Origin of the sequence: Veillonella parvula (genome assembly GCF_032577575.1) — a bacterium.
Lineage (GTDB): Bacteria > Bacillota > Negativicutes > Veillonellales > Veillonellaceae > Veillonella.
In genome coordinates, this window is the sequence record NZ_JAWFVO010000004.1 from 1 (window position 1) to 57,671 (window position 57,671).

The 57,671-nt window shown below is 39.3% G+C and carries 57 protein-coding genes (1 of these 57 running past the window's edge); 3 read left to right on the forward strand and 54 right to left on the reverse strand.

Going from position 1 to position 57,671, the window contains the following annotated elements; genetic code table 11:
* Positions 1-405: 405 nt before the first annotated feature.
* The 26 genes from E7K77_RS08325 to ylxM form a co-directional block, all read right to left on the reverse strand.
* The gene (locus E7K77_RS08325; protein ID WP_316066744.1) at positions 406-1,581 is read right to left on the reverse strand and encodes an MFS transporter; all 1,176 of its coding nucleotides are present in this window, start codon (positions 1,579-1,581) and stop codon (positions 406-408) included.
* Between the two features lie 231 nt (positions 1,582-1,812).
* Entirely contained in the window at positions 1,813-2,706 is an 894-nt protein-coding gene (gene secF / locus E7K77_RS08330; RefSeq protein ID WP_004695602.1) for a protein translocase subunit SecF, read from the reverse strand.
* Complete coding sequence (gene secD, locus E7K77_RS08335; protein WP_004695600.1) at positions 2,703-3,977, reverse strand: protein translocase subunit SecD; 1,275 nt, start codon at positions 3,975-3,977, stop codon at positions 2,703-2,705. Before secD ends, secF begins: the two co-directional genes overlap by 4 nt.
* A gap of 18 nt (positions 3,978-3,995) precedes the next feature.
* On the reverse strand, positions 3,996-4,562 hold the full coding sequence (locus E7K77_RS08340) for a 5-formyltetrahydrofolate cyclo-ligase (protein ID WP_004695599.1): 567 nt from the start codon (positions 4,560-4,562) through the stop codon (positions 3,996-3,998).
* Positions 4,562-4,852 (reverse strand): preprotein translocase subunit YajC, encoded by a 291-nt coding sequence (gene yajC, locus E7K77_RS08345; RefSeq protein ID WP_004695596.1) that lies wholly within the window; start codon positions 4,850-4,852, stop codon positions 4,562-4,564. The genes E7K77_RS08340 and yajC overlap by 1 nt, the downstream gene beginning before the upstream one ends.
* Positions 4,853-4,929: 77 nt before the next feature.
* Positions 4,930-6,045, reverse strand: coding sequence for a tRNA guanosine(34) transglycosylase Tgt (gene tgt, locus E7K77_RS08350; RefSeq protein WP_060919886.1), 1,116 nt, complete (start codon positions 6,043-6,045; stop codon positions 4,930-4,932).
* A gap of 8 nt (positions 6,046-6,053) precedes the next feature.
* A complete protein-coding gene (gene queA / locus E7K77_RS08355) occupies positions 6,054-7,079 on the reverse strand; it encodes a tRNA preQ1(34) S-adenosylmethionine ribosyltransferase-isomerase QueA (RefSeq protein ID WP_060919887.1) in 1,026 nt (341 codons plus the stop codon).
* 11 nt (positions 7,080-7,090) lie between these two features.
* Entirely contained in the window at positions 7,091-8,881 is a 1,791-nt protein-coding gene (locus E7K77_RS08360; protein ID WP_120055761.1) for a SpoIID/LytB domain-containing protein, read from the reverse strand.
* A 2-nt stretch (positions 8,882-8,883) separates the two neighbouring features.
* On the reverse strand, positions 8,884-9,888 hold the full coding sequence (gene ruvB, locus E7K77_RS08365; RefSeq protein ID WP_004695590.1) for a Holliday junction branch migration DNA helicase RuvB: 1,005 nt from the start codon (positions 9,886-9,888) through the stop codon (positions 8,884-8,886).
* 2 nt (positions 9,889-9,890) lie between these two features.
* On the reverse strand, positions 9,891-10,499 hold the full coding sequence (ruvA, locus tag E7K77_RS08370; RefSeq protein ID WP_325306485.1) for a Holliday junction branch migration protein RuvA: 609 nt from the start codon (positions 10,497-10,499) through the stop codon (positions 9,891-9,893).
* A complete protein-coding gene (gene ruvC, locus E7K77_RS08375; protein WP_004695586.1) occupies positions 10,499-10,993 on the reverse strand; it encodes a crossover junction endodeoxyribonuclease RuvC in 495 nt (164 codons plus the stop codon). Before ruvC ends, ruvA begins: the two co-directional genes overlap by 1 nt.
* Before the next feature lie 204 nt (positions 10,994-11,197).
* Positions 11,198-11,932: a YebC/PmpR family DNA-binding transcriptional regulator gene (locus tag E7K77_RS08380; protein WP_302682999.1), complete on the reverse strand. Its 735-nt coding sequence runs from the start codon at positions 11,930-11,932 to the stop codon at positions 11,198-11,200.
* A gap of 9 nt (positions 11,933-11,941) precedes the next feature.
* Positions 11,942-12,514, reverse strand: a complete 573-nt coding sequence (locus E7K77_RS08385; RefSeq protein WP_325306487.1) for an RNA methyltransferase — start codon at positions 12,512-12,514, stop codon at positions 11,942-11,944.
* Between the two features lie 58 nt (positions 12,515-12,572).
* Positions 12,573-13,133 carry a hypothetical protein gene (locus tag E7K77_RS08390; protein WP_004698451.1) on the reverse strand — a complete coding sequence of 187 codons (561 nt, stop codon included), beginning with the start codon at positions 13,131-13,133 and terminating at the stop codon, positions 12,573-12,575.
* Between the two features lie 11 nt (positions 13,134-13,144).
* Entirely contained in the window at positions 13,145-13,576 is a 432-nt protein-coding gene (locus E7K77_RS08395) for a DUF350 domain-containing protein (protein ID WP_004698434.1), read from the reverse strand.
* Between the two features lie 10 nt (positions 13,577-13,586).
* Positions 13,587-14,657 carry a hypothetical protein gene (locus E7K77_RS08400; RefSeq protein ID WP_325306490.1) on the reverse strand — a complete coding sequence of 357 codons (1,071 nt, stop codon included), beginning with the start codon at positions 14,655-14,657 and terminating at the stop codon, positions 13,587-13,589.
* A 102-nt stretch (positions 14,658-14,759) separates the two neighbouring features.
* Entirely contained in the window at positions 14,760-16,067 is a 1,308-nt protein-coding gene (locus tag E7K77_RS08405; RefSeq protein ID WP_004698474.1) for a glutathionylspermidine synthase family protein, read from the reverse strand.
* Between the two features lie 14 nt (positions 16,068-16,081).
* Complete coding sequence (locus E7K77_RS08410; RefSeq protein ID WP_004698457.1) at positions 16,082-16,654, reverse strand: hypothetical protein; 573 nt, start codon at positions 16,652-16,654, stop codon at positions 16,082-16,084.
* 43 nt (positions 16,655-16,697) lie between these two features.
* Positions 16,698-17,744 (reverse strand): DUF4178 domain-containing protein, encoded by a 1,047-nt coding sequence (locus E7K77_RS08415; protein ID WP_012864104.1) that lies wholly within the window; start codon positions 17,742-17,744, stop codon positions 16,698-16,700.
* Positions 17,741-18,556 carry a tRNA (guanosine(37)-N1)-methyltransferase TrmD gene (gene trmD, locus E7K77_RS08420; protein WP_221741810.1) on the reverse strand — a complete coding sequence of 272 codons (816 nt, stop codon included), beginning with the start codon at positions 18,554-18,556 and terminating at the stop codon, positions 17,741-17,743. Before trmD ends, E7K77_RS08415 begins: the two co-directional genes overlap by 4 nt.
* Positions 18,557-18,676: 120 nt before the next feature.
* On the reverse strand, positions 18,677-19,174 hold the full coding sequence (gene rimM, locus E7K77_RS08425) for a ribosome maturation factor RimM (protein ID WP_004695570.1): 498 nt from the start codon (positions 19,172-19,174) through the stop codon (positions 18,677-18,679).
* Positions 19,174-19,581: a YlqD family protein gene (locus E7K77_RS08430; protein WP_004695569.1), complete on the reverse strand. Its 408-nt coding sequence runs from the start codon at positions 19,579-19,581 to the stop codon at positions 19,174-19,176. Before E7K77_RS08430 ends, rimM begins: the two co-directional genes overlap by 1 nt.
* A 14-nt stretch (positions 19,582-19,595) precedes the next feature.
* Positions 19,596-19,823: a KH domain-containing protein gene (locus tag E7K77_RS08435; RefSeq protein ID WP_004695567.1), complete on the reverse strand. Its 228-nt coding sequence runs from the start codon at positions 19,821-19,823 to the stop codon at positions 19,596-19,598.
* A gap of 21 nt (positions 19,824-19,844) precedes the next feature.
* Positions 19,845-20,108, reverse strand: coding sequence for a 30S ribosomal protein S16 (gene rpsP / locus E7K77_RS08440; RefSeq protein WP_004695565.1), 264 nt, complete (start codon positions 20,106-20,108; stop codon positions 19,845-19,847).
* 60 nt (positions 20,109-20,168) lie between these two features.
* On the reverse strand, positions 20,169-21,521 hold the full coding sequence (gene ffh / locus E7K77_RS08445; RefSeq protein WP_004695561.1) for a signal recognition particle protein: 1,353 nt from the start codon (positions 21,519-21,521) through the stop codon (positions 20,169-20,171).
* A complete protein-coding gene (ylxM, locus tag E7K77_RS08450; protein ID WP_004695559.1) occupies positions 21,511-21,846 on the reverse strand; it encodes a YlxM family DNA-binding protein in 336 nt (111 codons plus the stop codon). Before ylxM ends, ffh begins: the two co-directional genes overlap by 11 nt.
* Positions 21,847-22,145: 299 nt before the next feature.
* Here ylxM and E7K77_RS08455 point away from each other — a divergent pair, with 299 nt between their 5' ends.
* On the forward strand, positions 22,146-23,471 hold the full coding sequence (locus E7K77_RS08455; protein ID WP_060919895.1) for an FAD-containing oxidoreductase: 1,326 nt from the start codon (positions 22,146-22,148) through the stop codon (positions 23,469-23,471).
* Positions 23,472-23,659: 188 nt separating this feature from the next.
* Here the strand turns inward: E7K77_RS08455 and E7K77_RS08460 are convergent, their stop codons facing one another.
* Together E7K77_RS08460 and E7K77_RS08465 are read right to left on the reverse strand one after the other, a co-directional pair.
* Positions 23,660-24,187: an ECF transporter S component gene (locus E7K77_RS08460; protein WP_008603416.1), complete on the reverse strand. Its 528-nt coding sequence runs from the start codon at positions 24,185-24,187 to the stop codon at positions 23,660-23,662.
* A gap of 207 nt (positions 24,188-24,394) precedes the next feature.
* Positions 24,395-26,569: a heavy metal translocating P-type ATPase gene (locus E7K77_RS08465; RefSeq protein WP_120055757.1), complete on the reverse strand. Its 2,175-nt coding sequence runs from the start codon at positions 26,567-26,569 to the stop codon at positions 24,395-24,397.
* A gap of 411 nt (positions 26,570-26,980) precedes the next feature.
* On the opposite strand from E7K77_RS08465, the gene E7K77_RS08470 reads away from it, so the two are divergent.
* Positions 26,981-27,634 carry a YigZ family protein gene (locus tag E7K77_RS08470; RefSeq protein WP_215675935.1) on the forward strand — a complete coding sequence of 218 codons (654 nt, stop codon included), beginning with the start codon at positions 26,981-26,983 and terminating at the stop codon, positions 27,632-27,634.
* Positions 27,635-27,657: 23 nt separating this feature from the next.
* Here the strand turns inward: E7K77_RS08470 and E7K77_RS08475 are convergent, their stop codons facing one another.
* Complete coding sequence (locus E7K77_RS08475; protein ID WP_004695548.1) at positions 27,658-27,843, reverse strand: hypothetical protein; 186 nt, start codon at positions 27,841-27,843, stop codon at positions 27,658-27,660.
* A gap of 195 nt (positions 27,844-28,038) precedes the next feature.
* Here E7K77_RS08475 and E7K77_RS08480 point away from each other — a divergent pair, with 195 nt between their 5' ends.
* The gene (locus tag E7K77_RS08480) at positions 28,039-28,929 is read left to right on the forward strand and encodes a LysR family transcriptional regulator (RefSeq protein ID WP_004695545.1); all 891 of its coding nucleotides are present in this window, start codon (positions 28,039-28,041) and stop codon (positions 28,927-28,929) included.
* A gap of 188 nt (positions 28,930-29,117) precedes the next feature.
* Here E7K77_RS08480 and E7K77_RS08485 read toward each other — a convergent pair whose 3' ends face one another.
* From E7K77_RS08485 to kdsA, 25 genes are all read right to left on the reverse strand, one after another.
* A complete protein-coding gene (locus E7K77_RS08485; RefSeq protein ID WP_008715749.1) occupies positions 29,118-30,068 on the reverse strand; it encodes a dihydroorotate dehydrogenase in 951 nt (316 codons plus the stop codon).
* Positions 30,068-30,835 (reverse strand): dihydroorotate dehydrogenase electron transfer subunit, encoded by a 768-nt coding sequence (locus E7K77_RS08490; RefSeq protein WP_008715751.1) that lies wholly within the window; start codon positions 30,833-30,835, stop codon positions 30,068-30,070. Before E7K77_RS08490 ends, E7K77_RS08485 begins: the two co-directional genes overlap by 1 nt.
* Before the next feature lie 4 nt (positions 30,836-30,839).
* The gene (gene carB, locus E7K77_RS08495) at positions 30,840-34,040 is read right to left on the reverse strand and encodes a carbamoyl-phosphate synthase large subunit (RefSeq protein ID WP_008715753.1); all 3,201 of its coding nucleotides are present in this window, start codon (positions 34,038-34,040) and stop codon (positions 30,840-30,842) included.
* A gap of 1 nt (position 34,041) precedes the next feature.
* Entirely contained in the window at positions 34,042-35,109 is a 1,068-nt protein-coding gene (gene carA, locus E7K77_RS08500) for a glutamine-hydrolyzing carbamoyl-phosphate synthase small subunit (RefSeq protein WP_120055751.1), read from the reverse strand.
* Entirely contained in the window at positions 35,109-36,395 is a 1,287-nt protein-coding gene (locus E7K77_RS08505; protein WP_287550426.1) for a dihydroorotase, read from the reverse strand. Before E7K77_RS08505 ends, carA begins: the two co-directional genes overlap by 1 nt.
* Complete coding sequence (locus tag E7K77_RS08510) at positions 36,379-37,329, reverse strand: aspartate carbamoyltransferase catalytic subunit (RefSeq protein WP_101929022.1); 951 nt, start codon at positions 37,327-37,329, stop codon at positions 36,379-36,381. The genes E7K77_RS08505 and E7K77_RS08510 overlap by 17 nt, the downstream gene beginning before the upstream one ends.
* A 351-nt stretch (positions 37,330-37,680) precedes the next feature.
* On the reverse strand, positions 37,681-40,728 hold the full coding sequence (locus tag E7K77_RS08515; RefSeq protein ID WP_325306492.1) for an ATPase: 3,048 nt from the start codon (positions 40,726-40,728) through the stop codon (positions 37,681-37,683).
* 12 nt (positions 40,729-40,740) lie between these two features.
* A complete protein-coding gene (gene whiA, locus E7K77_RS08520) occupies positions 40,741-41,688 on the reverse strand; it encodes a DNA-binding protein WhiA (protein ID WP_325306493.1) in 948 nt (315 codons plus the stop codon).
* Between the two features lie 15 nt (positions 41,689-41,703).
* Positions 41,704-43,053, reverse strand: a complete 1,350-nt coding sequence (locus tag E7K77_RS08525) for a gluconeogenesis factor YvcK family protein (protein ID WP_325306495.1) — start codon at positions 43,051-43,053, stop codon at positions 41,704-41,706.
* A 12-nt stretch (positions 43,054-43,065) separates the two neighbouring features.
* The gene (gene rapZ, locus E7K77_RS08530; RefSeq protein ID WP_004695526.1) at positions 43,066-43,980 is read right to left on the reverse strand and encodes an RNase adapter RapZ; all 915 of its coding nucleotides are present in this window, start codon (positions 43,978-43,980) and stop codon (positions 43,066-43,068) included.
* A gap of 12 nt (positions 43,981-43,992) precedes the next feature.
* Positions 43,993-44,805, reverse strand: coding sequence for a Cof-type HAD-IIB family hydrolase (locus tag E7K77_RS08535; RefSeq protein WP_004698428.1), 813 nt, complete (start codon positions 44,803-44,805; stop codon positions 43,993-43,995).
* A gap of 286 nt (positions 44,806-45,091) precedes the next feature.
* Positions 45,092-46,333, reverse strand: coding sequence for a putative porin (locus tag E7K77_RS08540; RefSeq protein WP_004698453.1), 1,242 nt, complete (start codon positions 46,331-46,333; stop codon positions 45,092-45,094).
* Positions 46,334-46,942: 609 nt separating this feature from the next.
* Positions 46,943-48,205, reverse strand: coding sequence for an S-layer homology domain-containing protein (locus E7K77_RS08545; protein WP_012864082.1), 1,263 nt, complete (start codon positions 48,203-48,205; stop codon positions 46,943-46,945).
* A 576-nt stretch (positions 48,206-48,781) separates the two neighbouring features.
* On the reverse strand, positions 48,782-49,366 hold the full coding sequence (gene lepB / locus E7K77_RS08550; protein ID WP_004695516.1) for a signal peptidase I: 585 nt from the start codon (positions 49,364-49,366) through the stop codon (positions 48,782-48,784).
* 9 nt (positions 49,367-49,375) lie between these two features.
* Entirely contained in the window at positions 49,376-50,245 is an 870-nt protein-coding gene (locus E7K77_RS08555; protein ID WP_325306496.1) for a YitT family protein, read from the reverse strand.
* The gene (locus E7K77_RS08560) at positions 50,235-50,762 is read right to left on the reverse strand and encodes a hypothetical protein (protein ID WP_316059738.1); all 528 of its coding nucleotides are present in this window, start codon (positions 50,760-50,762) and stop codon (positions 50,235-50,237) included. The genes E7K77_RS08555 and E7K77_RS08560 overlap by 11 nt, the downstream gene beginning before the upstream one ends.
* Before the next feature lie 126 nt (positions 50,763-50,888).
* On the reverse strand, positions 50,889-52,094 hold the full coding sequence (locus tag E7K77_RS08565) for a DUF3084 domain-containing protein (protein WP_325306498.1): 1,206 nt from the start codon (positions 52,092-52,094) through the stop codon (positions 50,889-50,891).
* Between the two features lie 33 nt (positions 52,095-52,127).
* Positions 52,128-53,219 carry an LptF/LptG family permease gene (locus E7K77_RS08570; protein WP_008603435.1) on the reverse strand — a complete coding sequence of 364 codons (1,092 nt, stop codon included), beginning with the start codon at positions 53,217-53,219 and terminating at the stop codon, positions 52,128-52,130.
* Positions 53,220-53,227: 8 nt separating this feature from the next.
* Positions 53,228-53,947, reverse strand: a complete 720-nt coding sequence (gene lptB / locus E7K77_RS08575; protein WP_303928746.1) for an LPS export ABC transporter ATP-binding protein — start codon at positions 53,945-53,947, stop codon at positions 53,228-53,230.
* Between the two features lie 9 nt (positions 53,948-53,956).
* Positions 53,957-54,679, reverse strand: coding sequence for an LptA/OstA family protein (locus E7K77_RS08580; RefSeq protein ID WP_004698437.1), 723 nt, complete (start codon positions 54,677-54,679; stop codon positions 53,957-53,959).
* A gap of 12 nt (positions 54,680-54,691) precedes the next feature.
* A complete protein-coding gene (gene lptC, locus E7K77_RS08585) occupies positions 54,692-55,228 on the reverse strand; it encodes an LPS export ABC transporter periplasmic protein LptC (RefSeq protein WP_004698432.1) in 537 nt (178 codons plus the stop codon).
* Positions 55,215-56,147 carry a lysophospholipid acyltransferase family protein gene (locus E7K77_RS08590; protein WP_004698446.1) on the reverse strand — a complete coding sequence of 311 codons (933 nt, stop codon included), beginning with the start codon at positions 56,145-56,147 and terminating at the stop codon, positions 55,215-55,217. Before E7K77_RS08590 ends, lptC begins: the two co-directional genes overlap by 14 nt.
* 14 nt (positions 56,148-56,161) lie before the next feature.
* Positions 56,162-56,683 (reverse strand): KdsC family phosphatase, encoded by a 522-nt coding sequence (locus E7K77_RS08595; RefSeq protein WP_024061567.1) that lies wholly within the window; start codon positions 56,681-56,683, stop codon positions 56,162-56,164.
* On the reverse strand, positions 56,683-57,654 hold the full coding sequence (locus E7K77_RS08600) for a KpsF/GutQ family sugar-phosphate isomerase (protein ID WP_004695498.1): 972 nt from the start codon (positions 57,652-57,654) through the stop codon (positions 56,683-56,685). The genes E7K77_RS08595 and E7K77_RS08600 overlap by 1 nt, the downstream gene beginning before the upstream one ends.
* 11 nt (positions 57,655-57,665) lie before the next feature.
* A protein-coding gene (gene kdsA / locus E7K77_RS08605) for a 3-deoxy-8-phosphooctulonate synthase (RefSeq protein ID WP_008715784.1) crosses the window boundary here: on the reverse strand, positions 57,666-57,671 show its 3' portion. The gene runs 813 nt beyond the window's last position; the window shows 6 of its 819 coding nt (coding positions 814-819); its start codon lies beyond the right edge, outside the window — the gene reads right to left on this strand; it ends in the stop codon at positions 57,666-57,668.

Consider the following 57,671-nt stretch of genomic DNA (forward strand, 5'->3'; position numbering starts at 1 on the left):
TGAATTATGGTTGGTTTTGACTATGTCAAAACCCGCACTCTGGCATATGTTCAATCATATGATTGATTACCTATCATTGTTCAGTTTTCAAAGATCTGTACCAGTCTACACACTCTTTCTTCGAAGTGTTTCATCAACTGGCGACTTGATTATTCTATCAAGTCCAGCTCATTTCGTCAAGTGCTTTTTTTAACTTCTAAGAAGTTTTTCATACTTATCATTTGAGCTGTGTCCTAATGACTTGTATAAGTATAGCATAAATATAATAAACGTCAATATATAAAATTGTTATCTCAAAAATTTCATCTTGCTTTCATTATTTTTATTGCATCCTATACATAATATCTCATTAGAAGCCATTTTAACTTGTCTAATATTTATTTACCCAATTTTTACCTTAAACAACTATAGTTCTAAAGGAGTATATCTTTTTACCCATATATGATACAAAGCAAGCGCTATCACCATAACCAATGCAGTGAACATATATAAATATTGATAGCCCCACGCACTAGCTAATACTGCAAGTATAACTGATCCAGCGCCAACACTTATATCTAATGCTAAAAAATATGTTGCTGTTGATACACCCGCACGCTCAATAGGAGCTGATTGTATAGCCAGCGCTTGAAATGCAGGTTGTGCTGCACCATAGCCTAACCCCAACAATGGAGCGGTGAATAGAATAGCTAATGGGGTTATAGCTAATCCCAATACAAATAAGCCTAGTATAAATAATCCTAATCCTGTATAGATAATAATTTTTGAACCATATCGAGCATATATTTTTCCTACTATAGGTCGACTAATAATAATCATCAACGCAAAAATAGCAAAGAAAGCACTTCCCCATATTCCTGCCCCCATGCTATTAAGTTCTATAGGTATAAAAACTAAAACACCAGAATAAGTAAAACCAATAAATAAGCCCATTAAAGCCCAAGGTAAACTTTTATTTTCTATAAACTGGGAAATATGCCAACCTTTATATTTTGATTGTTTAGGTAATGCTAACTCCTTTGATAGAGGAATAATATTACTTAAGACCATAGCCAATCCAGTCATAACCGTTAAAAATATGTACAATGCCATACTACCGTATGACGATAAAGCATATAGGCCGATAGCAGGTCCTAATACCATTGCTATATTTGAAAAGATAGCAAACATATTAACTCCCTCACCTTTTCGACTAGGAGGTAATACTAATACTGCTAGAGTAGCCATTACAGTTGTTCCAAGGGCAAACACAACACCATGTAACCCACGTAGTACGAAAACAGCCTCTAAGGATGTAGTAAAATTAAATAATCCCATAATAATGAAAAACAAGGCTGTTGATATTAATAGAACAATACGCTTATTAAAACCATCTATTAATCGTCCTGCAAAAATCCTACATAAAATTGTACCAATTTGGAAATATGTCATCGCTAAACCCGCATCAAGATCACTGCCAGCCAGCTCAGACGTGATTACGATTGGCAATGCCGCTACGAGAACATGTTGAGTCATATATAAAATACCACTACTAATACCATAATTAGTAAAAGCAGGGCTCCATAATCTATTTGAATCCATATTTGTATCTCCTTTTGTATCGTGTCACCTAGCCATTTTACGCCTCTATCTTATAGAATTCAAGAACAAGCCTTTTAAAATTTTATATAGTTAAAAATGACTGTTATCTGTAAAATACCTATACCATTTTACATAATAAAAGATAGCAAAACAAAAGAACCTCTCTAAAAATAAATCCAGAGAGGTTCTTATACTTTAATCATTAACACAATAATAATAATTTATAACTTATTATTGATTACGTACGTCATTTTTATTACGGCTCTTCCACATAACCCACAAGGATGTAGCTACACAGATAGAGGAGTACGCACCACTAGCAAAACCGATGATCATGCAAAGGGCAAAGTTCTTTGTAGTGTCCCCACCGAATAGATAAAGGGATACACAAGCGAACATAACGGTAGCCAATGTATAGAAACTACGGTGAATACTTTGTGTAATAGACGCATTCGCCAAATCTGCAAATGTATCAGAACGTTTATGTGTATGCGTATTTTCACGAACACGGTCAAAGATAACTACAGATTCATTCATGGAGTAACCTACAACCGTAAGAATGGCAGCTAAGAAGGATGCATCAATTTCTAGTTGGAAATAAGAGAAAACACCAAGAACCATAATCAAGTCATGGAAAATGGCAACTAACGCAGAAATGGCAACCTTATATTCAAAACGATAAGAAATATATAGCGCTAATGCTGCAAATGCTATAACAAGATTCAATAACGCATGTTCTGTAACTTCAGAACCAATTACAGCTCCTACAGTTTCAATACGTTTAACTGTATTGTTACCAATAGATTTAGTCAAAGAATCAACAACAGCGGCACTTTCACTAGACTCGAGATTACGTGTACGAATCATTACGTCTTCGCCCGCTGTATCACCAGTAGTATCACCGGAAAGCTGAATTTGTGCATTTTCAAGATTATATTCTTTTAGAACGTCACGAACTTGACTAACCTCTACAGGTTGATCAAATACAACTTCAACAATCGTACCACCAGTATAATCAATACCAAAGTTAAACCCTTTAGTAAATATGGAAATTAAGCTGATTATAACAAGTGTGGAGGAAATAGCAAACCACCAACGATGATGTTTAATTACGTCTAATGTCATTTGCGTTTACCTCCTTTCAAAGATTTAGGTGCAAATGCGTCAGCACTTGTGCTCGGAGAAATATTCGCACCAAACCAGAATGGATGGTTTGTAAAGTTACAATCGATTAATAAGCGCAATAGGAAATGACTCACAGTAATCGCAGTGAACATACTCACCACAACACCTACGCCTAAGCTGATAGCGAAGCCTTTTACAGGGCCAGAGCCTAAAATAGTTAAGATACCAGCTGTAATGATAACGGATACGTTTGCATCAGTAATTGTGGCTAACGCACGGCTAAAGCCTGCTTCCATAGCAACACGCATAGATTTGCCAGAAAATACCTCTTCCTTAAAACGTTCAAAGATAAGAATATTTGCATCTACCGCAACACCCATGGATAAGATAATACCAGCAATACCTGGCAATGTCATAGTCGCATTAAAGCCCTTGCCCAACACGAGTAATAAGAGCATAACATATACAAGTAATGCTATATTAGCTACGATGCCAGAAAAACGATACAAGATAACCAAGAAAATCATGATCATTGCAATACCAGCACTGAAAGCTACAACAGATTTATCCTTGGAGTCTTGCCCCAAAGAAGGACCTACTGTACGCACTTCCAATACATTAATTTTAACAGGCAATGCACCGGAACGTAATAAAATAGCTAAGTCTTTAGCTTCTTCTAAACTTTGACTACCAGAAATAGTGGCTTTACCACCTGTAATTGCTTGTTGTACTACAGGATTAGTCAATTCTTTACCATCCAATGTAATGGCAATACGACGACCAATATTTTTAGATGTTAAATCAGCAAACTTCTTAGCCCCTTCATCACTTAATTCAATAGCAACGAGTGGTTGTTTATTTTGACCTAACTCTTCTTTAGCATCTTTTAAGTCATCACCAGTCATAACGGTTTGACCTTGGTCGTTTTTAAATTCCAAGACCGCTGTTTTACCGATACGTTTAATCGCTTCGTCAGGATCTTTTACACCTGGCAATTCAATGATAATACGACGAGCACCTTCACGTTGTACCAATGGTTCAGATAAACCCATTTCATTAATACGACGTTCTAAGATTTGCTTCGCCCGTTCCACTGCATCATTGTCAGCTGTACCAGTCGCAGAGTCCTCTGCTTCCAATACGATATGCGTACCACCTTGCAAGTCTAGGCCTTGTTTCAAAGAGCCTGCTAATGGTTGAATAAAATACGCAAATAATCCAATGATGGCAGCAATGACTACTAAAAACTTGATAATAGCTTTACCGTTCAAAATAGTTGCTCCCTTCTGCTATACACAATGTATAATGCCTTGCTCTGTCACAATTTTACTCATTCGTTGGTCTAATGCTTCCATTGGGATTGGTGTCTCCCATAATTGTATAGTCCAACATACGCCCATAAATGTACTTGGTGAAAGTTCCTTGAGAAATCGATCATAATACCCATTCCCCATTCCCATGCGACCACCTTGACGGTCAAAGCCAGCACCAGGCACTAAAATCAAATCCAAGTCACACGGATCAATAATATCGTATGGCTCAGCGGGAATACGTATATTTAACACACCCCGAGTGATAGATTCTAGAGACTTAAGGCGAACTGCAATCATAGTCGTCTTATCAGTACATACTGGAACGTATACAGATTTACCATGTTCTAAAGCATGGCGAATCACATCGTCTAAATTGGCCTCTTTAGGCATCGCCAAATAGGCCATAATGTTTTTTGCCGATATATACTCAGGACTATTAACGATTTGATTCGTCAACATCGGCGTCCACGACCTACAATCAGCAACGGATAAAGCAGCGCGCTGAGACTTACACGCCTGGCGCACTGCTTCCTTTGTATTCATTATTTTTCTTCCTTGTTTTTCTTAGACAGTACATTAGCAACTGCTGTACGAGCAAATGTTAATTCAACTTTTTCAGATACCTGTACCTTGACTTTTTCATCATCAAGTTCAACAATTTCGCCATAAATACCACCAATAGTAACGATTTTTTGGCCTTTTTTTAAACTACCTAACAAGCTAGCACGCTCTTTTTGTTGTTTCTTTTGTGGACGCCACAATAAAAAGTAAAAAATTACTACCATTAACAAAATAGGCCAGCTAGTTTGCAAGATTTGTTGAATATCTCCCATGTTATCCTCCTAGGTTAATAAATATGTATTTCTTTTCTAGTATAGCCACCTAATATAAATTTGACTAGACTTAATTACTATTTTTTAAAGCTATCCCAAAATTGCATTCTAAATTGCGGGAACCGATCTTCTAAGATAGCTTGTCTCATTTGACGCATAAACTCTAATAAGAAATAGAGATTATGATATGTTACAAGGCGTAATGCCAAAATCTCTTCTGCCTTATATAAGTGACGAATATATGCACGGGAATAATTTTTACATGTATAACATTGGCAACCTTCTTCTAAAGGACCCCAATCATGAGCAAATTGAGCATTTCGAATATTAAGACGACCATTCCAAGTCATGGCCATCCCATTTCGAGCAACACGAGTTGGATATACACAATCAAACATATCAACTCCACGTGTTACACCTTCTACCAGACAATCTGCGGTGCCAACGCCCATCAAATAACGAGCCTTGTTAGTTGGCAATAATGGCGTAGTATATTCTAAGATTTCATTCATTAAATCATGAGGTTCCCCAACGGATAAACCGCCGATGCTATAACCTTCAAAATCCATAGCTACAAGTTCTTCCGCACTTTGCTTGCGCAAGTCTTTGTACATGCCACCTTGAACGATACCAAACATGCCTTGACGGTCATGAGCTTTACGAGCCTCTTGGCAACGATGCGCCCAACGTGTTGTACGCGCCGTAGAGCGTTTCGCATAATCATGATCCGCGGGATACGGAATACATTCATCAAAAGCCATCGCAATATCAGAACCTAATTGTTCTTGTACCTTTGTAGCCACTTCAGGAGATAGAAACTGTTTTGATCCATCAATGTGGGATCTAAATGTAACACCATCCTCAGTAATTTTGCGCATATCGCCTAAACTAAATACTTGGAATCCACCACTATCAGTAAGAATCGCTTGATCCCAATTCATAAATTTATGTAAGCCCCCAGCCTCTTCTACAAGCTCCGGCCCTGGGCGAAGAAATAAATGATAGGTATTACTCAAAATAACTTGAGAACCCATAGCCTTTAGTTCTTCTGGTGTCATAGTTTTAACTGTCGCTTGCGTGCCTACAGGCATAAACATCGGTGTTTGGAAGGTACCATGTGGCGTATGCAATAAACCTGCCCGTGCCCCCGTATGAGGACATGTCTTTTGTAATTCATAAATAATACTCGGCATAGTCCCTCCTAATGTATAAACATAGCATCGCCGAAGCTAAAGAAACGATAACGTTCACGTACAGCTTCTTCGTAGGCCGCCAAACAGTGTTCACGACCAGCTAGTGCACTAATCAACATTAACAATGTAGATTGAGGCAAGTGAAAATTCGTTACCAACGCATCAATCATCTTAAATTTATAGCCAGGATAGATAAAAATTTGAGTCCAACCACTCATACCTTGTAATACACCATCATCATTCGTAGCAGACTCAAGAGTACGCACCGATGTAGTACCTACGGCAATGATACGAGACCCTTTTTGTTTGGCTGCATTGATTCGATCCGCCGTATCTTGAGGTACAACAAAGAACTCACTATGCATTTCGTGGTCTTCAATAGTCTCTGCCGATACAGGTCTAAAAGTGCCAAGTCCAACATGTAAGGTTACAAACTCAAGCTCTACACCTTTAGCTTTAATCTTTTCTAAGAGGTCAGGTGTAAAGTGAAGTCCTGCAGTTGGTGCTGCAGCAGAGCCTTTCTCCTTAGCATATACCGTTTGATAACGGTCTTTATCTTCTAACTTTTCATGAATGTATGGAGGTAATGGCATTTCACCAATTTCTTGAATCACATCATCAAACACACCGTTGCATGTGAACTGAATGATACGGCCTCCAAAATCTGTTTTATCTATAATAACTCCACTTAGGCGGTCATCAAACTCTATAACTTGCCCGATAGGACATTTTTTTCCCGGTTTAACAAGGCATTCCCATCGATTTTCACCACATGGTGTGAGTAGAAGTACCTCCACCTTGCCACCAGAACCTTGACGATGTCCATATAATCTCGCAGGGATAACCTTTGTATTATTAAATACAAGCACATCTCCTTCATGAAGCTCTTCTAGTAAATCATAAAAATGTCCTTTATGTTTAACTTCACCACTTACCTTATCTAAGGTTAAAAGCCGTGCTGTATCACGAGGTTCTACAGGATGCTGAGCAATCAGTTCCTCTGGCAATTCATAATCAAAATCTGTAACTTTCATCGTAATCCTTATTAGTACATTTTCTTCAATGTAATGCCACTATAGTAGTGACGCAAAATAGTTTGGTAATAATTTGTATCTCCAGGATTAGCGCGCTTTGCCATTTCCGCAGCGCCCCATTGAGACATACCAAGGCCATGACCCCAACCGTGGCCTTTAATATAAACAGTATCATTCTTGCCAGTAAAGCTATGATAAGCCTTACCCGTGCCTTTAGCAGGATTGTGATTTACATAGAAATCAAACAGTGTAGATTTTAAACCTAAAATGCTACGCAGCGCATCACCATCTACAGTAGTTTTTCCAGAGGTACCTATGAAAGTAGCACTCTTTATACGACCTGATACACCGCGGTCATATGTTTGTTGTCCAGGCTTACCAAGAGGGGTCAACTGAATGCTCTTCAATTTACCTACCCCTTTACTTGCCGCATTAAGTTTACTTTCAAGAGCTTGACGAGAGGTAGTAACAGTCCAATTCGATGTAGATGTACCAGTACTAAAGTCTTTTACCCCTTTCAAGTATGGCACATCACTGCCCCAAACATTTACACTATCCTCTGTATAGCCACCACCATCGGAATGGAACAAGGCATTAATAGGACGTTGATCATAAAGCATAACTATGCCTTTAGTTTTATTTACAGCATTTGTGGTAGCTTGAGATTCACCACTCACACCACTATATACTTGATGATCCGTGGAATTGCTCACATCATAAAATTTACCTTTATTTTGTTCCATCGTATGAAGAGCATAGGTGCGAGCTGCTACGGCTTGCGCTTCTAATGCAGCAGCCGGCCAAGACGGTACTACCTCTTGTGGAACAACACCATACAGGTAATCCTCAAGAGGCACAGAGTTAATGATCATCATGGTTCCATTATTGGCACGTAATGTGAGCCCACCACGATAACCTTTACCTTCGAACAAAAATGGTGCATCACTATTCGCAGGCTTCAATGTAACTACACTATCAATAGCCTTTCCATTTACAGCAATCTTGCCGCCGCGAACGCCAATAGATGTACCACGATTAGCACTGATTGTGCTAACTTGACCATTACCGCTGTTCAACACAACCATATTAGCTGTAGATGTAACAGTAGCATCAGAGCTACGACTACCTAGTAGAACACGTACATTTGGCATGTTTTCTTTGCGTTCTGTAGCAGGCGTCACTACGGAGCCCACTTTGTTGCGAGTAATAACTGCTGTATTGGCTTGAATGCTATTCGCATCCGTTGTTTTTACTACCTTTTTAGTAGCAGTTTTTTCAGTAGCTCTCTTTTGTACTACAGGCTTTTCATCAGTAACTGCAGGTTTAGCAGTTGGCTTCGAAGTACTAGAAGCCGCAGGTTTTGTAGCCATTGTAGCTTTACCTGTAGTAGCTGATTTCGCAGCTGTTACATTAGTACTAGATTTCGCAGTACTAGTTGATTTTGTTGCACTAACTGGTTTAGCCGGCGTTACCGGCTTTGTAGATGTAGCAGGCTTTGCTACACTAACCGGTTTTGCACTAGGTTTAGCCATCGTAGATGCAACAGTTGACTTAGAAACCGTTTTAGTTATTGTAACCGGCTTTGCAGCTGGTTTAGTAGCAAGTGGACGAAAACTAGATTTCTTCGTCGTATTTACTTTCGATACAGTTGTATTAGATACTGTTGATTTTGGCGTTGGCTTTTTCGTTACCACTGTACCTTTATTTTGCAGCGTCGCTCCATGTGCTATAGAAACACCGCCAATGTTTACACCTAAAAACAAAGTGGCCATTATCATCAATTGTAATCGTTTTGTTTTCATTGTTATTTCCCTGTCTGTGAAATACCTAAATGCTCATAGGCTAATTTAGTAGCTACCCTCCCACGCGGTGTGCGTCCTAAAAATCCTAATTGCATCAAATATGGTTCATACACATCTTCGATGGTATCTCTCTCTTCGCTGATGGCCGCCGCAATGGTATCAATCCCTACAGGACCACCATCATATTTTTCAATAATACATTCCAACACACGTCGATCAATTCGATCAAGTCCCATTTTATCTACATATAAACGTTGTAATGCTTCATCTGCAATTTCTTGAGTGATAACCCCATCACCAATGACTTGTGCAAAGTCGCGTACCCGTTTAAGCAGACGATTTGCGATACGCGGTGTTCCTCGTGAACGACGCGCAATTTCGCTTGCCCCAGTTGGCACAATACCAATATTAAGTATCTCTGCGGCGCGAGACACAATAAACTCTAACTCTGGTTGTTTATAATATTCCAACCGATTAATAATACCAAATCGGTCCCGTAATGGAGCTGCCAAAGCACCCGCTCGAGTCGTGGCGCCTACCAAAGTAAATTTTGGCAAGTCAATGCGCACAGTTCGAGCACTTGGACCCTTACCGATGATAATATCAATAGCATAGTCTTCCATAGCAGAGTACAACACTTCCTCTACACTACGAGACAAGCGATGAATTTCATCGATAAATAATACATCATGGTCGTCCAAATTTGTTAATATTGCAGCTAAGTCACCAGACTTTTCAATAGCCGGACCAGAAGTTATACGAAAATTAACACCCAATTCATTTGCAATAATCCCTGCTAATGTTGTCTTGCCAAGGCCTGGAGGCCCATAGAGTAGCACGTGATCCAATGCTTCCCCACGCTGTTTTGCCGCTTGAATATACACATTTAGATTACCTTTAGCCTCTTCTTGACCTACATACTCATTAAAAAGCTTAGGTCGAAGGCTATATTGCCATATATCCTCTTCGTGCTCGCCATTGCCGACAAGGCGTACTTCCTCATTCATCCTTATCGTCCTTTCCCAAGCTCAATTAAGCTGACTTTTATCAACTCAGATACATCACGCTTACCATCATCTAAAGACTCTACAGTATCTGCTACATCCCGTTCCAAGTATCCTAAGGATACGAGGGCTTCAATGGCTTCTCCTACAGCACCGTTTGCAGCAACGCCAACAGGCTGAATAGTCGCAGACGATTCCGTAGAAATATGTGTCATCTTAGCGATTTTATCCTTTAACTCTAAAACAAGTCGCTCCGCAGACTTCTTACCAATGCCAGGTAACTTAGTTAATTGCTGTACCTGTCCATTGATAATCGCTAATTTGAAAGTCTCAGGTGTCATGCCTGACAAGATGCCAAGCCCCACCTTGGGCCCGATACCAGAAACAGAAATGAGGAGTATAAACAACTCATATTCTTCTTCCGTCCAAAAGCCATAAAGTTGCATCGCATCTTCTCGTACATTAAGATACGTGAATAGTGTCGCCTCATGGCCCTCTGTCAGCTGTTGACGCGTAGTGGTCGGCACATATACGCGATACCCTACGCCATGTACATCAACATAGCACGATTCTTTAAAAAGATGTGTTACGATACCTCGCACATACCCTATCATTATACCAACCTCTTTAATCTATCATTGTGAGAACTATGAGCCGTACAGATAGCAACAGCTAATGCATCTGCCGTATCATCAGGCTTAATTTTCTCACGAATCCCCAAAATATTCATCGTCATATAAATGACCTGATTCTTATCAGCTTTACCATAACCTGTGACAGCTTGTTTAATTTGTAATGGTGTATATTCATAAATAGGAATCCGTTGTTGTTCAGCAGCCAATAAAATAACACCACGTGCTTGCCCTACCTTAATGGCTGTTGTTACATTGCGGTTAAAAAATAATTCCTCCACACCGAACTTATCAGGCCTATATTCCTCCAATAAATCACTAAGATCATTAAATAGAATTTCCAGTCGCTGTGAATCAGTTAATTCCTTAGGAGTTGTAATAGCCCCATAGGCTACTGGTGTTAGTTTGCTACCCTTCACGTCAATAATGCCGTATCCGCATATAGCCGTACCTGGGTCAATTCCTATAATGCGCACCCCAACCCCCTTAGTTTAAAAATGAGATAAGCTACCGCCTACCTCCATTACATAATCTATATTATTATAGCACAATATCACATCGAAATTCATGAATTCCCGTATAATTAATATAAGAAATCTATTACTTTTCTTAACTTTTACAAAACTTTCCAATTTAATTCACCAATAGAAAAGGAGCACCCATAGAGTGCCCCTGTTTATTTATTCTTCGTCGTCTGGCAAAATACCATTATGATATACGTTTTGTACATCATCAAGATCATCCAATACGTCGAGCATTTTCTGCATTTTTACAGCATCATCACCAGCTAACTCAATCGTTGTATCTGGAACCATTGTAATTTTAGCTACTACAGTTTCGATACCCGCATCAGCAAGCGCTGTTTCTACAGCATCAAAATCCTCTGGTGTTGTATAAATTTCAAACACATCATCTTCAGACTTAAGATCTTCTGCACCAGCTTCGAGAGCGAGCATTGTTACTTCGTCTTCATCATGACCCTCTTTATCGATAACGAATACGCCTTTAGATTTGAACATCCAACCTACACAGCCGCTTTCACCAAGATTACCACCTTGTTTAGAGAATGCATGGCGCACGTCTGCAGCAGCACGGTTACGATTGTCGGTCATCACCTCAACGGTAACGGCAACGCCTGCAGGACCATAACCTTCGTATACGATTTCCTCGTATGCATTCATGTCCGTAGCACCGATGCCTTTGTCGATAGCACGTTGAATATTATCCTTAGGTATATTATTTTCACGAGCTTTTTGCAAAGCCAATTTCAAACGCATATTACCAGTTGGATCTGCACCACCCATGCGTGCTGCAACGGTAATTTCACGACCGATTTTTGTAGCCAATTTAGCTTTTAATGCATCGGTTTTACCTTTTTTATGTTTAATATTTGCCCATTTAGAATGTCCTGACATAGACGCCTCCTATTTATTCCACCATGCTTCGCCCCGCAGCCGATCTAAGATGATTGATACGGCACTACGCACAGATAAATGATTGTATTCACCATGGCCATATATAGGTTCTAAAATATAGTCAAAGCTTTCCATCGTTTCTTTTGTCATACCATAACCGGTACCAAATAATACTAACACAGGGCGCCCCTCATTTTCAAGGTGTTCACGCATCCGTGGATAGGAAATTGTATTATCGTAAGTACGAGCATCTGTTGTAGCTACAATAGGTTTTATACCTTCTATGTCTTCAATTGTTCGCACCGCTACCGCAATTGAATTTACCAATTCCACGCCGGTGAAAGCATCCTTACGATCTGGATTGTAAGTAGAGCCAAATCCAGATTTCCAATGTTCCATGATAGTACGCACCAACTCACGCTGCGCAGGTATATTGTGAATCACAAAATATTTAGACACATCATAGGTAATAGACGCTCGTGCAATATCATGTATATCATAATTTGTAATGGCCGTCGTAATGACCTCTTTATGCTTGTTCATAATCGGATAATGAACAAGTCCGATATATAAATTAGCCAATACTATATCTCCTAAATTCTAAACTAACCTTCATTAACATACATTGCCATCATATCCATTACGAAGCACTAGACCGTGCGCCAGCACTACCAAATCCAGATTTCTGTCCTATGGAAGACGCCTTTTTACTTCTATTGCGTTCATAAGTTCTATAAAAGCTCCGCCCCATAGCGCTATGTACATTCGACCCTGATGCGGTATATACATAGGGCTCCTCATACGTTTGTAATGGTGCTGCTATGCGATATGTCATGGTTCGTCCATCCATGCGTGCAGTAGGTGGATTAAAACCATGAAACATATAATACCCAGTTGCAATAGTTGGTAACAAACTTGCCAAACCAGCATCCCACACTAAGTTTCCACCATTATCACGGTGAAAGGTAACTGAACGATTATCGTCATACAAGGCGGTTTCTTTTCCATCGCCATGGTTTAAAAGAGAATACCGATTACCTTGACTATCCTTTAATCGAACCTCCCCCTCATTTGCCTCTGGATAAACCTTGTCGCACACAGCATAGGAAATATCGTTCCAGTATGAATACACACCTACAAGACCAGCAACTGCGGCGAAAGCACCTGTAAGGTATATGGTTTTCTTACTTGGCTTATACATAAAACGCTCCCTTAGTGCACAGCACCGCTAATAACAAGAGCAAGACCAACGAAAATACCAAATACAAGAATACCAGCCGCTGTATTACCACGCATAATTTCTTCGGATAATTTATATTTACGATGCCAAATATTGATAAACATATAGCCCGTTACAAATAGTATAATACCTAGCACAGCGTATACAACACTGGCTACAATGCCATGTAACAGGGACGTATCAGCCGTAGTCACGGCTGGTGACATAATAACAGCGCGCAAAATTTCACCGATACCGATAAATGATCCCGCTGAAAGCCACGCCACAGCACAGTTACCACGCTTAATTTCTTCACTAAATTTTCCAGGCACGAAGAAATCGATAACCGTGTTCGCTGTCAACATCAGCATAATGCCAAAACAAGCATAAAAAATTGTCAATAATACATCTGGTATATAAATCATAATAAGCCTCCTAATAATATAATTTTGTATTGGATGTGTTGTTAGAGTTGCTGGTAGGATACAATCGTTCGCGTCCCGTATTATCCCCTAGTCGAACCATAGTCGCATAGTTATCGAGCATATGAGAGCTGATTAATGTACGATCAATAATTTTCCAATCCTCTTGTGTTAATTTTGATTGTTCACATACCTTAACCCTAGTTTGTCCATCCGTATTAGTGATGAGATACACCAAGTCCCCAGAATAAAATACAATAACTTCATGTCCCTCTTCTAAGTTATCCCTCTCATTCTTAATATCACCATTCACAGAATCAATCAAGTCTAATGCGGTGCTAACAGGATCTAGTGTAGACGTGTATACATAGTCACTATCCGAATCTGTTTTTGTATAATATGCAGATGTGTCATGCATATGTTCTTTTGCCGTATAAGGCACTCCAAACATAGCGCGTATACTATGCCAAGACAAATCATTGTCCGACCAAAACAGAAATAGTAAAAATAGTACAGTATACCCCACACCAACAGCAATAGATCCAAACCTCTTTTTCATAAATTTGTTACGCATCTTTTGCTTAATGGCTTGAGCAGCTGCATCATTACAAAGGCGAATATTCACTAAAGGCACTCGTGACCCTTCGGCAAACATTTTTTTACCTTCAAACCACTCTTCTTCAAAGAATACACTAGCACCACCTTCACAAGGCAGCTGATATTCTCGATATCCTGCGCGGTCCCCTACGGAGGCACCACTTTCACCATCGACATCGACAACCTTTTCTAATCCGATTTGATGTAATGTAAAACCCTTACCTGGCCGTGTATGATAGGATGTTCTAGATACGGTACACCATTCATTATCATTATACTCAATGGTTAACCATATCTTATCAATTCCCTCAACAGCCTCCAGTCCATATTCATGCCAATAATCACCTGGTGATTTTGTCATAGACGGCTGGCCCCTATAGGATTGTTCCTTATCTGCTTTTGGAATAATCTCTATGTATTTAATTTTCTCAGTGATTACATAGCGCCTGCCATGAACCTCTAAGACATCATAACAATTAAACTCCATACGCACCCTCGCTATAGTAGACATAAGCACGACTGCTGCTAAATACACCTATTATCATTCGTTTGCCCATACTATATGGTCACAAATTTCATAATATTTCGCTTACTCTATTAATAATGGTACAAAGTATGCTTCTGTACCAGCTATCTCTTCTGGAGAAAAACGGCATCCTACCGCGGAAGCTTGATCACCAAGCATAAAACAGGATAAGGTTAAAAATCCATCTTTCTCTCCACAATCAACTGTATGAGTAAAACGTTTCTGCTGTATAAAGTCTTGATACATAACCTTTTTACTGTCGCGACAGATGATATCATCATAGTTATCAACTAGCTTTTCCATGTAAATCTCAGATGTATCACCACGTTTTTGAACAACTTGTACATGCCTTCCTTCACGGCCCCAAATCTCCTTTTGAATATAAAGTCCATCATCAAGAGCGGAAAAGTCATTTTCAAAATAGGATGGTGCCAAATACTGTTCGATTATATCTCGATCTGGTTTCGTAAAAAATTGATCTGTTAAATACAATGCATATACTAAGGACATAAAGGATTTATTTTGTAAAATAATTGACTCTGGAGGATTAAAAAGAGCAAATGTATTCTCCTCGTAAAGATCTAAAAACATCTCACCCAAAGGTTCATCATCAGGCGTCCGCTCATCAATCAAAAGCTCCATGGGATGTAATCGATACAATAGAGTCGCATGACTACCATCTGCTAAAGGAATGCCCTTATCATCAATCTTCATATCATAAAAGGATATAAAGCGCGTGTCAGCCTCAGGACAGGCCGATTTTAATTCATTCATAAGGAATTGTGTTGTACCGTAATCTTCAAAATAATCATGAAAACAAGAGAATACAAAAGCCTCTTTAGATGGGCAACCTCCATTTGCTATCATAGACTCATATACATCTCTACCATACTTAGCAGATAATACGGCATTGTACATACGCTTTAAAAATATACGCAACTCTTCACGACAGGCTTTATTAGGATGTTTTCGTCCTACATAATTAGCTGCAACTTCATTGGCATAATAGCTCTCAATAAGAAAACACGGCGTATCTGCATTAAGTTCTACCATGCGCAAATTGCCATTTACATCGAGAACAAAATCAAAGCGAGATAACCACGTCGGTAACCCTAAGGCATTCGACTTATGTAAATAAGGAATTAAATTGTCTGGCATATCCATGTTTCGTGCAAAATCATCTGGGGCCATTTGAAATACTTTTGCAGCTTTACAAAATATTTGAAATAATCTACGTGAAGCATGACGAATTTCATCGTAAAAGTCGGATGAAAAGGCCTGCATAGACAATGACGGATACCGATCATCATACCCTTCATATTCCACGAAATTAAATATATTTCTATCAAGCTCATCAATATAGGATTTCATTGTTCATCCTTTCATTAAGAGGCACCGCTCGAAGTTCGAGCCCCTACACTACCAAAGCCATACTTTTCACCAATTCTATGTGCCCGACTACTCGTTTTAGTATTGTAACGATTTCTAGTCATCTCATTAATAGTCCTAGCCACTCTTGCACTATTAGATTTGCTAGCGTCTGTATTTGCATCAAAAGATGTAAGTGGCGATGTAGCACGATAGGTCATACTGGGTGCATCCATATATGCCGTTGGAGCTGAAAAGCCATGGAACGCATAGTAACCTACCGCCAAAGTTGGAATCAAACTGGCTAAGCCTGCATCCCATATAATATTGCCTTTCTCATCACGATGAAAGGTAACAGATTTTTCTGCATCATCATAGAGCGCAGTTTCTTTTCCATCACCGTGATTAATCAAGGTATAGCTTTTACCTTCATCATCAACGAGCCGTACTTCACCATTATTTAATTCTGGTTTGACCATATCACATAGAGCATAGCTAACATCGTCCCAATACGAATAAGCGCCTACTAGAGCTGCTATAGATGTAAAGGCTATGGCTATGTAAACAGTATTCTTACTTGGTTCATACATATAAATTCCTTCGTTTGATTTCGTAACTGAAATCAATACTATATCAATCTTTTATTATATTTGATAACGTCTTACGACCCTGCTTATTCTTTAACTCCACCATATACGCATATCGTAACAATATTTCACTGTCATTTCTAATAGTCGCTATACGCCTATCCTCCGAATCTGACAAGTTTTTTAATTGCCCCACTTCAACATACGTAGTGCCATTAACCACACTAATAACAGATACATCTTTAGTCGTATAAATGACAATCCACTGCTCAGGGGACTTAGTATCTTGTTTAATGGTATAAACCTTGCCATACACAGCATCGATAAGATCGATAGCCGTTGCATTTGGATCTTGCTTTGACGTATATACCATCAAACCGTCTTTTGTACCTTGCGGTTCATAATAATAGGAATCTTTAATGCGCTCTTCCATGGTATATGGGAATCCTACTTCATCACGCAATTCATGCCAAGACATATCTCCTATAAACAAATATCCCAAAAAGAATAAAATGATTCCCCAACTCAGACCCAATCGTGTCCATTCTTTTCTGCGAGCTGCATTACGAATCTTTTTACTCGCTGTTTGAGCAGCCTGATCTCGCCGTCGATGTACATCAGACAAACGAATCCTCTCACCTTGAGCTTGGTCCGTCAAACCACCATGCCAGCCCTCAATAAAGAATACATAGGTTTTATCCTTTTTAATTGATCTATATTCTTTATAATCTGCTTCGTCGCCACTTCTAGCCTTCGATTGTCCCTCCACAGCTACGACACGTTCTATACCTTTATCATGTAATCTATATCCTGCAGGAGGGGTTGAACGTAAAACTGTTTCAGAAAAAGTGCAATATTCTTTTTCACCGTTTACAATGGTAAGCCATTTTTTATCCGTCCCATTAACGGGCATAAGACCATATTCGGTCCAAGACTGAGCTCCTTTGGAAACACCCAGTTCTTTTTTATAATTTTCATCATTAAGGTCATAACGTATTGTTTTATCAACGATAAACTCTTGATAAGAAATGACCTCCCCGACTACATATCGTTTTCCCTGAATCTCTACAACATCATAACACTTAAATTTCATAGCCTAGACTCTTCTGCAACAATTTCTTTTAACAGTTTAACTTCCTCTTTTGTTAATGGTCGTTCTAATAAGTCAGGCCGTAATAATCGTGTTCTTTTTAGTGCTTCCTTTTGACGCCATGCGGCAATATTTTTATGATGACCACTACGCAATACATCTGGAACAGTCCAACCTCTAAATTCTGGTGGTTTTGTATATTGTGGGCATTCTAAAAGTGACTCATAAAAAGAATCCTCTTGTGCCCCACTAGCCGCACCTAATACACCAGGTATCATGCGAGCCACTGCATCAGTAACTACCATAGCTGGCAACTCACCACCGGTCAATACATAATCACCAATAGAAATCGTTTCATCTACAAGATGTTTCTCTACGCGATAATCTACACCTTCATAGTGACCACAAATAAGGACCACTTGATCATAGCTAGCCAATTCACGAGCCTTCTCCTGTGTGAAAGGCTGTCCTGTAGGTCCCATAAAGATAATACGACGTCGTATACTTTCATTAGGATTACCAATAAGACTCATTTCATCACACATCTCATCTGTGGTATAAGTATCATTAATATCACTATCATATTGAGCAATAACGGATTCTACAGCTTCAAAAATAGGAGGTGCCATCATGAGCATACCAGCCCCACCACCATATGGTGTATCATCTACTTGACCATGCTTATTATGGCTAAAATCTCGAGGATTCGTTACATCTACAGATAGACGTTTTGCCTCGATAGCTCGTTTTATGATGGAATGATTAAAAAACGCATCAAAAAAATCTGGAAATAAAGATACAATATCAATACGCATAAACCGTCCCCTGTACTTATTAACTCACATTAACCCATTAGTATTATCTATATATAGCTATATTATATAACTTTTACGCTAATATACCTATATGTAGATAAAACAAAACCGCCCAAAGGATTATATCCATTCAGGCGGATCTACGATCATCAATTTATTTTCCACATCGATGTCTTTAACGACCTCTTCAATGGCTGCGAATAATTGATCTGGTTCCCCATCTTTGGAGACCACATATACATCATTAGCACCAGGCTGTAATACATCAGTAACTGTACCAAGCACATTGCCATTTGTATCTTGCACTTCGAGACCAATGATATCAAAAATGTAATAACGACCTTCTGGCAATTCTACTAAATCTTCACGGCGCACTTGAATTTCTTTCTTACCGAATAATTCAGCCGTATTACGATCAGGAATTTCTTTAAAAGATGCTAATACAAATTGTTTGTGAAATCGTGCGGATGCAACGTGGTATTCTTTACCATCGATGTAACAGGCATCCATATGCATAAACCGTTCTGGAAAATCGGTTTGAGGCATAATACGAAGATCACCCCGCACGCCGTGCGGGGCGATGATAACACCTATTGTGATCAAATCGTTATGCTTCATTATTGACGAAACGCAACGATCTTACCGTCTTCTAATAGGATTTCAGCGCCCATCAAGGCATCCAAATTATCCCCGATTTTAACGGTAACTGTTTGCTCTAATGTACCTTGAGGAATTTCAGTTCCTAAAGACAACTCCTTAGCATCCTTCAATTTAGCTGTTACTTCTTCTTTGAAAGCCAAGCGTTTATTTTTTTCTTCGTCGATTTGTTGACGAATAGCAGTGAGACTTGTAGCATCAACTTTAGCTGCATCAGCCAAAATACGTTGAGCTTGAAACTCAATTGCTTCCAAATCTTTATTCACCATATCAAGGCGAGTTTCAAGATCAGAAACAATTTTCGCTTTCAAGTCATCTGTTACTTTTGCTTTTACTGCTACAGGGACACGTAATGTCATTTCTTCCATTGGAATACTCCCTTTTAAACAATATCAACAGATATCTTTTTGTTCTCTTTAATAGCCGCCGCTTTCACCACAGAGCGAATCGCTTTAGCAATTCTACCTTGCTTTCCGATGACTTTACCCATATCCTCTGGAGCTACATGAAGTTCATAAACTTCCACATTCCCCTTTTGGACCATGGTAACAGAAACGGCATCAGGCTGCTTCACTAATGATTTCGCAATTAATGAAATTAATTCTATCATCACAGTATGCCTCTCTATTAATTACTTTTTAGCGTCTGCAAATTTTTGCATAACGCCTTGTTTTTTGAACAAGGAGCGAACAGTGTCAGTAGGCTGAGCACCTTTAGCTAACCAAGCCAAAGCTTTTTCTTCGTCTACATTAACGATAGCTGGTTGTTTAGTAGCATCATATTGACCAATTGTGTCAACAGGACGACCTTCACGTGGAGCACGTGCGTCAGCAACTACGATACGGTAGAAAGGAGCTTTTTTAGCACCTAAACGAGTCAAACGAATTTTTAACATTGTGAAATTCACCTCCTTATACTGATGTGGATGGACAAGTTCAGCGCCCCTGCCCATGTATTACATAAACGGCAATTTAGGCATTCCAGGGAAGCCGCCCTTACCGCCACGTAAACCTTGCATGCGCTTCATCATCTTCCGCGCTTCTTCAAATTGTTTCAACAAGCGATTTACATCTTGTACCTGTGTACCAGAACCTAATGCAATACGCTTGCGGCGAGAACCATTAAGAATACTTGGATTTTCTCGCTCTGCCGCCGTCATGGATGTAATGATAGCCTCAATACGACGCACCTCTTTACTATTCAAATCAAGGTCTTTTAATTGATCCTTAACTTGCCCCATGCCTGGCAACATGCCAATAATATTTTGTAATGGCCCTAACTTTCTCACCTGGTTCATCTGTTTTAAGAAATCATCCAAGGTGAAATTATTTTTCGCCATTTTCTTAGCCATTTCACGAGCTTCTTCTTCATCGATGGCACCTTGAACATTTTCAATCAATGTTTTAAAGTCGCCCAAATCTAGGATACGAGAAGCCATGCGGTCTGGATAGAATACATCAAAACCATCCATTTTTTCGCTCACACCAGTGAACTTGATTGGCAACCCTGTTACGGCTTTGATAGACAATGCGGCACCACCACGCGCATCACCATCGAGTTTAGTAAGGATAACACCATCAACACCTAATTTTTCATTAAATGTTTGCGCTGTTGTTACCGCATCTTGACCGATCATAGAATCTACAACGAGTAGAATTTCATGAGGTCGAACAGCAGCTTTGATATTGGACAACTCATCCATGAGGACTTCATCAATTGCCAAACGACCTGCTGTATCGATAATAACAACATCTTTCAACATATGCGTGCTTTGCTCTACGGCACGACGCGCAATATCTACTGGATTTGCACCAGGTGTTTCATCCGAAAATACTGGAATATCAATTTGCTTACCTACAACTTGCAACTGAGTAATCGCAGCTGGACGATATACGTCGGCAGCGACAAGCATCGGACGTTTACCTTGTTTGCGTAAGTATACAGCTAGTTTACCAGCTGTCGTGGTTTTACCAGCACCTTGCAAACCAACGAGCATAATAATTGTTGGTGGCTTGCTAGAAATCATGATACGACTTTGTGTACCACCTAAGAGAGCCGTTAACTCATCATTTACGATTTTAATAACCGTTTGAGCTGGATTCAAGGAACCGAACACCTCTTCACCGAGGGCCTTTTCCTTAATGGACTTAACAAAGTCCTTCGCTACCATAAAATTAACGTCCGCTTCTAATAGAGCCGTACGTACCTGACGCAACGCAAGATTGACATCATCTTCTGTAATTTTGCCCTTCCCCTTTAAGGATTGAAAGGCTTCTTGCAGTTTTTCTGACAAGCTATCAAATGCCATAATATCCCTCCATTTGCGCCAATACTTGTTGCACCTTAGTTTCGGCCAATACCTCTTTAGGCAATGTTGCTTTCAACTGTGAAAGCAAGCCTTCCCGTTGTTCATATTGTGCCACCAAGTGCAATTTTGATTCGTAATCATTTAAAATGTGTCGAGCACGCTGTAAATTATCGTGTACAGCCTGTCGTGATACGCCTAATTCCTCAGCAATCTCGCCAAGGGACATATCATCTTCGTGGTGAAGTTGTAAGGACATGCGTTGCTTGTCCGTCAACAATGGCCCATAGAAATCTAAGAGCAAACTTATGAGCACTCGTTCTTCCATTTCGCCACCTCCATCACTGTCAAGTCATATTACTTTACATATACTACCGTACATAAAGAAATGTGTCAAGTAGAAATACTTAACACACTTAATTTATTGATATAATCACAGATATACAAGCTATCTCATCCCCTTTAACAAAAAACCAATAAACTAATTGACTACCTTAACATAATCATTCTAGACAAATTTAATTCATAATCAATGCTAATTAATTCTAATTTCTACTTTTATATTTATAATAATATGCTATAATATCAATATCTAATATTTTCAATATAAAAGATAGGAGGTATTGTATGAATACCAAACAATATGACATTATCGTCTTAGGTTTCGGCAAAGCTGGTAAAACCTTAGCCGCAAAATTTGGCTCTATGGGCAAATCTGTAGCCATGATTGAAGAAAATCCTCTAATGTACGGTGGTACATGTATTAATATCGCATGTATCCCTACTAAGACGATGATCATTGCCGCATCAAAAGGCTTATCATACGATCAAGTATTAAACCAACGTGAAGTTGTTACATCTCGCTTACGCAATAAAAACTTCGGTATGTTAGATACAAATGAACATGTCGATGTCTATACTGGGCATGGTGCATTTATTAGCAATAAAGAAATCGCCGTTACCGCTGGCGAGGATAAGATTATATTATCTGCTGACACTATCGTTATAAACACTGGTGCTGTAGCGATTAAACCTAATATTTCTGGCATTGATACGGCTATAGGTTTCTATAATAGTACAGAAATTCAACAATTACCTACTCAACCTAGTACATTAGGTGTTATCGGCGCTGGTCCTATCGGTCTTGAATTTGCCAGCCTATATGCAAAACTTGGTGCTAAGGTAACTGTATTCAACATCGAATCTAGCATCTTAAAACGCGAAGAACCTATCGTTCAAGAACTAGCTAACGAGTACTTAACTGAACAAGGCATTACCATTCTTAATAATGTAACATTAGAATCTGTATCCAATGATGGAGACAAACCAGTTATCACCGCTAATAATCAAAACTACACTTTTGATGCTGTTCTATACGCTACAGGTCGCAAAGCCAATACGGCTAATATTGGTTTAGAACATACGGACATCGCTACTAACGAACGCGGTGCTATTGTAGTTAATGATACTTGTGAAAGCTCCGTCCCTGGTGTATACGCAGTCGGTGATGTAAACGGTGGTCCTCAATTCACATATATATCTCTTGATGACTTCCGTATCGTATTTGGCGCACTTACTGGTAACAGCCAGTATACCTTAAAAGATCGTAAAAATATTCCTTATACTACCTTCTTAACACCTCCACTTTCTCGTGTAGGTCTTACAGAAGAAGATGCAATCAACCAAGGATATACGGTTAAAACGAAAGAAATGCTCGTAGCTACCATGCCTAGAGCACATGTAAACGACTATTTAAAAGGCGCCTTTAAAATTGTTGTGGATGCGGATAACGACTTAATCCTGGGCGCTACACTCTATTCCCAAGGCGCAGAAGAATTGATTAACTTAATTAAAATGGCTATGGATAATAACATTCCATATACATATTTCAAAAATCAAATCTTCACACACCCTACAATGGCAGAAAACTTAAACGACCTTTGTAATTTCTAATAATTTAATAGCTAATACAATCACTAATTATAAAATAATAACCTAACCAAAAAGCCTTTAGACGCTAAACTAATTTAGCAACTAAAGGCTTTTGTATTTATCGATATGATAGTTTATTTATCAATGTATCAGATTATTATAGCTTTTTTAGCAGTGCCTAACTAAAACATGCTAAGACATTGTAGCAATTAATTTTTAGTAAACAATCTGCGCACTATCGTTTGTAATTTAGGGGTTAATACAATAGCAACCACAATTCCTGCGGCACTTGTAATCAAAGAGTATTGAATTTTACTAGCCGCCACGACCGCACTTTCAAGAACGAACCACCACGCAAGGAAGTAGCCAAAAGCGGTCCAAACAGCACCAATAATAAGGGCTACTAAAATACGGCCAAAGGATGCAGTTGGTTTTGTAATAGAGGGTGGCAAATAGCCTGCAGTCATACCACCTACGATAAGTCCTGCAATTCCTTTAATAAAGAAAGAGAATACGATGTACTGTGTATGACCACCAAAGAGATCAAATAGTGCAGATCCAATTGCCGCACCCAAGCCTCCATATAATCCACCAAAAAGTATAGATGTTGTAAAGAGTGCAGCCGATCCTAAATGAACCATAGCGCCACCTGGTATTTCAATGCGAATTGTAGTAGCCACTGCACATAACGCGGCAATAAAACCAATATAGACAATGTCTCGAGTACTTAATTTCATAATCATGAACCTCTCTTTTAAATCAATTACTATATTCAGTATAACAAATCATAAGCCGTCTAAAAACACCATTATCGTAGGAATTAAATATTCATTTCACGTCTCAATATAAGATATAAATATATACTTAACTATATGTCTGTAGATATAATAAAGCACCTATACCTCTGTATAGGTGCTTTATAGTATTCAATTATATGTATAATCTTAAATTTTAGCTCGTTTCAAACGAAGTGAATTACTTACAACTGTAACAGAGCTAAATGCCATCGCTGTACCAGCAATCATAGGATTTAACGCACCAATAGCGGCCAAAGGAATGCCAATACAGTTAAAGATCAATGCCCAAAATAGGTTTTGTTTAATATTGGTCATTGTCTTACGGCTGAGTCGTACTGCTTGTACCAAGGTATGTAAATCATTTCGTACAAGGACGATGTCGGCTGCTTCTACCGCAATATCTGTACCACTGCCAATAGCAAAACCAATATCTGCCGTAACGAGAGCAGGAGCATCATTGATACCGTCACCAACCATCCCCACTACAAGACCTTTATCTTGTAATTCTTTTACCTTACTAGCCTTGTCTTGAGGCAATACTTCAGCTATAACATGAGTAATACCTGCTTGCTTAGCAATATATTGAGCAGTTCGACGATTATCACCTGTAAGCATCCATACATCAATACCTTGAGCATGTAACTCTTTTACAACCTCAATAGTTTCTGGACGTAATTCGTCTTCTACAGCCCACAAAGCACTAACAACGCCATCTACAGCTAGAACAGATACGGAAGCACCTTGTTCTTCAAATTGTAAAATATCTTCTTGAACCGCTGTTAAATCATAACCTAGTTCATTCATCCAACGACTGTGCCCAAGTTGTACGGATACGCCTTGGTATGCACCTTGTAACCCTTTACCTGGTACATCAGCAAAACTTTCAAGTTCAACAGCTTTACCTTTATAGCCATGATCTTCACCATAGTAAACCATGGCCTTTGCAATCGGATGAGATGTACCACTTTCAAGAGCCATCATAATAGACATATTAGTACTTTCATCACCATTATAATTTTTGAAAGCCGTCACATCCAATACACCCTGTGTAAGGGTACCGGTTTTATCCATAACAATGGCATCGAGTTTACCCGCTTTTTCAAGATATTCTGCACTCTTGATGAGCACACCGTGTTCCGCACCAAGGCCAGACCCAACCATGATAGATGTTGGTGTAGCAAGGCCAAGCGCACAAGGACATGCGATAACCAGTACCGCTGTTGCATTAATGAGAGCAACGTTAATAGAATCTCCCATAATGAAGTACCACACAAGACCTGTCAAAACAGCAAGGCCAATAACGGTCGGTACAAAATATTGAGCCACGATATCTGCAATACGTTGAATACTAGCCTTGGAGGTTTGTGCCTCTTCTACAACCTTGATAATTTGAGACAACATCGTATCGGAACCGATACGCTTGGCTTCCATGGTAAAAGCACCACTTAGGTTTATAGTAGCACCAATAACTTCAGAACCAACTTGTTTTTCTACCGGTAAGCTTTCACCGGTCAGCATAGCCTCATCTACTGTGGAATATCCCTCAGTAATCGTGCCATCAACGGGGATCTTTTCACCTGCACGAACTTGTAAAATATCACCGGCTACCACCTTAGATGTAGGGATATCAATAAATTCTCCATCACGCAACACATGAGCCGTTGCAGGTTGTAAGGCAATCAATTTTTGAAGTGCTTCGGAGGTACGGCCTTTTGCAATCTCTTCTAAGAGTTTACCAAGAAGGATAAAGGTAATGAGCCACGCAGAGGTTTCAAAATATATTCCATGAGGGCCTAATTCAGGGTGAAATTGCCAGTTATAGATACTGAATAGATAAGCTACCGTCGTGCCCATTACTACGAGTACATCCATCGTAAGCGCCCCATTTTTCACTGCACTCCAGGCGCTCTTATAGAACATGAGACCAGGACCAAACTGAGCAATAGTAGCAAGAACAAACTCTACCCATACAGGCAATGCCTGAATACCAAATCGATGTAAGGTCATATTAATCATCATCGGTACCGCCATACAAGCAGCAATAATAAGTCGTATAATATGAGGTTTTAAGTTAACCTTTTCTATTTCTTGCTTTGTTTCGTCTGCTTCTGCAGCACCAAAGCCGATATTCGTAATGGCATCAATTATCTGTTGTGAATCTACAGCAGCCCCGTCTTTATATTCAACGCTCCCCTTTCGAGTTAAGAGGTTAACCTTAACAGATTCTACGCCATCAAGTTTAGAAACAACATTTTCAACACGTTTTACACAGGCTGCACAGTGCATACCTGTAATATCAAATTCTTGTTTTTTTACGCTCATATTCACAGGCCTTTCTACTCTGTAGATACATATATCTTATCTTACAACTTACTATATTATTACAAATCCGTACTATATTTTGTATCTATATACTTAAATATACGTCTAAACATCGGTCTATAAAAATGATATATACCTTATTGTAAATAAAATAGCCATAAACAGGTTCACTAAGAATGTTTAATATACTCTAAAACTTCAATATTGAACATATTTCATGAGTAACTACTCATATATCTATATTTAATAATAACATAAATTCTCATTACGTCAATATCCTACCAAATATAGAGGGTTATTTCATTTTTACAAGGGAATTAACCTCTTTTACCTATACATAGCCTTCATAAATAGATTATAATAAAGTGATGATGAATAAACATAAACTTTGATTCCAAAGGAGGTGAATATATGTCTGAATCAATAAGCCCTACGGTGGAATTTATTTCTCTAGCAAAAGAATTTCGCCATGAATATGTTGTTGAAAAATCACGGTTTATAACAACTGTATATCCTTGCAAGACTGAAGAGGAAGCCCAAACCTTTATAAGCCGCATCAATAAAGAATTCTGGGATGCGCGCCATAACTGTACAGCCTATGCATTAGGCCCACAGCAAGAACAACAACGATCTTCCGATAATGGAGAACCATCAGGTACAGCAGGTAAACCAATGCTAGAAGTACTCAAAAAGACTGGCATTACCAATGTAGCCGTCGTCGTAACGCGTTATTTTGGAGGTATTAAATTGGGCGCTGGTGGCTTGATTCGGGCCTATTCACACTCTGTTGCGGAAACCTTACGTCTTGCCCCTAAAGAACTACATACAACACGAACCCGAGTACAAGCAAAGATTGACTATTCGCTGTATGGAGCAGTAGAAAGATATTTACAGGACGAAAATTTACATTATGAAGCAAGCTTTGGTGAATATGTAGACATTACAATTCTAATACCACCTACTGATGTAGAGCGCATACAAAAAGCGCTCCAAGACATAAGTCATGGAGCTGCTACTTGTACTGTATTAGATTCTATTGAGGTGGTACTACCACTAGATAACTAATCTAGTTAGTAGATTCCAAACTTTTAATTGCCGTTATTAACTAAACCGGCTATGCCTTGACCGAGTTCACGACGTTTTTCCTTAGTCATAGGATAAGGCCATACTCGTTCTAATTGTTTTTTCCGGCTAATTTTATTACGAGCCGTCATTAATCTACGTGCTTCCCAATTACGAATTGCTTGACCTAAGGTTCTTTTTACCACGCCCATAGTAGTACCTACTTTCTTAACTCTTGTTGTATATCAAAATTTGTGATAAGTATAGAAAGATATTTTAAAACTCAATTTACTTTCTATTACTTTGTTGAATTTAGTATATATAGCATTTTATTAAATGTGAAATGACCGTTACTTAGTTCGTTATAATTTTTATTTATCATATTATGTGTATAATAGGGAGATTCTATGGATACATCTTACTACCACAATTTTATTACCCTTGTTCAAACGGGCAATATGACACAGGCCGCAGAGATTCTTCATATTACACAACCAGCGTTAAGTAAGCAGTTGAAATATTTAGAGGCTGAATTTGGGGCTCAATTAATCAACATTAAACGCGGCCAACGAGGATCAAACTTGCAATTAACAGATGCTGGTAAAATCTTCTACGAAAAAGCACAACAACTCTGCTCTATTGAAGAATCTACATATAATGCTGTACAACAATTGAATTCACGCATTGAAGGTACTTTACGTATTGCGACGTCTGCATCTCGTTCAACGCCAATCGTACAGCAATATTTACCAGCTTTTTCCATGAAATATCCATCTGTCCATTTTGAAATTTATGAAGGACTTATGACAAATGTAGTGACCCAACTCATCAACGGTAGCGCCGAATTAGGTATCGCCAATATTCAAATGGTAGATATCGATAAATTCGATATCCTGCTTACCCAAGAAGAGCATTTATACGCTATTTTCCGTCGTGATGTATTCTGGACAGATCGTGAGCATGATACCATCACGTGGGAAGACATAAAAAAATGTCCTCTATCCCTTTCTGGTGGCTCTGTTCGAATGATTATGCAATCTAGCTTAACAGATATGGAGCAACTTAATGCGGTAGCTATAACTACAACAAAAAGCTCAGCTATTGAGTGGGCCTCTTCTGGTCGTACAGTTTCTTTAGTCCCAATGGACGCTAAGGAACTCATTAATCATCGCAAAATGGCCCGCATCAAATTGCCAGAATTCTCGGGGGATTTCAAAAAAGCTTTTATCACACTTAAAGGCCATGCACTTTCCCCAGTAGCACAGCAATTTATTGACTTTTACAAAGCCTATGTATAATCATATTTGTACATACTATTACCATACTATGACATTAACAGCTCATATGATTGGTACCTATTTGATTATAGATGCCAATACAATACATAAGAAAAGACCTAGTACAATTTGTACTAGGTCTTTTTGTATCAGATCTTACATTACGGCAATGCTTATGGTTGCTTAAGTTCACCGTAGATATGATTTTATTAAGCTTGATGAACAGCACCTACAATATCAGTGATGCTGTTAAGATTATATTGTTCTACATATTCGCTCATTTCACGGGTAATACGTGAAATTGCTGTTGGATCTACCATCGTAGCTGTACCAACTTGAACGGCTTGCGCCCCTGCCATCATAAATTCGATAGCATCTGTGCCAGTCATGATACCACCAAGACCAATAATAGGAATAGTTACCCCTTTATAAACTTGATGAACCATGCGAAGAGCCACAGGCTTTACGGCTGGGCCTGATAATCCACCGTAAGTATTACCCAATACAGGCTTACGACGGTGAATATCTATAGCCATGCCCAACAAGGTATTAATTAGACTTACCCCATTGCCACCGCCTGCTTCAACGGCTTTTGCGATTTCTACAATGTCTGTTACATTTGGTGAAAGCTTAACGATAACAGGTTTATCCGTTACCTTACGAACCGCTTTAGTTACTGATTCAACGACCTTTGGATCTACACCAAAGGCCATGCCTTCACATTCTACATTTGGGCAAGATACGTTTACTTCTAATCCTGCAATACCATCTACAGATAACGTCTCTGCCATCCAAGTAAACTCATCAATTGTGCCCGCAGACATATTGGCTAATAAAGGTACATCATATTTCTTAATATCCGGCAGAATTTCTTTAACAAAATGTTCAGCCCCAGGATTTTCAAGGCCAATACAGTTCAATACGCCAGATGGTGTTTCTGCAATGCGAGTACCAGGATTGCCATGACGACCTTTAGGTGTTAATCCTTTTACAGAAATAGCACCTACTTCATTACTAAGGTCTAAATAACCAGCATACTCAGGGCCATTACCAAAGGTACCAGATGCAGCGATAATAGGATTTTTCATCTTAATCCCGCAGTAATCGATGGCGAGCTTTGGATTAGGCGTAACGGTGTTATTTAAATCGCGTTCACGCATTAAAAGAACACCTCCTCAGCTGGGAATACAGGACCATCTTTACAAACTTTATAACGTTTGCCACCGGCACCATCACAAGCGCAACCTAAGCAACCGCCCGTACCACATCCCATGCGCTCTTCTAAAGATACTTGGCATGGCACATTGAGTTCTTTAGCCACTTGTGCTACGCCTTTCATCATAGGCATAGGACCACAAGTCATAACAGAGGTAAACGAATTAGCATTAATTAGGTCAGGCATGATTGCTGTAGGGAAGCCTTTTGTACCTACGCTACCATCATCAGTAGTGATGTGGACTTGAACAGGCGTATCTTTAAATAAATCAGCCCAGAAGGTTTCGCTTTCATTTCTAAAACCAAGAATAACTTGTGCTTCTTCATCTTTTTGCAAATGGGATGCGATACATAGCATCGGTGCAATACCAACGCCACCGCCAACGAGAAGCATATTATTAGATGTTACAAACGGTTCGCCCAAAGGACCTAAACAATCTAATGTATCACCAGGCACGAGACGTGTCATAATTTCAGTCCCCTTGCCTACGACGCGATACAAAAGGGTAATCGTACCCTTTCGGGCATCAAATCCAGCATAGCTAATAGGGCGGCGCAACAATGGTGCCGTAGAATCCGCTACGCGAACATTACAAAACTGTCCTACCTTTGCTTCTGCTGCTTGTTTTGGTGCGTGAACATCCATAATCCACACATCAGAGCCTATTTGCTCATTGCGAACGACTTCGCCCTGTTCTACATAGCCACTCATGATTTTACTCCAATTCAAAATCTTGTAATGCTTCTACAGTGTAGTTCGCATCATCTTTACGATTCGCCACAACACGCAATACTTCCCGTGCTGTATCGAGACTTGTTAAGCATGGTGTACCCATTTCTACAGCAAGACGACGCAATTGGAAGCCTTCGCGTTCAGGTCGTTTACCTGCAGTCAATGTATTAAGTACAAGATCGACTTTGTCTTGACGAATGTGGTCAGCACAGTTATCATCGCCTTCAGAGATTTTGTTAACTACCTTGCAGTCAACGCCATGTTCCTTGAAGTATTTACCAGTACCACCAGTTGCTTCAATGTGATAACCCAAATCAATAAAGCCTTTTGCTAATTGACTAGCTTCCTCTTTATCGCGGTCTGCAACAGTCATAAGGATTGTACCATCCTCTGGGATACGCATGTTGGCACCATTGATAGCTTTGAATAAAGCTTCAGAATATGTGCGACCAATCCCCATAACCTCACCAGTAGACTTCATTTCAGGTCCAAGAGCGATTTCTACAAGGCCCATTTTAGAGAAGGAGAATACAGGTGCTTTTACAGCTACATATGGTTTATTAGGTACAAGACCAAGTGGTAAGCTTAAGTCTTTTAAGCTTTCACCAAGGGCAATGCGTGTTGCACATTCTACCATATTGATACCTGTAACCTTAGAAATGAATGGTACAGTACGGCTAGAACGAGGGTTAACTTCGATAACGTTAAGTTCACCATCAGCCACGATATATTGAATATTAAGTACACCTTTAACATTAAGGCCTACTGCAATACGACGTGTATAATCAACGATTTGATCAATCAATTCTTGGCTCAAATGTTGAGCTGGATAAACAGCCATGGAGTCACCAGAGTGAACACCGGCGCGTTCGATTTGTTCCATAATACCAGGGATACATACATCGGTACCGTCAGAAATAGCGTCAACCTCTACCTCCATACCAACCATGTAACGGTCGATAAGAACAGGATGCTCCTTAGATGCTACTACGGCTTCCTTCATGTATACATCAAGCTCTTTATCGTTGTATACGATTTCCATCGCACGACCGCCCAATACATAAGAAGGGCGAACGATTAACGGGTATTTCAACTTTTTAGCTGCTTCTTGTGCTTCTTCATCAGAGGTTACCAAAGCACCTACTGGGCGAGGGATACCAAGCTTCGCCAACAATTCATCAAAGCGTTCACGGTCTTCCGCCATATCGATGCTATCTACGGATGTACCGAGGATTTTGACGCCACGTTCTGCCAATGGGCCTGCCAAATTGATAGCCGTTTGACCACCAAATTGAGCAATGACGCCAGCTGGCTGTTCTTTATTGATAATTTCCATTACATCGTCCACAGTCAATGGCTCAAAGTATAAAGAGTCAGAAATATCAAAGTCAGTAGACACTGTTTCTGGGTTGTTATTAATCATAATAGATTGATAACCCGCTTTACGAAGGGCCCATGAGGAATGTACGGAGCAGTAATCGAACTCTACGCCTTGACCAATACGAATCGGGCCAGAACCAAGTACCACTACGGATTTTTCGCCTAGTGGTCTAACTTCGTCTTCTTGTGCATAAGCACTGTAATAGTACGGTGTTTTAGATTCAAATTCAGCCGCACATGTATCTACGTATTTATATGTTGGAAGAATATTCCATTCTTTACGTTTTGCACGAACATCTTCTACAGTTGTATTAGCATAACGAGCGATAACAGAATCAGTGAAGGAATAACGTTTTGCTTTGCGCAATACATCCTCTGTTAAACCTTGCTCAGCCAATGCTTTTTCCACAGTAACAATGTTTTTGATTTTTTCAATAAAGAATGTATCAATTTTTGTAATATAGTGGATTTTTTCTACACTGATTCCCTTGCGAAGTGCTTCTGCTACAACATAGATACGTTCATCATCTACTAAATGTAAACGTTCGATCAATTGTTCCATAGACTCATGAGCGATTTTCTTAAGCTCAATATGGTCTAAACCAATTTCCAAGGAACGAATTGCTTTAAGTAAGGAGCCTTCCAAAGAACGGTCAATAGCCATAACTTCGCCAGTGGCTTTCATTTGTGTGCCCAAGGTACGATCTGCCAAGTTGAATTTTTCAAAAGGCCAGCGTGGGAACTTAGTTACTACATAGTCAAGAGTCGGCTCAAAGCATGCTTTAGTTTCACCGGTTACAGCATTTGTAATTTGATCCAATGTCATGCCTACTGCAATTTTTGCTGCTACCTTCGCAATTGGGTACCCAGTTGCTTTAGATGCCAATGCAGAGGAACGAGATACGCGAGGGTTTACTTCGATAACAATATATTCGTTGCTATTTGGATTCAAAGCGTATTGTACGTTACAACCGCCTTCGATTTTTAAATAACGGATAATCTCTACAGATGCGGTACGCAGCATTTGGTATTGAATATCGTTCAAGGTTTGGCTTGGTGCCACAACGATAGAATCCCCAGTATGCACACCAACAGGGTCAATATTTTCCATATTACATACGATGATGCAGTTATCTGCACTATCGCGCATTACTTCGTATTCAATCTCTTTCCAGCCTGCAACGGAACGTTCTGCTAGAATTTGGTGAATTGGTGAAAGTTTCAAACCACGACGTGTGATTTCATACATTTCATCTTCATTATGGGCAATACCTCCACCAGTACCGCCTAATGTGTATGCAGGACGGATGATAATAGGATACCCAATACGATTAGCAAAGGCTACTGCTTCTTCAAGATCGTTAAAGATATCGGATTCAGGAACCGGTTGGTTGATTTCCTTCATCGCTTCTTTGAAAAGCTCACGGTCTTCCGCTTGTTTAATGGCTTCAAGAGTTGTACCAAGAAGTTTTACACCATATTCTTCTAATACGCCAGCTTCAGACAATTGTACCGCCATATTAAGACCTACTTGACCACCTAATGTAGCCAACAAGCCCCAAGGGCGTTCTTTTTTTATAACTTCTGTTACGAATTCAAGACTAATCGGTTCTACATATACGCGGTCTGCAATATCTGTATCAGTCATAATAGTAGCAGGGTTGGAGTTAACCAATACTACTTTATAACCCTCTTCTCGAAGGGAACGGCATGCTTGTGTACCAGCATAATCAAACTCTGCAGCTTGACCGATAATAATTGGACCAGAACCAATTACAAGTACTTTTTTTGCTTCTGAGGTCATATTATTTTCCCTTTCTCATTAAGTCTTCAAATTCGTCAAATAAATATAGGTTATCAGTAGGTCCTGGGGATGCTTCTGGATGGTATTGTACGGAGAAGATTGGCAATTCTTTATGACGCATACCTTCTACGGTACCATCATTTACACTACGATGTGTAATTTCTACGAAATCTGGCAAAGAAGTATCATCTACCGCATAACCATGGTTTTGAGATGTAATATATACCCGACCAGTACGTAAATCTTGTACAGGATGGTTAGAACCACGGTGACCAAATTTCAATTTGAATGTGGTACCACCATAAGCTTGTGCCAATACTTGATGCCCCATACAGATGCCAAAGATTGGTTTCTTACCAAACATTTTCTTTACTTCTTCTACTGCATAGCCAAGATCTTGAGGGTCTCCAGGGCCATTAGATAAAAAAATACCATCTGGATTTGCTGCCAACACATCTTCAGCCTTAGCATCTGCAGGAAATACAGTAAGACGACAGCCTGCAGCTTCTAGAGAGCGAAGGATATTTTCCTTTACACCATAATCCATTACCGCTACGTGGAATTCAGCATTTTTATCGCCACGCATACCTTGCCATTTTGTAGTTACACGCATAACTTGATCTGTTGGCAAGTCTTGTTTAAACAATTTTTGAATATCCTCCATAGGGTAATCAGAGCATACGAGTACGCCCTTCATTACACCATGGTTACGAAGAACACGTGTAATCGCACGTGTATCTACATCATAAAGGCAAGGGATGCCGTGCAAACGAAGATACTCACTAAATAACCCCTCATTTTGCCAGTTAGATGGAAAGTCACATAGTTCACCTACAATAAAACCTTTACAATATGGCTTAGGACCTTGAGTGATAGAATTTAAAGTACCATAATTACCAATTAAAGGATAGGTTAATGTAATAATTTGATCCGCATAGGATGGGTCAGTCAAGATTTCTTGATACCCGGTCATACCTGTGTTAAATACAACTTCACCTACCGTTGGGGCGCCACCTAATAAGGAACCTTCAAACACGGAACCATCTTCAAGAACTAACTTGCCTTTCATTATAAGACTACGCCCTCCTTCATAACAATTTTGCCATCAACTACTGTAAGTTTAGCTTTACCTGTAACAGTCATACCATCAAATGGGCTAACTTTACCTTTTGTATAGAATTTATTTCGATCTACTGTCCATTCTTCAGTCGTGGAGAATACGGTAATATCTGCTGGCTTGCCAACTTCAAGAACACCTGCATCAAGGTGCATCAACTCAGCTGGTCGAGTACTCATATAGTACACAACTTGATCGATGCTTAGTTTATCAGGACCATATGCATTGGTAATAACCGCCGCCAAAGATGTTTCGAGGCCACTGAAACCATTTGGTGCACAGCAGAATTCATGGTCTTTTTCTTCATATGCATGTGGTGCATGGTCTGTAATAATCGCATCGATTGTACCATCTTTCAAGCCTTCTAATAATGCTTGGCGATGATCTTCAGAGCGAATTGGAGGAGCCATTTTGAATGCTGGGTTATATTCGCGTAGGTATTCATCTGTGAAAGATAAATGTTGGCTTGTAACTTCACATGTTACATTAAGGCCTTTAGCCTTCGCACGGCGCACCATATCTACAGTATTTTTACTACTTACGTGGGCGATATGGATATGACCACCTGTCATTTCAGATAACAAGATATCACGAGCAACAGCCAAATCTTCAGCTACTGCAGGACGACCAATAACACCTAATTCATAAGAAACAATACCTTCATGCATATGGCCATTTTTAGTCAATGTAATATCTTCCGCATGGTCGATAACCATCTTATTAAACATGGAGGAGTATTCTAAGGCACGACGCATAAATGCAGCATTTTCTACATAGTGACCATCATCGGAGAATGCGACTACACCAGCTTCTGCCATATCGCCCATTTCAGCAAGTTCCTTACCTTCAAGACCTTTGGATACAGCACCAATAAATTCTACTTTCACAACGCCAGTGAGTTCAGCCTGTTTTTGTAAACCTCTTACAAGTGCAGCATTATCTACAACTGGGTTAGTATTAGCCATAGTGACAACACGTGTGAAACCACCTGCAGCAGCCGCTTGTGTACCGGAGTGGAAATCTTCTTTAGCTTCTTGGCCTGGTTCACGCAAATGTGTGTGAATATCGATAAGGCCAGGTGCTACGATAAGCCCTGTTGCATCATAAACTTCAGCACCTTCAGCACTCAAGTTTTGACCGATGTCCACAATTTTACCATCTTTTACGAGAACATCTGCTACTTCGTTTTGTTTTTTTGCCGGATTAACTACCGTACCATTTTTAATAAGCAAGCTCACTACCGTCACCTCCGATAATAGTTAAGTACAATACAGCCATACGTACAGCTACGCCATTACGTACCTGTTCTTGAATTACGGATTGATCAGAATATGCTACATCTGGTGCAATTTCAAGGCCGCGGTTCATAGGACCTGGATGCATTACCATTACATCATCTTTAGCTAATTTTAATACATCATTGTTAATACCAAAGATACGAGCATATTCTCTATTTGTAGGATACAATGCAGAATGAATGCGTTCTAATTGAATGCGAAGTACGTTAACTACATCTGCATCAGCCACTGCTTCACGAATATCATGGTGTACGGTAACACCTAATTTTTCAAATTCTGGATATACCATTGTACGAGGACCAGCTAGATGTACATCAGCCCCCATTTTTGTAAGTCCATAAATGTTGGAGCGTGCTACGCGACTATGCATTATATCGCCAAGGATAACCACCTTTAGACCTTCAATAGATTCCTTTTTTTCTAAGATAGAATACATATCTAGTAATGCTTGTGTTGGATGCTCATGAGCGCCATCGCCTGCGTTAATGATAATAGGATCTACGGCTTTCGTAGCATATAAAGGTGCACCTTCTGCGCTGTGGCGCATTACGATAGCATCTGTGCCCATGTAGGACATAGTTAACAATGTATCGCGGAAGCTTTCACCTTTACCCATGGAAGATCCACTAGGAGAAAGATTGATCACGTCAGCCCCTAAGTATTTGCCGGCTAACTCAAAGGAACTACGGGTACGAGTACTTGGCTCCATAAAAAGGTTAATAATGGATTTCCCCTTTAAAAGTGGAACCTTCTTGTCATCAGAAAGAACGATTTTCTTCATTTTCTTTGCCACATCTAAAATCAATTTGATTTCTTCAGGTGACACATTTTGCAAACCCAATAAATGTTTGCCTTTTAGGCTAACTTGTCCCATGATTTCCTCCTAACTCACGTAACAAAAAAGACCTTTTGCCCAGGGCAAAAGGTCAAATAGTTTGCACAAAGAAGCCCCTATGGGCACTTCAACTATATTCCTTTCTCAGCCTCTCTGGACTAAATTAAAAGGTATTGTATTATGCAATGGTCTCTCGTACCATATATGCATTTCTTTATTTATTGTACTGAATCCACCTTTGAAAGTCAATGTAAAACACAAAATTCATATGGATTTTAAAAAGAGGACAAGCATATAAAATTGCTTGTCCTCTCTATATTTAAACAGCTATTAATCCACTTCTATATCTTAAACTTTAATCTAACATTTCTTTTTTAGAAATTAAGGGTCTTAACCTAATGGATATAGTCTTGGTGGATTTTCTTCATCATTTTGCTGTTCATTTTGTGTAGTATACGGCATTTGGTCTTGTTGCGACTCATTCGCTACAGGATTTATCTGCACATTTTGCTGATTTGGCAACAATTGAGGCTGACGTTGCTCACGACGACGTGTATTTTGGGATGCCGTCGGTCTAGGTTTTGTTAACTCATCAATGGATACAGCATTTGGAATAGTTACATTTGATGTATCCCCATGAACATCATCAAGTTCACTGAAGGAAGGAGTCCTCTTAGATGCTTGAGCAGCCTTACGTTCGGCTTCAAGTTGTTGACGGGCAAGTTCTGCACGACGACGAGCGCTCTCTTGTTGATCTCGGACACGTTGAATAGCTTCAGCACGCTCTTTTGCTTTACGCTCTATTTCAGCTTGAGCCAACGCTTGTTGACGGGCAGCTTCAGCTTTACGTTCTGCCTCTAGTTGCGCTTTATATCGTTCCTCAGCAAGGCGTCGTGCCTCGGCTGCTTGACGTTCTGCTTCAGCTCGTTCTGCAGCAAGTCGCTCTTGCTCTGCCTTACGAGCTTCCGCCGCTATGCGAGCCGCCTCTACTTTACGAGCCTCTTCGGCACGTCTTGCTTCTTCTATGCGACGAGCTTCTTCGGCTCTACGCACTTCTTCGGCACGTTTAGCCTCTGCAGCAATACGAGCTTCTTCTGCACGGCGCGCTGCTTCGAGTCGTTCCTGTTCAGCTCTACGTTGTGCCTCAAGTCTAGCTACTTCTGCTTTACGAGCTTCTTCTGCTCTACGTGCTTCTGCTTCTAAACGAGCTTGTTCAGCTTTACGCGCCGCTTCAATTCTCGAAGCTTCAGCTTTGCGTGCTTCCTCTGCTCGTTTTGCTTCTGCTGCTACGCGAGCGGCCTCAGCTTTACGTTCCGCTTCAATTCGAGCTTCTTCTGCTCTACGCGCTTCCTCCGCACGACGAGCCTCTTCTGCTTTTCTTGCTGCTTCCATTTGTTGTGCTTCCAAAGCAGCCTTAGCCTCTGCCGCTCTACGAGCATCTTCTTGACGCTTCGCTTCAAGAGCGGCTTGCTCAGCAGCACGTTGTGCTTCTAAAGCAGCTTTTGCTTCTGCCGCTTTACGAGCTTCTTCGGCACGTCTTGCTTCCAATGCTTCCTGCTCAGCTTTACGTTGTGCTTCTAAACGAGCTCTAGCCTCAGCAACCAAGCGTTCCTCTTCGGCCTTTTTGGCTTCTAAAGCAGCTTTTTCTGCTGCTCGTTGCGCTTCAAAGCGAGCCTTAGCTTCGGCCGCTTTTCTTTCTTCCTCCGCTTTGCGTGCGGCCTCAATACGAGCAGCTTCAATTCTACGTTCTTCTTCAAGACGTTTTGCTTCCGCTGCTAGTCGAGCTTTTTCTGCTTTACGAGCCGCCTCTAGTCGATCCGCTTCCGCTTTTCTCGCAGCCTCGATACGTGCCATTTCAGCTTTACGAGCCGCTTCCGCCTTGCGAGCTTCCTCTGCTTTACGCTCTACTTCGGCTTTTTCAGCCATCTTGCGCTCAATTTCAGCATGCTTGGCTTCTGCAGCCTTTCGCAACATTTCAGCTTTTTCTGCAGCTAGTCGAGCCTCTTCGGCTTTTTTACGAGCTAAGGCTTCTTTCTCGTCTTTTGCTTTTTTAAGTTGCGCTTCTTTTTTTACATCTGCTGCAGCTTTATCGCTTAATTTTTTAGTTTCTTCATGAGCAATTGTTTCTGCCCGTTTAGCTGGACTTTCAATAGTAGATTTTTTAGTATCTACTGTCCCTTTATCTCCATCTTTACCACCTACAGGACCTACAGGTATTTGTGTCCCCCCTTGAGTTGGGTGCCCTAAGATATCTTTAACATCTTTCGGTACATTAACAGCAATGGTTTGATGTTTTTGTGGATTTGCAAGAGATTCAGGAATCAACAAGAAACGAATTGGCAAATTCGATGCACCAGCTGGCATAAAGTTTAACGTTAATAAATCGCCCGCATTATAGTTCCCTAAAAGACGGCTATCTAATATAGTACCTTCCCCTAATGCGGAAATACCATCTGCACCACCAATGTGATAAGTCCGTGTATCTGTCTGTCCCCTTCTAGCACCTTGTTGATGTAATGTTTTTATCGTAAAGGAACCAGAATAAGGTCCCCCAAGAGGGTTAAAATACAGTCTAAACGGTTCATTACCCTTAGTAGGAATTTTTAGCGTATACGATACGCCGTAGTTACCACGGTCACGAACAAATGCTTTATTTTGCATTTCGTCTACACCATTGATAAACGTATCCTCTCGGTCATTACCAATTTCTACAAAGGCACCACCTAAAGAGGTATCGAATGGTGTAGTAACCTCCATATTACGCTTAGCACCAGTATAAGTACCGCGTAATTGTATTTCGTCGATCGGAAGGTTTTTCACCCAATGTGATGCATCTACAGGGTCCATCCCCATAGGCAACATCATGACACGCGCAAATATAGGCCCTTCTGTTTTAATATCTACAATACCCGTAAATAATGCATCTCGATTTACCGGTGTATTTTCTAAGTCACTAAAGATTAATTGACGCCCTTGTGGTGGGATGCTAAGAGAGTATAACGGTCTTGCATCTGGGCTTTCATTAAGAGGCTGCTCCAAATCCTTCCGAGACAAATCACGACCTGCTGCAAAATAGTCAGGTGTAGCTACAGATTTTAATTGTCTCATGACATGTACTGAAGTTGGATAAGTCGTTTGGTTTTCTAATACGATAGCAATCTTGTGAGGTAGATCCATTTCATTTACATGATAGAAATAGATACGCCCATTGCCATTAATTGTACCTGCACTTAACGTACCTCCTACAGGTCCTACATATTCAGGACTATCCGATAGGAGCAATGTATCCGTTTGAGACACCAACGATGGTGGTAACGGAGAAAACTGAAAATATCCAATTGATTGTAAATCTATATCACGAGCTTCTACATGGCCTGTAAGGGCAGCCATGGCAGCCATAGCCGCAGCTACACAATATCTTGATTTATAGGAAAACATATATTATTACCTCTATATTTCTTCGAGCCCCAACGGGTCATACGTAAGTGCTAATGCTTCAATCTTCTTTAGTCGATGGCCAATTCCAGATTTAGATAGTTCCCCCTCCATCAACTCTTCAAGCTCTTTTAAACTCGCTTCAGGATTCTCCCACCGAAGTCTTGCAACGACGCGCAACTTTTCAGGTAATTCTTCAATACCGATTTCTCTATCAATAATACGAATTGCTTTTACCTGACGAACTGCTGCATCCACAACCTTCTGTAAATTTGCCGTCTCACAGTTGACTTGACGATTTATTTGATTCCGTACGGTTTTCATAATCCGCACGTTTTCAAATTCCATAAGCGCCGATTGAGCTCCCATGATTTGCAAACAGTTTGTTACTGCGTCCCCTTCTTTAAGATATACTACATACTCTTCCTTCCGCTCCGTTAAGCCCGCATGAATGTGAAAGAGCCGTAATACATGGATAATTTCCCTCGCAAAGGTCTCGTTTCCCGTCATAAACTCAAGATGATAATCACTTTGTGGTTTATTGACAGAGCCTCCCCCTAAAAAAGCTCCCCTTAAAAAGGCGCGTCGCGCTTCCATTGATTTGAGCCAACTACGAGGGATTTGTTCACTCACAGGCCATAAAGCAAGATCCTCTAGAGCCTGTCTACCCTCTAGAGAGGGTTCTACAGATAGCGTATACATATTTTTTTTACGCAAGTTTAAACCTTGTCGTACTAAAACATTTGTAGGTAATTCGTATTGCTTTTTCAAAATACCAAGCAAACGACGAGCTACTGCATTATTAGCCGTAGCTAAACGAATGCCGACGGCACCTTTCATCCCCAAAATGATAGATCCGCCCATACGCAATAAGCAAGACGCTTCAATTTTCATGGCCACATCCGCATCACTAGAGGCTTCATATTGGCATAATTCATTTTTTACATCTTCTGCAAATGACATGGGCATCCCTTCTCATTAATGATCATCTCGTTGAAGATAATACTCTAAGATATGCGGTTCAGTGTTAGATTGCATAGCATGAATAATATCCATAATAACTTTACCTAGCCGTTCAGGATCGTGAACAGCTGGTTTTTGAGGGCTAATTAAGGTAGCTCGTATAGTGCGGATTCCTTTGGCTTGTAACTTTTTAGTATCTAATACCAATGGTTCAGATCCTACAGCACTATATTGTTCAACCATTTGAATTGGCAACGGACCATCATTGGCAAGCACAGTATCTATAATTCCTTCTCCGCCATGAGCAATTAAAGCCTCTACATGGTCATTTAATGTGTAGCCTGTGGTTTCACCTGGTTGTGTCATAACATTAGCAATATAGATTTTATTAGCCTTACTAGCACGTACATGAGAGGCCAACTTATCAGTTAGTAAATTTGGGATAATACTTGTATATAAACTACCAGGACCTAAAATAATCACATCGGCTTCATCAATGGCACGTAATGCAGCCCCCTCTGGCTTAGGCAATGCTGGATCACTATAGATATGACGAATTCGTTTACCCGAATGTGGTATATTACTTTCACCTTCTACAATAGTGCCATCTGTCATCTCTGCACGCAATTTAATGAACTCTGTAGAGGAAGGAATTACACGACCACGGACACGCAACAATTTACTAGCCGCTTCAAGAGCTTCTTCAATATCTCCATCGTAAACTTGAGCAAGCGCAGTGATAAAGAGATTACCAAAGCTGTGTCCAGAAAGCTCATTTTCCCCTTCGAAGCGGTAACGGAATAAGTTCTCCATTACTCCTTCTTGTTCAGCTAATGATACTAAACAGTTTCGCAAATCACCAGGAGCTATCATTTGAAAGTCTTCTCGCAAGCGACCAGAAGAACCTCCATCATCAGCGACAGTTACAATCGCAGATAGGTTTGATGTATGTGATTTTAAACCACGCAATAAATTTGATAAGCCCGTACCACCACCGATTACTACAATTTTTGGGCCCTTATCGAGTCGGATATTTTGAAAAATAATATCCGATACCTTGCTGTCAGGATTAGGTAGTACCGCACGAATAATCGTTTTAATAACTTTACTCGTACCGATGAGCATTAATACAGCACCAATCGATAATACTACAGTCCCTACAGCAATGAGTACATTATAATTGTAAAAGCCCGTCATATTATAGGAAAAGGCAAGTACAATATCTTCAAGAACCGCAAGCCATTGATAGTTAAAAATCAAAGAAATACCAATAATTAAAAGACCTACACCACAACTAAATAGGGCAAGCCAACGTTTTATATTTAGACCCGGAATTAGCCACCGGAACCATCCTTTTCGCAACATAATCCCCCCTACCTAGTTATCAAGTGTTATAATTTCATGAGGATTATAATCTTCTTCTACATTATTTTTCATCATATCTCTATGTTCAACAGTTACACGATATCCTTTTTCTAACAAGTGGGAGTATAGAGCCTCTGCCATAGCTACAGATCTATGCATACCACCTGTGCAACCTACTGCCACAATAAACTGAGATTTCCCTTCTTGTTCATAATTTGGTACAAGGAAGTCCATGGTATCAAAGTAACGTTTTTTAAATTCCTCGGTTACTTCAAAGGAATGGATATATTCATTCACTGCTTTCACACGACCTGTTTTATGACGAAACTCAGGAATATAAAATGGATTAGGTAGAAAACGAACATCCCATACCATATCTGCATCGAGAGGAATACCATACTTAAAACCAAAGCTCACTACAGTAATCGCCATACCATGAGCTTCATCAACTTGAGCAAAGCGCGTTTTTAAATACTCTTTCAAGCTAGCCGTCTTCATATTAGTGGTATCAATAATAAAATCTGCTTTATGGCGCACAGAGTTAAGAATTTGGCGTTCTTTTTTTAGCCCTGTTGTAATTAGCCCATTAGGAGCCAATGGATGACTCCGTCGACTTTCCTTATATCGACGAATCAAAGTCTCATCTGTAGCATCCATAAATACAATTTCAAAATCTACCTTCATATCTTTTAATGTATCTAAAGATGAAGAAAGAGCTTCAAAAAATTCGCCCCCCCGAATATCTACAACAAGAGCAACGCGATTAGTCCGTTCTCCACCTTGTCGGCAAATTTCACTTAATTTAGGAATCAGCACAGGGGGAATATTATCAATACATAAATACCCCATATCTTCTAAAGCTTGCAATACTTGAGTTTTGCCGGCACCTGACATACCTGTAACTATTAACAAACGAAATGCTTCCATAGTTTTACTCCATTATAAAAGATTATCTTTAATCCAATGGGCTACTCCATCGTCATTATGATGGCCACAAATTGTATGAGCCACAGATTTTACATGATCTGTAGCGTTTTCAACAGCTACAGAGTAACCTGTTTTACGTAGCATAGAAATATCATTTTCTGCATTACCAAAAGAAACGATATGTTCTAAACTAATATGATTATCTAAAGCTAGTTGTGTCAAAGCACGCCCCTTTGACACATTAAGGGCAACGATTTCTAAAAAGTCTTTTTGGCTACGAACTAGATTAACCAAATCGCCCACTTCAGGAGTCAAAGTATCAATAATTTGATCAATCCCCTCTACTGTATCAATAGCGATTAGCTTATTTGGTTCAGACTCTAAAGTATATAACCCATCACCTAAAAACTCTGCTTTCGCTCCCGTTTGAACTTCATAGAGATCGGACTGCCATGTTTTATGATGACATAGCAAATGATCATCTATATAGGATTGTATATGCCAATCATATTGTTTTGCTAATTCATAAATACGCTGTACAGCCTCAACAGAAACGGTCTGCTCAAATAGTTTACACCCTGTTTCTAATTCTTGAATGAGTCCTCCAGAGAACAAAATCATGGGTACATTACCAAGCTTTAAAGCAGAACCAATAGGCTTTGCCGTTTGATACATCCGTCCCGTAGCAATGGTAACAACGATGCCCCTTTGCTGTAAACGATGTAACACATCTACTGTATAGTCAGATACAGTATTATCACTGCGTACCAAGGTTTCATCACAATCAATGGCAACCATTTTAATATGAGAAAAAGAAGGATTCATGTTTGCCTCCTTTATAAAAATTTTAAATACTCTTTATTATACCATTAATAGTGGCTATATAGATAGAAATTAGCGGTAAGAACTCTAATAATGATTAGAAAGTATAGTCATAAAACTTTCATTAAATGCAAAATCCTCTATTATCAATTAATTATTATTTCTTAATCAATTGTATAATATTAATAAAACACTATAATAAACACTTCATATAATTTTCATTTAACTTTATATTAAACACAAAAAAGAGACTCCCGAAGAAGTCTCTTTCATATAATTAACTATCAAATTAGAATTTGTAGTTAAGGTCTGCACGGTAAAAGTCACCTTTGTCAGTACCATCTTGAGTTTTCCAGTCGAAACCATAGTTAGCAGATAAACCAACGTTATTTTGCAATGCATAGTCAACGGAAGCCATCCAACCTTTAGCATCTGTAGTGTAGAATTGATTATAAGTAGTATCTACAATTGGTGCATTTTTCTTTTGGTTGAAGTATTGACCTTTTACGCCCCAAGTACCTGCTTTTTTGATGTCGTAGTTACCAAAGCCAAGACCTGCAGTCCAAGCTTGAGAGTCGTCTACATGGGAATCTTTCAACCATTCGCCACCAACCCAAACTTTGTCGAAGTTAGCATCAGCATTGAAGCCATAGATGTTTTTGTAACCATTATCAGTATCTTGATTTACACGGTCGTAGAAACCGCCTACCATAGTGTGTTTACCTACTTTACCAGTTAAACCAATATATGTGTTAGTTACATTTTGATCTTTTGTTAATTCGTTACCATTGGTATTATTGGCAACAATTCTACCATTATCACCGGATACCATGTAACCGTATGCAGCTTGTACATTAATTTTATCGTTGCCAACATTCAATTGAGCACCGTCGAATGTGCCGTCGAACATCAAGCCGCCACCGAAGGATTGACCGAAACGACCAGCTTTAGCGGATACGCGTTCGCCGAATTTATGGTTTACATAAGCGCGGTCAATTGTAGCATCTGCTTTATCTTCATTTTCAGAATTGCCTAATTCGAAGTTACCAGAAGTCAAACGAACTACAGCGTCTGTACGATCGTTTACTTTTGCGTTGAATTGTACACGTGCACGAGCGTCAAATTTGGATTTAGCATGTTCAGCATCTTTGTAACGAAGACGAGCATCACCAGTAACTTTTACATTACCAACGCGGTCTTCCAAGCGAGCTACACGAACGCCCAAGTTGTTCAATTCGTTGGAGAATTCATCAGCCAAACGGTTGATCATAGCTTGTTGTTCAGCGTTAGCGCGGTCTTGATTAGCCATAGCTTTAGCTACCATTTGAGCCATTTCGTAACGAGTGATGTTATTTTGGCCTTTGAAAGTACCATCTGGGTAACCATTGATAACACCAGCGTTAGCCAATTGAGAAACTGCTTGGTATGCCCAAGAATCTGGAGTTACGTCGGAGAATGGGTTAGCTGCGAATGCAGTAGTTACACCCAATACTGCTGTTGCTGCAAAGATTGCTGCGAATTGTTTTTTCATAGTTAAATTCCTTCTTTCTGAAAAAAATAGAAAATAAAATGTTACAAGTCATAACATTCACATTCTACTCAGTTCTTCAGATTAAGAATCTTTGGGAGTGTCCACGTTTCCTCGCCACATTCTACATCGAAGTTCTTCATTTCATGTGTTTGCTACTTCTCGTACGGTGATATTAGCACAACCACTTTTTCGTGTAAACCCTTTTTTCTCAATTGTGTTCTCATTATCTTGTTTTTATAACTTAAAATGCTTGCTAAGTTAGATTTTATCTAGTTTTATAGGATATAATTTTTTTCATAAAAAAATTTAATTTTATATCCTTTTCTATTAATTGAGAATTTTTATTATATTTTTCATTAAGTTAAACTTATTAATATATATATAATTAATAAGAAATTTATCTTTCTATACAGAAAGATTTTATAAATATATCCTACAATATAAGGGATATAATTCTTGATAACCACTAAATTATTCGATTACTTTTAATATTATGTATTTATAAAACATTTTACTATATATATATACTATTATATATAAAATAATTCATAATACTTTTATGCAACAAAAAAAGACTTCCGAAGAAGTCTTTTTTTGTTTGTGAGGGAATTAGAATTTGTAATTTAATTCTGCACGATAGAAATCGGAAAGATCATTACCGCTTTGGTCTTTAGAGTTGAAGCCATAACCTGCGGATAAACCTACGTTATCTTGTACTGCGTAGTCTACGCTAGCCATGTAACCTTTGTAACCATTAGATGTATTTGTTAAATCATATGCTTGATCCCAAGTGGAACTTACGATTGGTGCATTAGCTTTTTGGTTGAAGTATTGACCTTTCACATCCCATGTACCTTTTTTAGCGATGTCGTAGTTACCATAGCCAAGACCTGCTGTCCAAGCTTGAGAATTATCTACGTTGGAAGCTTTCAACCATTCACCGCCAGCCCACAATTTATTTTTACGGAAGTCCGCATTGAAACCGTAAACATCTTGTTTATCGGAATTAACTGTTACACCATTGTGGTTCAAGTTGCCGCTAGATAATCTGGAGTAGAAACCACCAACAGAGGATTCTTTACCAACTTTACCTTTTAAGCCTACATAGGATACAGATGGGTTATCAGATTTGGAGTTGCCATCAGCAGCACCATCAATCATATAACCATATGCACCTTGTACTTGAACTTTATCATTACCTACGTTCAATTGTGCACCATCAAATGTATCATCGTACATCAAACCGCCACCAATTGTTTGTTGGAAACGACCAGCTTTAGCAGATACGTTGCTACCAAACTTGTGATCTACGTAAGCACGATCGATTGTTGCTTGAGAACCTTTAGTAGAGTCACCAAATTCGTAATTACCTTTTACACGAACAACTGCTTGTGTTTTATCATTTACATTAGCATTGAATTGTACACGTGCACGGCCGTCAGTTAAAGATTTACTATTAGCTTTGTAAACACCTTTGTCTTCAGAACCTTGGTAACGGATACGAGCATCACCAGTTACCTTTACATTACCTACACGGTCTTCTAAGCGAGATACTCGAACGCCGAGGTTGTTCAACTCGTTAGAGAACTCATCTGCCAAGCGGTTAATCATAGCTTGTTGTTCAGCGTTAGCACGATCTTGGTTAGCCATAGCTTTAGCTACCATTTGAGCCATTTCATAACGAGTGATATTGTTTTGGCCTTTGAAAGTGCCATCTGGATAACCATTAACGATACCAGATTGTGCTAATTGAGATACTGCTTGGTATGCCCAACTATCCGGAGTTACATCGGAGAATGGATTTGCAGCAAATGCTGTTGTTACACCTAACACTGCTGTTGCTGCTAACATTGTTGCGAATTGTTTTTTCATAATGAATTCCTTCTTTCTTATAAATAAGAATTTATATTTGCAGAAGACGTTCACTACATAAGTAGTATCACTATGAAAGATGTATTAGGAGTGTCCATGTTTCCTCAACTAAATTATCTATCTTAGCTCCACTTCTTTGTAGCGTAGCCTTTCTGTTGATGTGAATATACCACCACCCCAAAACTTTGTAAAGCATTTTACACAACTAAATTTTATGAAATTTCTTTCATGAATAAAAATTATACCAAAAACATAGATTATTACTGTATTTTTAAAAATTTAATTTTACAAAATTTCATTTTACAGTCTAAAAAAATAGATAATTTTATTATCTACAGCCACAAATTTAATAATTATTACTTATTAAATTTAGCTATACTTATAATTTATATTAATTCATTTGTTTGAATTGTTTATTTTCTATAAGATTGATAAGTGATATATTTAGATTCGACCTAGTCGTCTTGCTATATTTATTTAGTATACATTTCACAAGATACGACGTAACTTAATCCTTCTTAACTTATAAAAAGCCTATCTACGATGAAATTTATCGTAGATAGGCTTTCACGATTATTAAATTGCGTAAGAAACAAATCCTAGAATATGATCAACAGGAACTGGGCCGATAAAACGACTATCACTAGAATGGTTGCGATTATCTCCCATCACAAATACATGACCTTCAGGAACTGTTACAGGTGTAGACCGAGTATAATTCATTTTTGTATCTTTTGTATATGGTTCTTGTAATTTTTCTCCATTACGCCATACATAACCATCTTTAAACTCTAGTACATCACCAGGTCTACCTATTACACGTTTTACCCATACATCATTTGTTTGAGCGGATTTATTAAAAACAGATGCATAGTTCATCAGTGGTTCTTTTACATCATCCACCCATGTACGAACACGATTAACACGACTATCAATAATAACGATTTGTCCATATTCGGGCATATCATTCATAATATGATGCCATTTGGTAACAATCAAATATTGTCCATTGTGTAATGTATCATCCATTGATTCCCCAGACACTCTAGTAGGTTGAATCAAGAAAATATGAATTACCATAGCAATGATTAATGCCAATGCAATAGCATAAATCCAATCTAATATTTCTTTTACTATTGTATTACCTAACTTATTACTCATAGTTTCCTCTTAATGACCACCTTTCGTAAATCTCCCACCAAAGACATCATGTACGTCTTGGATCGTAATAAATGCTGTAGGATCTACTTCATAAACGGTATCCTTTAATCTTGTAATTTCTAGCCGCGTTACTACAGAATATAATACATGTTTCGGTTGTTTTAAATACCCACCTTCTCCGTACATAATAGTAACACCACGATTAAGATTAGCATTTAATGCATCAGCAATAATCTTGGAATTATCTGCATCGGTAATAATCATAACCCCTTTAGATTCTTCAAGTCCAGTGATGGTCACATCAATCATCTTATAAGCAATAAAATAAGCAATTAAGGAATACATGGCACTATTCCAACTATATACAAAGCCCGCTGCTCCAAGAATAACTAAATTCATGGCCATTACAATTTCGCCTACAGAAAAGGTGGACCGTTTATCAAAGATAATAGCTACAATTTCAGATCCATCTAATGAGCCACCATTACGAATAATTAGCCCTACCCCAATACCTAAGATTATACCACCAAAGATTGCCCCTAAAAATGGGTCAGTTGTAATAGGTGTAAAGCGGTGTGCAATGGTAGAAAATATTGCCATCCATATAATAGAGAACAAAGTAGACAAGGTAAATCCTTTACCAATTACTTTATAGCCTAAATATAAAAAAGGTAAGTTGAAAAGTACTACGAAAATGCTAAAAGAAATACCTGATAGTTCCGCAGCCATCAAAGATATACCAACTACCCCACCGTCAATGATACTATTGGGTACTAAAAATAAATCTAACCCTATCGTATATATTAAGGCACCTAGAATCATCATTACACAGCGCAAAATAAGATTTGACCAGTTACGCATTGAAGTTTCATTCGTCATGATTATCTCCTTTTCCGTATAACTGCTCCATAGCATGTAATCTTTTCTCTTCTAACTCACTTGAACTCATAGTTTCTTCTTTGATTGCCGCTTCGTTCTGAGCTAACTGCTTCGTATAGCGCAAGCCAATAACGAGAGCCGTCAAATCATCTACAGGTTCTGGTGGAAATTGCATAGATGTAGGAATAATCTTGCGCCACCCTGTAGGAGGATTATATTGCCAATATAATTTACGGGCTTCCTCTGTACTGTGAGATTCGTCGATTAAACTAGTTGTAATTTTATGATTACGTCCAATTTGTTGAAGAGAAGGATACAAGTGTTTATGATTTGTACCATTTCCACAAACAATATGAACAATACCATAATATTCAGTTAAAACACGCTCAATATCTTTATTGAAAGTATTTGAAGAAATAATTTTACGGCATATCATCTCACCGAAAGGTGAGAGTATAGCTACGCCAGTTTTCTCATTTCCTGGATCCACTGCTAAAATATATGTATTTTCAGTCATTTGATTATCCCCTTTGTAAGTACAGTAGTTATATTTTAACATAAAAAGAAGGTCTTATGTTGAAAATTACATAAGACCTTCTTTTATAATGTATGAAAACAGCATACCTTCATCATATTAATTAGTTTACATTTTTGCCTTATCATTGAAATCTGGCATTTGAGTAATACGCAACTTGAGGTGAACAGGACCAGATGAATATGTGTCGCCATCAGTATAAGCTTCCACATGAACCTTGCCACGCATAGTACTTATTCTTTTAATAGCTGTAAACAAATCATCACCAGGTATCGTTCCAATATCACCTGATAAGGAATCAGGAATAATCCCCTTTGCCTTAGCACGTTCATTTACTTGTTTCAAGAATTGAAGCATAGACGATTGAGCATTAGTACCCCCATCAATTACTGTAGAGTGAATTACCTCTCCATTTTTATAGATAAATTGTTGTGGATATACTTGAATAACTGCAACTGCAGGTTCACCTGAAATAATATTTCCGGCTGCCACAACTTGAACCACCATAGGAGTCTTGGAATTGATTAGCTTTTGAGTAGCTACCTCAACATTTTGTCGATCTACATACACAACGGATTGACCATTATCTTCTATACCTAAGCGACGTAAAACAAGTTTATTTGTATCATCGATAATATGTTTAATAGCATTATTACTATCTTCTTCACTTAAACCAGGTCGTACAACAGCTTGTGCTAATAGCTGATCTACTTGGAAGAGAATGGTTCCTTCCCGTAAATGAATGATGCCATTCTGCAATTGTTCTTGTGTATTTTGTAGATTCTTAATATGCGCTTCCATCTTAGCACGTGTTGCTTCAAGCTCAGCTACCTTTTGAGACACCTCTGCATAAGAGGCTTGTAAAGATGCCAATTCGGCTTCTGTTGCGTCTTTAGCAGCTTGTGCACTCGCCAATTCAGCTTTTGTAGCCTCTACTTCATGGCGAATTTGTTCGATCTCAGCCATCCGTTCTTCAAGCTCTTGTTTATTTTGTTCTAACAAAGCCTGCCCACGAATCAGTTCTTGCGTCTTTGCAGCAACCTCATTATTCAGCTGCTTCGTATCAGCTCGCAACTGATCCATACCGAACAATGCGGTTCGCACACTTTGAGACGTAAAGGTTAATACCCCAACTGTAGCTGCTGCAACCAAAAGGCCTGTCACAATAGTAACTATAATAGATGTGTGCTTAGGTCGTAATCCAAAGAGGGACATACGACGTTTACCAATTTTAGTGCCTAGCTTATCCCCCATGTAAGCAATGAGACCACCCATAAGAGCGATAATTATTAAGATTTTGACACCTACTAACATCATGTCCCTCCTTTCTCCTAAGAATACAGTCTGTTATTTCGATACGCGCCAATTCAAATACAACCCTGCAATAATACCTAATGTATCCGGTATTAATGCAGCTAATACGGTTGGCAATGCTCCACCTTTCCCTAAGGCACCAGCAAAGGTCATCACCCCATAATAAATAAAGATGATAAGAATACTAATACCAAAGCCGATAGATGAACTAGAACGTTGTTTTTGAAGGCCTAAAGGTGCACCTACAAGAGCAAATACAAAACTTGCCAACGGAATTGTAAAACGTTGGTACATTTCCATTTCAAGTTTATTAGCATTAGTATAAGCAGCCTTATAAGCTCTGATTTGATGACGTAACTCCTTAATCGTTAATTCCTCAGGTTTACGTTGATCTTGTTGAATATCTTTTGGGGCAGACTTAATCGGCAAGGATTGCTCCTTAAATTTCATGGTACGTTCAACACCATTACCAGCTGATAAATCATAGATGATACCATTCTGCATCACCCAATATTGACCATTCCAGATAGCTGTATCAGCATTTTCAACTTGTTGTAACTTGCCGCCCTCCCCAAATTGTTGAACCGTAATCATGGACAACTGTTTGGTTTCAGCATCATAGCTCTTAGCATACAACAATGTGCCTAGCTCATCACCATTCATCGTTTTTAACACAATATGATTTTGTGTTTGAGGTGATGCATTTTTCATAATTTGTTCGCGCACAATCGTTTGATACATATGATTTGTACGAGGTACAACAAATTCATTAAATGCTACTGCCCCAATGGAAATGATGAGGGCAATAATATATACAGGCATGGCCAAGCGTAAAAAGCTTAGACCTCCAGCACGCATAACAACGATTTCACTAGTGCTACTCAAACGACTAAAAGTCATAAGAGAAGCCAATAGTACTGACATTGGGAATGTTAAAATAACAATACTTGGTAAAGCCAAGACAAATGCTTGCATAACAAGCAACAATGGTGCTCCATATTCAGTAATATATTGAGCAATCCTAAACAATGTGCCTGTACCAATAAAAATACTAGTAAAAGCAAAAACCCCAAATAGGAATGGGCCTACAAAAGCTTTTAAAATATATTTATCTAATAATCGCATAGCCCCTCCTATAATTTAAAGTTATCCCCTAAATAATGTTCACGAGCGATTGGATCATTCGCAATTTCATCAGGGGTACCCTCTAGGAGGATTTTACCATTACTCAAAATATAAGCCTTATCTACAATCCCCAATGTTTCGCGAACATTATGGTCTGTAATCAAGATACCAATACCTCGGTTCTTAACGTGTAAGATAATTTGCTGAATATCAGCAACCGCAATTGGATCGACACCTGCAAAAGGTTCATCAAGAAGGATGAAATTAGGTTCTAAGGCGAGGCAACGCGCAATTTCTACACGGCGTCGTTCACCACCAGATAATTGCATCCCCATACGGTCACGGACATGTCCAATATGAAATTCTTCAATCAATGATTCCACGATAGCTTCAATCTCATCAGATTTTTTTGTCGTAATCTGTAACATAGCACGAATATTATCTTCTACAGACATAGAACGAAAGATTGATGCCTCTTGCGGTAAGTATCCAATACCTTCAGCCGCCCGCTTATACATAGGAATATTTGTTATATCCTTGCCATCAACGGTAATGATACCAGAACTTGGTCTTTCAATACCTACAATCATATAAAATGACGTAGTTTTACCGGCCCCATTAGGCCCTAATAGACCTACAACTTGGCCTTTATCAACGCGTAGACTTACACCATCTACCACATTGCGTCCGCTAAAGGTTTTAACTAAGTTTTTGGTTTCTATATACATATATTATCCTTATTTATTCGGAACAATGACGAGTGTACTACGTCCACCTAATGTTTCAGCAGAATCATCAGCTAAACGAATTTTCAGTTCCGGTGCATTCAGTACATTACCATTTTGAACGGCATGCGCAGAACCAGATAAGAGTACCACTCCATCATTTTGGTTTGGCGTTTGTGTATATGTAGCTCGGTCAGCAGAACCAGACACGTTTCGTTCAGGATTAGAGAAGGTAACATTACCTTGCGCTACAGCACGAACTTCCTTCATCCATCCTTCTACCTTATCACCGGTTAAGGTTGTCCCTTCAGCAATCAAACGGGCATTGCCTGTAACAAGACCGTATTCAGAGTCAGTACTATACTCAACACTGTCGCCAAAGATTTGGCGATCAGCACGTTGTAAATGAACGCTACCATTAGCAGTGAATTTATTATTATTGTAACTGTGAACCGCTTGAGCAGACATGGCCATATCAGAACCAATCATAGATACACCACCATCAAGATTTGCTTCTTGAGTTTTTGTATTGTACCAACCCTTGGCACCAGTCATAGTTTTATCCGCTTGGGTAATAACAACATTACCTGTTGCATCTGCACGACCTGAATTGCCATCATAAGACAATGTATCAGCGCTGATAGTCAACGGATCATTTGCAGCCCAAACTGTAACAGATGCGGTCATGAGTACAGCTAATATAGCCATACCAATCTGTTTTTTCTTATTCATCATATTTCCTCTCAATTACTTCTTTGTTAATTTCGCATGTCCAATGGCTTTAATAATTTTTAAAGACATATTGCCCTCAAGCTTGTCACCTGTGAGGGTTACATCCTTACTGTTATAAGTGAAAGCCGTTTTAGATGTCAATGTTTTCGTTTTGTTATCAAAATGAAGGGCCTCAGTTTTAAATTCTGCACCTTCCGTATTGGTAGCAGTAACGCCTTGATCAATATCAAGAGAGTTTCGATCACCCGTCAGTACAGCATGAGGAGCTGTAATCGTAGTAGTCACATCATCTTGATAGAACAGACCTTTCAAATTGGTCAGAACGATAGCTTTTGTACGCGGGTCATATTCAATCTTCTCAGCCGATAATGCCCATACTAACTTGCCATCCTTTTCCTCTTGCAAGTCCGCACCTTGGAAATTAACGAGTTGTCCACTTTGATTTTGAGTGGAATTAGCCTCATTAGAGTCTTTCATAATAAATACAATAAGACCGATTAGAGCTAATACTATAGCGACCACAATGGCAATTAACTTTTTATTGTTTTTCATGCGCTCTCTCCCGTATAGCTATCTTCTTATCGTAATCAATAATTTGATCCATCTTAGTCATCCAACGATGTTGGAACCAAAGCCACTCATCTGGATGTTCACGAATAAATTCTTCCGTAACACGTACACAGGCTTCAGTTAGACGATACATATCAACATCTTCATCGCCAGTTTCCTCATAATGTAATGCCGGCAAGATATGAACGATATGTCCTCCTTCAGGCTTACGAGATGCAAAAATAGGTACTACAGGAGAGCCAAATTTCTTTGCAAATGTTGCTGGTCCCATAACAGCTGATGAATCTTGTCCCAAAAACGGAACTGGTAAACCATTTATATATCCATCTTGGTCAGCTAAGAATCCAAGAAGTTTTTTCTTTTTTAAAGCCTTAGCAGCAGAAACGATTTCGTTGCCACCACTAGCAAATACGTCAAGCCCCACCATCTCACGATATTCATTCATAAGGCGTGTGAATTGAGCATTAGGTTGTTTCTTAACAATTGTAGTGGAAGGATATCCATGAGCCGCCATAGCAGCCCCCATCCATTCCCAGTTGCCTACATGGCCGGTAAGAACGATAACTCCCTTATCTTCAGCAATGGCCTTTTCTAAATGTTCAACACCACGCATCTCTATGTGTTTATTGATAAAGGATTTCGTCAGGTTTGGCATGTATAATACTTCCATAACACTGCGACCAAGATTTTTGAACAACTTATTAATTAATTGTTCCGCCTCTTGATCGTTCATATTCATGCCAATTTTAATATTATTTATGCCTCTAAGCTTTTGCTTCTTCGCTATTAGCCCATATACAGGACCTAAACAAGCGCCTATGAGCAAAATGAGCTTGTATGGTAGTCGACAAACAAGCCAACTAATGCCTTTAACTAAATGGTATTGCCATTCGTTATTCATTCTGCCCACCTCCTTTATTGTCCATGAGCATGGGCCTCTCGCGCATAATCTGCAACAACAGAATCCCATAAACCTTGATTCTTCAGGATATATTCTACAGCCTCTCTAACAGCACCATGTCCACCATTGACGGTAGAAATAAATTTAGCTATTGATTTAACCTCTAATACCGCATTATTTGGTGCCATCGGCAAACCTACGAGTTGAAGAGCTCCTAAATCATTAAGATCATCACCCATGTAAGCAACCGAAGCTAAGTCGATTTGATGTTTTTTACAAAGAGCTCTTAATGCTTCAGTTTTATTAGCATGCCCCATAAGAAGTTCATCAAAATGCAATTCCTTTGCACGGCGCTCTACCATAGGAGATACACGAGCCGTAATAATTGCTAACTTTATCCCTGATTTACGAGCCGCAGTCAAGCCTAAACCATCTTTTACAGAAAAGGCTTTGAGCTCTTCTCCAGTCGATGTATAAATTAGAGTGCCATCTGATAAAACTCCATCAACATCGAGAACAATCCATTGAATATTCATTATACAATGCCTCTACGCAATAAATCCGTAATGTGAACAATGCCAAGACATACATTATTAGTATCAACCACAGGTAATACGGTGATAGGGCGAGGTTGATTTTTCTCCATCAAATGAAGCGCTTCTGCGGCCAATTTATCCTTTGTAATCGTACGCGGCATAGACGTCATCATATCCTCTACGGGCCATTCTAAAAAATTGCTACCAGAATCAAGTCCACGTCGAACATCACCATCAGTCACTAGACCTAACAAATGTCCTTCTTCATCAATAACATTTGTAGCACCTAACCCTTTTTCTGTCATTACAAAGAGTGCATCACGAACGGTAGCCCCTTTAAATACTGTTGGATTATCCTCGCCACCATGCATGATATTTTCTACAGTCAACAATAATTTGCGACCTAAGGAACCACCTGGATGGAATACAGCAAAGTTTTCTGGAGTAAAATGATGGCGTTCCAATAAACATACCGCTAACGCATCACCTAGTGCTAGAGCAACAGTAGTACTTGTAGTAGGTGCTAAACCCAATGGACAAGCTTCTCGTTCTACCTCTGCCAACAATACAATATCAGAATTTTTTGCTAATGTAGACTCTGGTTTCCCTACAACACAGATTAATTTAGCTCCTATGCGGCGCAGAGACGGCAAAATACTAATGATTTCTCCTGTTTCACCACTATTAGAAAATGCTAACACTACATCATCTTCAGTAATCATACCAAGATCACCATGCACGCCTTCACCAGGATGCATAAAAAGTGCCGGTGTCCCTGTACTAGCCAAGGTAGCCGCAATTTTACGACCAATATGACCAGATTTTCCCATTCCTGTACATACTACACGGCCCTTACAAGCCAAAATCATATTTACAGCATTTACAAAATTGTGATCCAAACGAGAACTTAACTCTTCAATAGCACGAGCTTCCTCATGAAGCACCTGTGCCGCTTGTTCTAAAATAGTCACAAATACCGCCCCTAACC

Bases quoted from the DNA above. Each gene is read 5' to 3' on its own strand.
- E7K77_RS08545 (WP_012864082.1), bottom strand. From the start codon at position 48,205: ATGAAAAAACAATTCGCAACAATGTTAGCAGCAACAGCAGTGTTAGGT.
- yajC (WP_004695596.1), bottom strand. From the start codon at position 4,852: ATGGGAGATATTCAACAAATCTTGCAAACTAGCTGGCCTATTTTGTTA.
- ylxM (WP_004695559.1), bottom strand. From the start codon at position 21,846: ATGGAAGAACGAGTGCTCATAAGTTTGCTCTTAGATTTCTATGGGCCA.
- E7K77_RS08395 (WP_004698434.1), bottom strand. From the start codon at position 13,576: ATGATTTATATACCAGATGTATTATTGACAATTTTTTATGCTTGTTTT.
- E7K77_RS08415 (WP_012864104.1), bottom strand. From the start codon at position 17,744: ATGAAATTTAAGTGTTATGATGTTGTAGAGATTCAGGGAAAACGATAT.
- E7K77_RS08405 (WP_004698474.1), bottom strand. From the start codon at position 16,067: ATGAAATCCTATATTGATGAGCTTGATAGAAATATATTTAATTTCGTG.
- E7K77_RS08490 (WP_008715751.1), bottom strand. From the start codon at position 30,835: ATGAGTGGCTATGTAGAACAGGGCGAAGTCGTTCGCAATGAGCAAATA.
- E7K77_RS08565 (WP_325306498.1), bottom strand. From the start codon at position 52,094: ATGTTAGTAGGTGTCAAAATCTTAATAATTATCGCTCTTATGGGTGGT.
- E7K77_RS08475 (WP_004695548.1), bottom strand. From the start codon at position 27,843: ATGGGCGTGGTAAAAAGAACCTTAGGTCAAGCAATTCGTAATTGGGAA.
- ruvA (WP_325306485.1), bottom strand. From the start codon at position 10,499: ATGATAGGGTATGTGCGAGGTATCGTAACACATCTTTTTAAAGAATCG.
- rpsP (WP_004695565.1), bottom strand. From the start codon at position 20,108: ATGTTAAAAATTCGTTTGACTCGTTTAGGTGCTAAAAAAGCTCCTTTC.
- carB (WP_008715753.1), bottom strand. From the start codon at position 34,040: ATGACCTCAGAAGCAAAAAAAGTACTTGTAATTGGTTCTGGTCCAATT.
- queA (WP_060919887.1), bottom strand. From the start codon at position 7,079: ATGAAAGTTACAGATTTTGATTATGAATTGCCAGAGGAACTGATTGCT.
- E7K77_RS08540 (WP_004698453.1), bottom strand. From the start codon at position 46,333: ATGAAAAAACAATTCGCAGCAATCTTTGCAGCAACAGCAGTATTGGGT.
- E7K77_RS08400 (WP_325306490.1), bottom strand. From the start codon at position 14,657: ATGGAGTTTAATTGTTATGATGTCTTAGAGGTTCATGGCAGGCGCTAT.
- E7K77_RS08560 (WP_316059738.1), bottom strand. From the start codon at position 50,762: ATGACTGAAAATACATATATTTTAGCAGTGGATCCAGGAAATGAGAAA.
- E7K77_RS08380 (WP_302682999.1), bottom strand. From the start codon at position 11,932: ATGTCAGGACATTCTAAATGGGCAAATATTAAACATAAAAAAGGTAAA.
- E7K77_RS08390 (WP_004698451.1), bottom strand. From the start codon at position 13,133: ATGTATAAGCCAAGTAAGAAAACCATATACCTTACAGGTGCTTTCGCC.
- lepB (WP_004695516.1), bottom strand. From the start codon at position 49,366: ATGAGTAATAAGTTAGGTAATACAATAGTAAAAGAAATATTAGATTGG.
- trmD (WP_221741810.1), bottom strand. From the start codon at position 18,556: ATGCGTATTGATATTGTATCTTTATTTCCAGATTTTTTTGATGCGTTT.
- E7K77_RS08325 (WP_316066744.1), bottom strand. From the start codon at position 1,581: ATGGATTCAAATAGATTATGGAGCCCTGCTTTTACTAATTATGGTATT.
- whiA (WP_325306493.1), bottom strand. From the start codon at position 41,688: ATGTCATTTGCAGAAGATGTAAAAAATGAATTATGCCAATATGAAGCC.
- E7K77_RS08525 (WP_325306495.1), bottom strand. From the start codon at position 43,053: ATGTTGCGAAAAGGATGGTTCCGGTGGCTAATTCCGGGTCTAAATATA.
- secF (WP_004695602.1), bottom strand. From the start codon at position 2,706: ATGACATTAGACGTAATTAAACATCATCGTTGGTGGTTTGCTATTTCC.
- E7K77_RS08555 (WP_325306496.1), bottom strand. From the start codon at position 50,245: ATGACGAATGAAACTTCAATGCGTAACTGGTCAAATCTTATTTTGCGC.
- rimM (WP_004695570.1), bottom strand. From the start codon at position 19,174: ATGAAGCATAACGATTTGATCACAATAGGTGTTATCATCGCCCCGCAC.
- tgt (WP_060919886.1), bottom strand. From the start codon at position 6,045: ATGCCGAGTATTATTTATGAATTACAAAAGACATGTCCTCATACGGGG.
- E7K77_RS08480 (WP_004695545.1), top strand. From the start codon at position 28,039: ATGGATACATCTTACTACCACAATTTTATTACCCTTGTTCAAACGGGC.
- E7K77_RS08515 (WP_325306492.1), bottom strand. From the start codon at position 40,728: ATGTTTTCCTATAAATCAAGATATTGTGTAGCTGCGGCTATGGCTGCC.
- lptC (WP_004698432.1), bottom strand. From the start codon at position 55,228: ATGAAAAACAATAAAAAGTTAATTGCCATTGTGGTCGCTATAGTATTA.
- E7K77_RS08510 (WP_101929022.1), bottom strand. From the start codon at position 37,329: ATGGGACAAGTTAGCCTAAAAGGCAAACATTTATTGGGTTTGCAAAAT.
- E7K77_RS08430 (WP_004695569.1), bottom strand. From the start codon at position 19,581: ATGGAAGAAATGACATTACGTGTCCCTGTAGCAGTAAAAGCAAAAGTA.
- E7K77_RS08360 (WP_120055761.1), bottom strand. From the start codon at position 8,881: ATGAAAACAAAACGATTACAATTGATGATAATGGCCACTTTGTTTTTA.
- E7K77_RS08465 (WP_120055757.1), bottom strand. From the start codon at position 26,569: ATGAGCGTAAAAAAACAAGAATTTGATATTACAGGTATGCACTGTGCA.
- E7K77_RS08590 (WP_004698446.1), bottom strand. From the start codon at position 56,147: ATGAATAACGAATGGCAATACCATTTAGTTAAAGGCATTAGTTGGCTT.
- E7K77_RS08595 (WP_024061567.1), bottom strand. From the start codon at position 56,683: ATGAATATTCAATGGATTGTTCTCGATGTTGATGGAGTTTTATCAGAT.
- E7K77_RS08435 (WP_004695567.1), bottom strand. From the start codon at position 19,823: ATGATAGAATTAATTTCATTAATTGCGAAATCATTAGTGAAGCAGCCT.
- E7K77_RS08535 (WP_004698428.1), bottom strand. From the start codon at position 44,805: ATGAATCCTTCTTTTTCTCATATTAAAATGGTTGCCATTGATTGTGAT.
- E7K77_RS08470 (WP_215675935.1), top strand. From the start codon at position 26,981: ATGTCTGAATCAATAAGCCCTACGGTGGAATTTATTTCTCTAGCAAAA.
- E7K77_RS08340 (WP_004695599.1), bottom strand. From the start codon at position 4,562: ATGAATACAAAGGAAGCAGTGCGCCAGGCGTGTAAGTCTCAGCGCGCT.
- E7K77_RS08455 (WP_060919895.1), top strand. From the start codon at position 22,146: ATGAATACCAAACAATATGACATTATCGTCTTAGGTTTCGGCAAAGCT.
- ruvB (WP_004695590.1), bottom strand. From the start codon at position 9,888: ATGAATGAGGAAGTACGCCTTGTCGGCAATGGCGAGCACGAAGAGGAT.
- lptB (WP_303928746.1), bottom strand. From the start codon at position 53,947: ATGTATATAGAAACCAAAAACTTAGTTAAAACCTTTAGCGGACGCAAT.
- E7K77_RS08485 (WP_008715749.1), bottom strand. From the start codon at position 30,068: ATGCGTGAACGCGATTTAAATAACACCGTTACGCCTAATCCAAAGCTC.
- carA (WP_120055751.1), bottom strand. From the start codon at position 35,109: ATGAAAGGCAAGTTAGTTCTTGAAGATGGTTCCGTGTTTGAAGGTTCC.
- E7K77_RS08580 (WP_004698437.1), bottom strand. From the start codon at position 54,679: ATGATGAATAAGAAAAAACAGATTGGTATGGCTATATTAGCTGTACTC.
- rapZ (WP_004695526.1), bottom strand. From the start codon at position 43,980: ATGGAAGCATTTCGTTTGTTAATAGTTACAGGTATGTCAGGTGCCGGC.
- E7K77_RS08570 (WP_008603435.1), bottom strand. From the start codon at position 53,219: ATGCGATTATTAGATAAATATATTTTAAAAGCTTTTGTAGGCCCATTC.
- E7K77_RS08410 (WP_004698457.1), bottom strand. From the start codon at position 16,654: ATGTATGAACCAAGTAAGAATACTGTTTACATAGCCATAGCCTTTACA.
- ffh (WP_004695561.1), bottom strand. From the start codon at position 21,521: ATGGCATTTGATAGCTTGTCAGAAAAACTGCAAGAAGCCTTTCAATCC.
- E7K77_RS08460 (WP_008603416.1), bottom strand. From the start codon at position 24,187: ATGAAATTAAGTACTCGAGACATTGTCTATATTGGTTTTATTGCCGCG.